This window comes from Bradyrhizobium sp. MI1.3, from assembly GCF_055811695.1.
This window is the reverse complement of the sequence record NZ_JBVVPQ010000002.1, coordinates 55,438-97,697: the sequence shown is the minus strand read 5'-3', so window position 1 is coordinate 97,697 and position 42,260 is coordinate 55,438. Positions and strand designations below refer to the sequence as shown.

Genomic DNA, 42,260 nt, shown 5'->3' with positions numbered 1-42,260 from the left:
TCCCACCACGGGGCCCCGCGCCTCCCCCCCTCCCCCCCCCACTGTTCAAATTGCGCGCCCCCCCCGGGGGGGGCGGGCGCCCGCCCCCCCCCCCCGACCCAGTATCCCAGAGGCGATTGTGATTGAGCCGAGAGGCTGCGGCGTACTGGATGCCCCGCTTTCGCGGGGCATGGCAGCGGAGGGTGAGGAGCGGACGGAACGCCCCTACCCCTTCTTCTTGACGTCCTTGACGTTGGTGAACGCGATGCCTTCGGCCCGTTCCCTGGTGTAGCCGAGATAGAACTCGTTCCGCGCCAGATAGACGGGATCGCCGTCGACATCGTCGGCGATGCTGGAGGTGTTGGCGGCGATGAAGGTGTCGAGCTTCTTGCGGTCGTCCGAAGAGACCCAGCGCGCGAGCTGGAACTCGCTGACCTCGAACTCGACCGGCAGGGAATATTCCGCATCCAGCCGCGCCTTGAGCACGTCGAGCTGGAGCGCGCCGACGACGCCGACCAACGCGGGCGCACCGTCGCGGGGACGGAACACCTGCACCACGCCCTCTTCCGACATCTGCTGAAGCGCTTCCTTCAGCTTCTTCGCTTTCATCGCATCGGTGAGACGTACGCGGCGGACGATTTCCGGCGCAAAGCTCGGCACGCCGACGAAGTTGAAATCCTCACCGTCGGTCAGCGTATCGCCGATGCGCAGCGTGCCGTGATTGGGAATGCCGACGACATCGCCGGCATAAGCCTCGTCCGCAACCGAACGGTCCTGCGCGAAGAAGAATTGCGGGCTCGACAGCGGCATGCTCTTGCCGGTGCGCACGAGCTTCGCCTTCATGCCGCGGCTGAGCTTGCCGGAGCAGAGGCGGGCGAAGGCGATACGGTCGCGATGGTTGGGATCCATGTTGGCCTGGATCTTGAACACGAAGGCGCTCATGCGCGGGTCGGTGGCTTCGACCTTGCGCTGGTCGCTCTCCTGCGCGCGCGGCTCGGGCGCGAACTTGCCGAGGCCTTGCAGCAGGTCGCCGACGCCGAAATTGCGTAGCGCGCTGCCGAAATAGACCGGCGTCAGATGGCCCTCGCGAAACGCTTCGAGCTCGAACGGCTTTGAAGCCGCGGTGACGAGCTCGAGCTCGTCCTTGACCGCTGACACGTCGAGATTGGCGTTGAGCTTGGCGAGCTCGGCGATCTCGATCTGCTGCGCCGCGCCGGTCTTGGCACCGCCGCCTTCGAGCAGGCGCACGCCGCCATTGACGACGTCATAGGTGCCGAGGAACTCGCGGCCGCGGCCGACAGGCCAGGTCATTGGCGTGGTATCGAGCGCCAGCGTCTTCTCGATCTCGTCCAGGAGCTCGAAGACGTCGCGGCTCTCGCGGTCCATCTTGTTGATGAAGGTGATGATCGGGATGTCGCGAAGACGACATACCTCGAACAGCTTTCGGGTGCGCGCCTCGATGCCCTTGGCAGCGTCGATCACCATGACGGCGGAATCGACCGCCGTGAGCGTGCGATAGGTATCTTCCGAAAAGTCCTCGTGACCCGGCGTGTCCAGCAGGTTGAAAACGAGGCCCTCGAACTCGAAGGTCATGACCGAGGTCACGACCGAGATTCCGCGCTCGCGCTCGATCTTCATCCAGTCCGAACGCGTGTTGCGGCGCTCGCCCTTGGCCTTGACCTGGCCGGCCAGATTGATGGCGCCACCGAACAGCAGCAGCTTTTCGGTCAGCGTGGTCTTGCCGGCGTCCGGATGCGAGATGATCGCAAAGGTACGCCGCCGCGACACTTCAGCGGCAAGCGAGGAACGGGCCGTCGATTCGGCTGTGGTGGCGATGTCGGACATTGCGGCAGCGTTTGGCAGGGAAAATGAGCCTGATCAAGCCTCATCTGGTGATTGCGGAGCCTTCCGGCCAGCCCCATATCGGGCTTGTTTGGGAGGGACGGCCTTCCCTTCCTATCGGCACGCCAGTCGCGGGGACGACCCTGCCTTGAATGGAGGGTCGTCATGGCCTGGAGCATCCTGTTCGTCGCCGGTCTGCTGGAGGTCTCCTGGGCGATCGGCCTCAAATATACCGAGGGGTTCAGCAAGCTCGTTCCGTCAGTCCTCACACTCGGCGCCATGGCCGGCAGCATCCTCCTGCTCGGGCTCGCCCTCAAATCGCTGCCGATTGGAACCGCTTATGCCGTCTGGACCGGCATCGGCGCGGTCGGTACCGCGACGCTCGGCATCATCCTGTTCGGCGAGCCGGCCACCGCGTTCCGCCTCGCCAGCATCGGGCTGATCGTCGCCGGGATTGTCGGGCTGAAGCTGGTTACTTGACGAAGAGCTTGACCGCCCACCAGGAGAGCGCGGCGACGATGGCCGAGGCCGGCATCGTGATCACCCAGGCATAGACGATCGAGCTGGCGACGTTCCAGCGCACCGCCGAAAGGCGGCGGGCGGCGCCGACGCCGACGATGGCCCCGGTGATGGTGTGGGTGGTCGAGACTGGAACGCCGAGGAAGGTCGCCATGAACAGGGTCGCGGCACCGCCGGTCTCGGCGCAAAAGCCCTGCATCGGGGTCAGCTTGGTGATGCGCAGGCCCATGGTGCGAACGATGCGCCAGCCGCCCATCAGCGTCCCCATCGCCATCGCGGCCTGGCACGAGAGCACCACCCAGAAGGGGACGAAGAATTCGCCGCCGAGCTGGCCCTGCGAATAGAGCAGCACGGCGATGATGCCCATGGTCTTCTGCGCATCGTTGCCGCCATGGCCAAGCGAATAGAGCGAGGCGGAGGCGAATTGCAGGATGCGGAAGGCGCGATCCACGGCAAAGGGCGTGGAGCGCACCGAGGCCCAGGAGACGATCGCGACCAGCACCATCGCGAGCAGGAAGCCGACGAGCGGAGACAGCACGATAGCGATCACCGTCTTGGACAATCCGCTCCAGACCGCCGCCGAAAGGCCGGCTTTGGCCACACCGGCACCAAACAAGCCGCCGATCAATGCATGAGACGAGGACGATGGGATGCCGAGGGCCCATGTCACGAGGTTCCAGACGATGGCGCCGACGAGCGCGGCGAAGATCACCTGGGCATCCACGATCGCGGGATCGATGATGCCGGTGCCGATGGTCTGGGCGACGTGCAGTCCGAACACCATGAAGGCGACGAAATTGAAGAACGCGGCCCAGAACACCGCGTATTGCGGCCGCAGCACGCGGGTCGAGACGATGGTCGCAATCGAATTGGCGGCGTCGTGCAGGCCGTTCAGGAAGTCGAACAGCAGCGCGACGGCAATCAATCCGACCAGGACGGGAAGACCCAACGCAACATCCACGGCGTCGCCCCTGCCCTAAACTTGCTCGATGACGATGCTGTTGATCTCGTTCGCGACGTCGTCGAAGCGGTCGGCGACTTTCTCGAGATGGTCGTAGATCTCTGCGCCGACGATGAAATCCATCGCGTTGCCGTCGCGATGCTTGAGGAACAGTTCCTTCAGCCCGATATCATGGAGATCGTCGACGCGGCCTTCCAGCTTGCCCAGCTCTTCGGTGATCGCAGTCAGCATAGCCACGTTCTGACCGATCTTCTGCATCAACGGCAGCGCACGGCCGACCAGATTGGCGCATTCGATCAGGAGCCCGCCGATCTCCCGCATCGGCGGCTCGAAGCTGCGGACCTCGAACAGCATCACGGCCTTGGCGGTCTGCTGCATCTGGTCGATGGCGTCGTCCATCGAGGTGATCAGGTTCTTGATGTCGCCGCGGTCGAACGGGGTGATGAAGGTGCGACGCACCGCCGTCAGCACCTCACGGGTGATATTGTCCGCATCGTTCTCGAACTGGTTGACGCGCTGGCAATAGACCGGCGTCTCCTCGCCCCCGTTGAGCATGCTCTGGAGCGCGATCGAGCCCTGGATCACGGTCTGGGCGTGGCGGTCGAACAGGTCGAAGAACCGTTCTTCCTTGGGCAGGAAAGAGCGAAACAATCGCATCATGGGAGAGAAACTACCGGTTGGATAATGGCTTGGCCAAAGGGGGCCGTCATGAAACTGTCATAGACCATTTTCGATCCACGCGCGTGCCACCTCACGCCCGTGGAGCCGGATCATCCACCGCTTTCGCGAGTCAACACATCTTCCATTAGATCAATGACTTACAGCGACCGCCGGAAGTAATGCGCGATTTCGCCGATGACGCCACGGCGGAAGGTGAGCACGCAGATCACGAAGATCGAGCCCTGGATCACGGTCACCCACTGCCCGAACCCCGCCAGATATTGCTGCATGGCGATGATCACGAAGGCACCGACCACGGGACCGAACACGGTTCCTAGACCACCGACCAGCGTCATCAGCACGACTTCGCCCGACATCGACCAGTGCACGTCGGTGAGCGAGGCATTCTGCGCCACGAAGACTTTCAGCGCACCGGCAAAGCCGGCCAGCGTGCCCGACAGCACGAAAGCCAGGAACTTGTACTGATCGGTCCGGTAACCCAGCGAGATCGCGCGCGGCTCGTTCTCGCGGATCGCCTTGAGGACTTCGCCGAACGGTGAGTTGATGATGCGGAAGATCAGCAAGAAGCCGGCGAGGAAGCCGACCAGAACCACGTAATAGAGCACGGTCGGCTTGGTCAGATCGAACAGGCCAAACATGCGTCCTTGCGGGATGCCCTGGATACCGTCTTCGCCATGGGTGAACGGCGCCTGGAGGTAGATGAAGTACAGAAGCTGCGACAGCGCCAGCGTGATCATCGAGAAATAGATGCCCTGGCGCCGGATCGAGATATAGCCCGTGATGAGCGAGAGCACGAAGGCACCGGCGACGCCGACGAGGATGCCGAGCTCCGGCGGCAGCGCCCAGACCTTCAGAGCATGCGCGCTGCAATAGCCGGCCGTGCCCAGGAACATCGCATGACCGAAGGACAGCAAACCGCCATAGCCGATCAGCAGGTTGAAGGCGCAGGCGAGCAGCGCGAAGCACAGTGCCTGCATCACGAAGAACGGGTAGACTCCCGTGAATGGCACCGAAGCCAGCAGCAGCGCCATCACCACGAACACGATCATCTCGTCGCGGATCGCGCGCGGGGTTACCGGCAGCGTGTCGTCCGTCAAGGCTGTCATATCAGGCCGCCCTTCCCGTCAATCCCGTTGGCTTCACCAAGAGCACCAGCACCATCAGCACGAACACGACGGTGTTGGAGGCCTCGGGGTAGAAATATTTGGTCATGCCCTCGATCACACCGAGCGCAAAGCCGGTGATGATGGAGCCCATGATCGATCCCATGCCGCCGATCACGACCACCGCGAACACCACGATGATCAGGTCGGCGCCCATCAGCGGCCGCACCTGGTTGATCGGCGCCGAGAGCACGCCAGCAAGCGCGGCCAGGCCGACACCCAAACCATAGGTCAGCGTGATCATGCGCGGCACGTTGACGCCGAAAGCGCGCACCAGCGTCGGGTTCTCAGTCGCGGCACGCAAATAGGCGCCGAGCCGCGTCTTCTCGATCAGGAACCAGGTCGCAACACACACGATCAGCGAGAAGATGACGACCCAGCCGCGATAGATGGGCAGGAACATGAAGCCGAGATTCATGCCGCCCTTGAGCTGGTCCGGAATGGCGTAAGGCATGCCGGAGGAGCCGAAATAGTTCTGGAACACGCCCTGCACGATCAGCGCAATGCCGAAGGTCAGGAGCAGGCCGTAGAGATGATCGAGCCCCGTCAGCCATTGCAGCATGGTCCGTTCCAGGATCATGCCGAAGATGCCGACGATGATCGGGGCAAGCAGTAACGCCCACCAGTAGTTGATGCCGCCGATGTTCAGCAGGAAGTAGGCGACGAACGCGCCCATCATGTAGAGCGCGCCATGGGCGAAATTGATGATGTTGAGCATGCCGAAGATCACGGCAAGCCCGAGACTGAGCAGCGCGTAGAACGAGCCGTTGATCAGTCCCACCAGTAGCTGAGCGTAAAGAGCCTGCATCGATCCCGCACCCGGTCCCTTCGGCGTTCCCTGAAAGTCGCCCGCAGGCCTGATGGCCTGCGGGCGGTTATCTTACTTCTTCAAGAGCGCGCACTTGCTCTCGGACAGCGGCGTGAAGGCCTGGTCGCCCGGTACCGTGCCGACCAGCTTGTAGAAGTCCCACGGTCCCTTGGACTCGGAGGGCTTCTTCACCTCGAACAGATAGGCATTGTGGATGGTGCGACCGTTGGGCTGGATCTCGCCCTTGCCGAACAGATCGTCTTCCGTCGGCATCGACTTCATCTTCTCGACGACCTTGGCGCCGTCGTGCGGGTTGCCGCCGAGCGCTTCCAGTGCCTTGAAATAGTGACGCACGCCCGCATAGACGCCGGCCTGCACCATGGTCGGCGGCGCGTTGTTCTTCATCTTCTCGGCGAAGCGCTTGGAGAACGCCCGGGTCTGGTCGTTCATGTCCCAGTAGAAGGTCTCGGTGAAGTTGAGGCCTTGAGCGGTCTCGAGCCCGATCGCCTTGACGTCAGTCAGGAACAGCAGCAGCGCCGCGAGCTTCTGGCCGCCCTTGACGATGCCGAACTCGGCCGCCTGCTTGATCGTGTTGGTGGTGTCGCCGCCCGCATTGGCAAGGCCGATGATCTTGGCCTTGGAGGCCTGCGCCTGGAGCAGGAAGGACGAGAAGTCCGGCGTGTTCAGCGGGTGCTTGACGCCGCCGACCACCTTGCCGCCATTGGCCGTAACGACAGCGGTGGTGTCGCGCTCCAGCGCCGCGCCAAAGGCGTAGTCCGCGGTCAGAAAGAACCAGGTGTCGCCGCCAGCCTTCACCAGCGCCTGGCCGGTGGTGTGGGCCAGCATGTAGGTGTCGTAGGTCCAGTGCACCGTGTTGGGCGAGCACTGCGCGTTGGTCAAATCCGAGGTCGCCGCGCCCGAGTTGATGTAGACGCCGTTCTTTTCCTTGACGACGTTGTTGACCGCAAGCGCCACGCCGGAATTCGGCACGTCGACGATGACGTCGACCTTGTCGACGTCAAACCATTGCCGCGCGATCGCGGTGCCGATGTCGGGCTTGTTCTGGTGATCACCCGAGATGATGTCGATCTTCCAGCCCTTCGCAGCCAGGCCGGAATCTTCAATGGCCATCTGCGCGGCGAGCGTCGAGCCCGGTCCGCCGAGGTCGGCATAGAGCCCGGACTGATCGGACAGCGCGCCGATCTTGACGGTCTTGTCCTGCGCGAAGGCTGCACCGGTGGCGGTCACGGCCAGCGCCGTGCCGAGCAGAAACGACGCAATCGACTTTGTCATCATGCTACTTCCCTATGAATCTTTTTGTTGGCAGTTCTAGACGCCGAGATAGGTGTGGAGCTTGTCCATGTTGGCGGCAAGCTCCGCATTGGAAAATCCGTCAATGATCTTGCCGTGCTCGACCACGTAATAGCGGTCGGCGACGGTGGACGCGAACCGGAAGTTCTGCTCGACCAGGAGGATCGTAAAACCCTCTTTCTTGAGCCGCGCAATGGTGTGGCCGATCTGCTGGATGATGACGGGCGCGAGACCCTCGGTCGGCTCGTCCAGCATCAGGAAGTTCGCACCGGTGCGCAGGATGCGCGCGATCGCGAGCATCTGCTGCTCGCCGCCGGAGAGTTTGGTTCCCTGGCTGTTGAGCCGTTCCTTCAGGTTCGGAAACAGATCGAAGATCTGCTCGAGCGGCAATCCGCCGGGACGCACCACCGGTGGCAACAGCAGGTTCTCCCGGACATCGAGGCTGGAGAAAATTCCGCGCTCTTCCGGGCAGAACGCGATTCCCATCCGCGCGATCTTGTCCGAGGTCGTGCGGATGATGTCCTGGTTGTTGAACTTCACCGAGCCGGTGCGCTTGCCGATGATGCCCATGATCGACTTCAGCGTGGTGGTCTTGCCGGCGCCGTTGCGCCCGAGCAGGGTGACGACCTCGCCTGCGTTCACGTCGAAGTTGATCCCGTGCAGGATGTGGGACTCGCCGTACCAGGCTTCCAGGTTGCGGACCTGGAGGAGGTTGCCGCCGCTCGCGGCCTTTGCGGGAGCTTCCGCCGTTGCAGTCTCAGCCATGACCGGCTCCCAGATAGGCTTCCTTGACGCGTTCGTCCTTGGTGAGCTCGCTGTAATGGCCTTGCGCGAGCACCTGCCCGCGCGTCAACACGGTGATGATGTCGGAGAGATTGGCCACGACGCTCAGATTATGCTCGACCATCAGGATGGTGTATTTCGCGGAAATGCGCTTGATCAGCGCCGCGATCTTATCGATGTCCTCGTGGCCCATGCCGGCCATCGGCTCGTCCAGCAGCATCATCTCAGGGTCGAGTGCGAGCGTGGTTGCGATCTCCAGTGCGCGCTTGCGCCCGTAGGGCATCTCGACCGCGGGCGTATTGGAAAACTCGCTGAGGCCGACATCGTTCAACAGCTCGCGCGCGCGATCGTTGAATTGGTTGAGCACGGACTTTGAGCGCCAGAAATCGAAGGAGCTGCCGTGCTGGCGCTGAAGCGCGACGCGGACGTTTTCCAGCGCGGTGAGATGGGGAAATACGGCCGAGATCTGGAACGAGCGAACCAGCCCCAGGCGGGCCACATCGGCGGGCGCCATCGCGGTGATGTCCTGCCCCTTGTACAGGATTTTTCCGGCAGACGGTTTGAGGAACTTGGTCAAAAGATTGAAACACGTCGTCTTGCCGGCACCGTTCGGGCCGATCAACGCGTGAATGCTCCCACGGCGAACCTTGAGCGCAACGTCGCGGACGGCGAAGAAGCCCGCGAACTCCTTGGTCAAGCCTTCCGTTTCGAGAATGAACTCATCGGCCAAACAGTTTTCCCCCTGCCCGCACAACGCGCGTGGCTATCCTTGTTGCTTCGGCTTTCCGGAGGCCTTGGAGCCACTCCCTGGAGCCCATCCGGAACGCCGCCTCCGGGCGCGGAATATGCCGGAGGTGACGGGGGTTAGGCAAGGCGGAAAGCTGAGCAGGTCAGGCCTCCGGCCGGGAGACTTATGCTCCCTTAGTCGGACGTGTTTTGATGTCGCGCCTGCCCGGCTTCCCGGTTCGCAAAGCGCCGGTCATCAAGCCGTCGTTAACGGTCTTTCGTTCCATGCGCCAGCCTTCATAGAAAATTTTCCCGCAGCGAGGATCATGCGCGGGTTTCATGCGTCCGGAATTTCTATTCGCCGGGAATATTGTGTTGGATTTTGCAAGCGCCGCTCCTTCCGTGGTCAAGTCGATCAGGCAGCGTGATCTCCTGAACACGTGGCTGCGGCTCTATGCGCGCGAGCAGACGGCCCCGGCGATTTGGGAGTACCAGCCTGCGCGGCTCGAGGAAGAGCTCTCCGATCTGATCTATTATACGGTGGACATGTCGACGCCGACACCGCGTCTGACCATCCAGAGCGAAGGTACGCGCATCTCGCGCGCCTATGGACACACCGGCAAGGGCGTTCTGCTCGACGACTATATCGGGCCGCGTCTCGTGCCCCTGGTAATGCCGGTCTATCATGAATGCGTGGCGCGCGGGGTGCCAGTCTACAGCGTTGCCGACGTCGATGACATCTACGGCCGTATCGTCGCCTATGAGCGCCTGCTGCTGCCGTTCCAGACCGACGGCAAGGTCTGTCACATCATCGCATCGCTCAAGACCTTCTGCGAGGACGGCGGCTTCGAGATCAAGAATCTGATGCGCGGAAATGACGCGCTGCCGCGCCCGAGATTGCGCGCGGTGATCGACCGCGACCTGTTCCACCGCACCCCAGGCCGCATCGCGCGGGCCGAGCTGGTCGAGTTCGCGGACCAGCAGGGCTCCGGCCTTCCCAGCGAGATCATCGAGCTGAACTAGCGCTCAGCGCGATTTGGCGGCGGCTTCCTTGGTCTTGACTTCCTTGGCATAGACGTCCGGCTTGAAGCCGACCAGCAGCTTGCCGCCAACTTCGAGCACCGGCCGCTTGATCATCGATGGTTGCGCTAGCATCAACGCCAGCGCCTTTTTCTCGGAGAGGCCTTCCTTGTCGGCATCGGGCAGCTTCTTGAATGTCGTCCCGGCGCGGTTGAGCAGCGTCTCCCAACCGACCCTGTCGCTCCACTGCTTGAGCTTGTCCTTCTCCACGCCCGCCGTCTTGTAGTCGTGAAACGCGTAGGCGACGCCATGGCTGTCGAGCCAGGCGCGCGCCTTCTTCATGGTGTCGCAGTTCTTGATGCCGTAGATGATGTTGGGCAAAACGTTCCTCGCGCATCCGTCGTATCGTGATCCCAAGGCGTTGTACGCAACTCCGGTTCGCGCGACAATATTGCGAATGACGCCAGCTCTTCGAACGGACACTCCATGCACGTCACTCACGATCCAGCCGCGACTGCGTCGCCGACCATCGACTTCGACACCTTCCTCGCGGTCGATATCCGCGTCGGCACCATCGTCGATGCGAAGCCGTTCCCGGAGGCGCGCAAGCCGGCCTGGCGGCTGTGGATCGACTTCGGTCCCGCGATCGGTGTGCGCAAGAGCTCGGCGCAGATCACCGAAAATCATCCGCTTGAAACGCTGGTGGGCCAACAGGTGGCCGCGGTCGTGAATTTCCCGCCGCGCCAGATCGGCCCGGTTGTCTCGGAGGTGCTCACCCTCGGTTTCCCCGATACCGACGGCAAGGTCGTGCTGGTGCAGCCGAGCAAGCCCGTGCCGAACGGCGGACGGCTGTTCTAGCACCGCACGATCGAGGGGCGGTCCCAGGCCGCCGGCGGCGTCCCCTTTAACGGTTCAGCCCTCCTGTTTCCCGACCCGGGGCGTCGGGATTGACCGGGATCCCTTTTTGATAATATAAATGACTGACTGATCGTTTTTTATCTAAGCCGCCCTTATCTACTACCTCCCCCGAGGAACGAATAAAACGATCGACCTGTCAGTTATTTATGGATAGCCGGATGCCCAAGATCAGCGACAAGCAACGCGAAAGCCGGCGGCAGCAGATCCTCGAAGCCGCTCTTGCCTGCTTCGCCGAGGACGGTTTTCACCAGACCGGGATGGCCGACATCGTCAAACGGTCGGGGCTGAGCCACGGTGCCGTCTATCTCTACTTCCAGAGCAAGGACGATCTGATCGAGGCACTCGCCGACGACCGGCATCGGCGCGAGGCCGTGCTCAACTCGGTCGCGCAAGGATCGGGCGATCCGATCGAAAGACTTCACGCACTGGTCGGCGTCTACGCGCAATGGCTCACCGACCCCGCCGGCGAAGCGCGCCGCCGTGTCGGTATCCATGGCTGGGCCGAGGCCCTGCGCAACCGACGCGTCCGCACCAGCGTCGTGGAAGGCATCGACATGCCGCGCGCCCTGATCGTCGCACTGGTCGAGCGCGGCCAGCATGACGGCCTCATCAAGCGCGATCTCGGTCCTGAAGCGATCGCGCGCGTGCTGATTGCGATCTTCCAGGGATTTCTGCTGCAAAAATGCTGGGGCCAGGATTTTGACATCGAGGCCTGCATGGCGGCCGTGACCGGCGTGATCGATGGTTTTCGCACCACGAAGGCCGACGTCAAGCGACGGACCAGGAACTGAGCGATGTCGTGGGTCCACGACCTGCTCGCAGGCATTGGGGTCGGTCTCATCGGCGGGCTGACATCGGGCTTCATGGGCACGAGCCCAGGAGGCGGTCTCGTGATTTTCAGCGTGCTGCTGCTCGGCGCCGAGCAACACGTCGCCCAGGGCACATCGCTGATCACGCAGGTTCCACCGACAGGACTCGCGGGTGTTCGCCGCTATTGGCAGAACGGCAATCGCAGCCCGTTGCTGTGGATCGTCTGGATCGGCATCGGCTTTCTGTTCGGCGGCGCCGGCGGCGGCTACGCTGCGGCCGCAGTCTCCGACGCGGTGTTGCAATGGACCTACGTCGTCTATCTCGTCGCACTGATCGCTCTCCTGATCCTGCGCCGCGACCGCGAGGACAAAAGCAATGAGACCGGCGACCGAGACGAGCTGCCGTGGCTGCCGCTGCTCCTCATCGGCATGCTTGCCGGATTTTCCTCCGGCTTCATGGGCATCGGCGGCGGGCTGGCGATTACCGTCGGGCTGGCGGCAGGCCTGCGGGTGCCGCAGCATCAGGCGCAGCTCGTCAGCCTCGTCTTCTCGGTCATCCCGACCAATATTCCGGCCGCGTGGATCTATTGGAACAAGGGGCTCATGGTCGGCTGGCCGGCCATCATCGGCATCCTGGCCGGCCTCTGGGTCGGCACCGATCTCGGTGCACGCGCTGCCAATGGCGTCAGCAAATCGGTACTGCGCCGGGTCATGATCGCCCTCATCCTGCTGATGGCGCTCTACATGACCCACAAGGCGCTAACCTGATCTTACGGCCGCTTCGGAATGTTCAGCCCGCGCTCGACCGCCGGACGCGCCAGCCCGCGTTCGAGCCAGGCGGCGACGGATTTGAACTGGCTGAACTCGACGAGATCGCCGGCGCCGTAGAAGCCGATGAGGTTGCGCACCCAGCCGAGCATGGAGATGTCGGCGATGGTGTAGTCGTCGTCCATGAACCATTGCCGGCCGGCAAGATGCATCTCCATCACCCCGAGCAGCCGCTTGGCCTCGCCCACGTAGCGCTCGAGCGGCCGCTTGTCCTCAAAGTCCTTGCCGGCGAATTTGTTGAAAAAGCCGACCTGGCCGAACATCGGCCCGATACCACCCATCTGGAAATGCAACCACTGGAGGGTCTGGTAGCGGCGCGCGGGATCCTGCGGCAGCAGCTTGCCGGTCTTCTCCGCGAGGTATTGCAGGATCGCCCCGGATTCGAACAGCGGCAGCGGCCTCCCGCCGGGACCGTCGGGATCGAGGATCGCCGGGATCTTGCCATTCGGATTGAGCGAGAGGAATTCCGGCGTCTTCTGGTCGTCCTTGCCGAAATCGACGAGATGGACTTCGTAGGGAAGCCCGATCTCTTCCAGCATGATCGAGACCTTGACGCCGTTCGGCGTCGGCAGCGAATAGAGCTGGAGCAGCTCCGGGTGCTTGGCCGGCCAGCGCTTGGTGATGGGAAAGGCGGACAGATCGGACATCAGGACCCCGGCTTCGTTCATGAGATGCCGCCTAGTCTAGGCAAGCGGACGAACGACGCAAGGTCGAGTGGTCAGATCATTTTCCCGCACAGGTCACAGCGGCCGCAGCAAATGGTTGGTGGCGTGCATCACATCGCGCTGCGCGCGTTGCTCGATGAAAAGTTGGCCGGTGACCAGCAGTGCTCCGGTGAAGACGAGCGCAAGCATCGCGGTCGCGAATTGACTGCCATCCCTCATCGGACGAGCTTCTCCGTGTTCGGTTCGCACGAGGAACGCAGGCCAGCCGTCGTCTGTTCCTGCAAGCTTCAAATAAATTGCAGCTTTTTCCCGGCCCCTCGCACGCCGACAGCCTCAATAATTGATCTCCATCCGCAAGCCCCTCGGGTCGGTCTCCTCTCCGCCGAACCTCTGCGTGCTGTCGCGTGCCGCGATGGCGCAGGCACAGGCGTCGATGAGATCGTTACGGCCGATGCCGGTGCCGTGTCGTTGAGTCAGCCATTTCGGCAAACGCGCGAAGCCGCGCTGCTCCAGGAGTGCGATGCGCTGCTCGCGGCCCTCTGCCGAGGCCTTCTTTGCGAGCCGGGCCCGCCCAGCCAGATTCCAGAAGATCAATTCCGGATGCGCTTCGCCGATGGTCGCCTGCCGCTCCGGCGTCATGATCTCGTCGACGTCCCTGATCTTGTCCCTGATGTTCCAGAGCTGCGCCGACACGCCCCTGCCCTTGCCCTCGCGCTCCCAGTAGTGCCGGTTAGCTGCAGCCATATCGGCAAATCGCCAGAGGTCACGGCGCGCGCCGAGAAACACGGCGGGACCGACCCGCTCGCGTGCGCGCAAATCGCAGATGCGGTATCCGCTCCATTTCAATCCGATCGGCATGTCGATCATCGCGCGTGCATGCGGCAGCGCGAGCAGCCGCGCGAGACCCGGCGAATAGTCGAAACCGTGATCGCCGCGCTGGTCGATCCAGGCGGCAACCCAGCCGAAGCGAAATCCGTCAAGGCCGAGATAGTTTGGCAACTTCCTGATCCCTGACGGGCGTCCGCCCGCTCCTTTATCCGGGTTCCTCGCCCCGATGTCGCTCGAACAGGCGCTGAGCCAACAACGCATGGCCGAGCGTGCTGCCGGCGCGAACCGCCGCCGCAATCAGCGCGGCTTCCGCGATTTCTTCGCGCGTTACACCGGCCTTCACCGCTTGCGCCGTGTGCACATCGAGGCAATAGGCGCATTGCGTGGTGAGCGCGACCGCGAGCGAGATCAGCTCCCGATATTTTGGCGGAATCAATCCATCCTCGCGCTCGACCGCGTGGTTGAACGCAAGGAACGCGCTGGCCTCGACCGGCGCGAGCGCCACGAAGGCCGCGATGGATTTCAGATCGTCAGGGCTTTGATAATCGCTCATGGCTCATCTCGTCAGATATTCGCGCATCAGAGCGCGGGCGCGATGCAGGCGTGCCTTCACGGTCTGCCGGGTCGCACCGAGTGCGACGGCGATTTCGTCGATGGTCATTTACTTGACGTCGCGCATCAGCGCGACGTCGCGGTAGTGCGGCGGCAGCGCCTCGAAGGCCGCCGCGACGTCGAGCCGCAAATCGGCCTCAGGACGCGACAGCAGCAGCGCCTCCGCCTCCGCGTCGTCGATCGCCGGCGCAAGGCCCGCCTTGCGGGCGAGCCGCAGGCATTCGCGGCGGACCACACTGAACAGCCAGGCCGAAAACGCCAGCCAGGAGCGGATCGTGCCGACATGGCGAAACAGGATCCACAGCGCCTCCTGCGTCGCATCCTCGGCATCCACCGAGCTGCGACAGGTGGCGCGGGCGTAGCGGCGGATGTTCGGTTGCGCCGTCTCGAGCAGCGACGCGATCGCCTGGGGATCGCCGAGGCGCGCGGCCTCGAACAGGTCCGGCGAGATCACAGTGGCGCTCATGACACGCCTCCCCTGCCGATACCGGCCATCGCGCACATCGGACAATAACCGACGAGGCCGGTCAGCGCGAAACCGGCACCGCCGAGCGCAACCAGCCACAGCGCGGCGCCGGTGAGATACACGAATGCCGCGACGGCCACCGCGACGCCCAAGGCGATCCGCACGGCCTGATGCAGGCCGCCGATATTCTTCCTGTAAAAACCCATCACATCCTCCGAGATGAGCCGAGGCAAAATGCCTCGACCGTCAAGAGAGGGCGCGACGACCAAAAAGGATTCGCGGCAACGTGCAGATTTTTTTCGCGATCAGCCTCCGACGGCCTGATAGGCCAGACGCTTGAATTCGAAGAAGAACGGATTCCAGAAGCCCATGTAGCGCTGCGTCATCAGCACGCCGGCGGTATTGGCCTGCGGGCAGATCCACCAATGGGTGCCGGCAAGGCCGCCCCACTGGAATTCGCCGGTCGAATTCGGGGGATCGAACGGCGTCGGCGCGAAGGTGACGGCGCCGCCGAGGCCAAAGCCCTTGCCGGGGATCGGGCCGAGATTGGCGAAGCGGATGTTCTCGCCGGCGGGCAACTGGTTCGTCATCATCAACCGCAGCGTCTCCGGCTTCAGCAGAGCATCCGAGCCGGGGAGCAGCGCCCGTATCAAAGCAAGCATGTCGGGCAAGGTCGAGACCAGTCCGCCGCCACCTGACAGCCGCGGGAATTGCCGCCGATAGGCCTGCGGATAAGGCAGGTCATCGGCCCGGGTGAGGCCGGGCTTCATGGGGTCGAGGACATCCGCGCCGTTGTAGAGGGCCACCAGCCTGCCCTGCTGCGCGTCCGGCACGTGGAAGCCGGTGTCGGTCATGCTGAGCGGCTCGAAGATGCGCGCCTTGAGGACGGCGTCGAGCGGCTTGCCGGAGACCACCTCCACGACACGCCCAAGCACGTCGGTCGCAACCGAATATTCCCAGGACGTGCCGGGATGAAAGGACAGCGGCAGATCGGCGAGCTGGTCGATCATGCCGGTCAGCGGCGTCAACGGATTGAGAACGCGCGCCTCGTTATAAGCTTTGAACAGCACCGTACCGGGATCGAAGACGCCGTAGCTGAGGCCGGAGGTGTGAGTCAGAAGCTGCCGGATCGTGATCGGGCTCTTCGCCGGTTCGACGTCGGCAAGGCTCAAAGCGCCCGGCTTCAGAACCTTGCGATTGCCGAGTTGCGGCAGGAATTTCTCGACAACGTCATCGAACCCGATGCGGCCTTCCTCGACCAGCAGCATGATCGCGCAGGTGACGAAGACCTTGGTATTGGAGAACGCGCGAAAAATGTGATCGGGCCGCAGCGCGGTGCTGGCCTCGCGATCGGCGAAACCGACACACTGCTGATCGACGACCTCGCGGCCTCGCAGCACCGCCCAGGATGCACCCGGAATGATCTCCTGATCGACGTAACGCTGCATAGCCGTCCGCGTGGCGGAAAAATCAGGTGTTCTGGCGTCCATGTGCTTCCCCCAATGATGGTTGGGATCGATATAGCGTGAATTCGCCGGATATGAAGCCTGACCGGACGGCGCGGCTCATTCCTGCTTCATGAACGCAGTGACGTGCAGGCGGCGCCGAATCCGCATCCCCTGGCGCTGGTACAGCGCGGTGGCTGGTCGTCAGCGCGCTCCAGATCGGGCGATCCAGCAGCGTCACGTCACCGTCGGACACCGTCTCACTCCTTCTCGAAGCTGACGATGACGGCGGCATTGGCGATGAGGATGGGGTCGTTGCCCTGTTCCGGGGCCGAGGGAATCTCTAGCCCGCCCTTCACCGCGTTGACGGTGACAGTGCCGTAAGGCAGCTCCTTCGCGACCGCGTCCTTGTCGACGGCTTCGGGATTCGGCACCGCAATCGTGACGTCCACGAACATGTCGTTCGCAGTCTTGTCGATCATCCGGAAGAAGCCGAGGCTCGAATGCCTGATGGCGTCAGACACGGCACGCTTCGCCGCCTTGGTGGCGTCCCTGCCGTGGACGTCGACGCCCATGCCCATCTCGGTGATACAGCGAACGCGAGCCATGTTCTTATTCCTGTGGTTGATTGGATGATATGGACGCGACTTGTTATCGTATTCAGGCCGGCCCGCATACTCCGTCATTGCGAGGAGCAAAGCGACCGAGCAATCCAGGCCGCCCCCGCGGAGACAACCTGGATTGCTTCGCTTCGCTCGCAATGACGCGGGGGCAGCAGCATCGCACAAACTCACGCCTTCGACTTCTCCCGCGCCCGCAGCTCCTCAACGAGCACCCGCACATTCTCCGAATAGTCGATCGGGATCACGACCAGATGCACGCCGCCCTCCTTGAAGGCGGCATCCAAGGTCGGGCCAAAGCTGTCGATGCTCTCGATGCGATGTCCTTTCGCTCCATAAGCCCTCGCGTACAGGACGAAATCGGGATTGCCAAAGGTCATGCCGAAATCGGCGAAGTGATCGACGGCCTGCTTCCAGCGGATCATGCCGTAGGCGTTGTCCTCGAGCACCAGCACGACGAGATTGAGCTTGAGGCGGACGGCGGTCTCCATCTCCTGGCTATTCATCATGAAGCCGCCGTCGCCGGCGACCGCGAGCACGCGGCGCTCCGGATAGAGCATCGCGGCCATCATCGCCGACGGCAGCCCGGCGCCCATCGTCGCCAGCGCATTGTCGAGCAGCAGCGTGTTGGCGACGCGGGTGCGGTAGTTGCGCGCGAACCAGATCTTGTACATGCCGTTGTCGAGCGCGACGATGCCGTTCTCCGGAATGACCTGCCGAATGTCGTGCACGATGCGTTGCGGCATCGGCGGCCAGCGCGCTTCTGTGGCGCGGTCGGCGATCTGCGTAAGGATCTTTTCGCGCAGTGGCAGCAGCGCGGCGGCTTGCGGCAGCTTACCTTCGAGCCGGTCGGCGAGCAGCTCCAGGCTGGGGCCGACGTCGCCGACGACTTCCGCATCGGGAAAATAGACCAGCTCGACGCTGGCCGGTGTGTAGCTGACGTGAATCACCTTGGGGCCCGATGGTCCCATGATAAAGGGCGGCTTCTCGATCGGGTCGTGACCGATCGCGACGATCAGATCGGCGGAGTCGATCGCGTCATGAACGTAGTCGCGCTCGGACAGCGCGGCGGTGCCCATGTAGAGATTGGTGCCGCCGGGCACCGTGCCCTTGCCCATCTGCGTGGTGAAAAAGGGAATGCCGGTCCGCCGCACGAAACTGGCGATGCCGTGTGTCGCGCGCGGCCGGCTGGTCGCAGCGCCCATCATCACCAGCGGATGCTTCGCGGCCAAAATCATCTCGGCGGCGCGGTCGAGCGCGGCGCGATGGGCGACCGGGATCTCGATCGGATGAACCGGGATCACCGGGACCTCAGGCACTTCATCGCCTGCGATATCTTCGGGCAGTTCGAGATGCACGGGCCCTGGCCGCTCCTCCATCGCCACGCGAAACGCGTCGCGGACCACGGTGGGGATGCTGGAGGCGCTGATGATCTGCCGCGACAGTTTCGTCAACGGCTTCATGGTGGCGACCACATCGACGATCTGGAAACGCGCCTGCCGGCTGCTCATGATCGGCTTCTGGCCGGTGATCAAGATCATCGGCATCGCGCCAAGATGCGCATATGCCGCGCCCGTCGACAGATTGAGCGCGCCCGGGCCGAGCGTGGAAAGACAAACTCCGGGCCTGCCGGTCAACCGCCCGTGCGTCGCGGCCATGAAGGCGGCGGCCTGCTCGTGGCGAGTCAGGATCAGTTCGATTTTGGAGGTGCGGAGCGATTCCACCAGATCGAGGTTCTCCTCGCCGGGCACGCCGAAGATGCGGTCGACACCTTCGTTCTCAAGCGCCGCGACGAACAGGTCGGATCCTTTTGCTTTGCGTTCCCGCCCACTCATGTCGCCTCCCGGTCACAATGTCGGCTCCCGTGTTCCACGGCCGCCGGCGCATGGTAACGGTCCGCAGCGGGGGCACAACTCACAAAGAGGCGCGCAACTGCATCATCCCTGTGGCGACAACGCTCGTCCCTCTCGTGTCCTTGCCGCGTGCGCTGTGCTATCGCTCGGGCGATGACTCCTAATACCTTCGAAACCCGCTGCCTGCGCCTGCCCGCCGTCACCAAGGTGGTGCAGTGGGAGGGCACCTCCGTGTTCAAGGTCGGCGGCAAGATGTTCGCACTCGGCGGCGGCTTTGCCGCGCGCTCCGGCGGCTACATGTTCAAGGTCTCGAACATGGCCTATGCCATGCTGATCGAGCACGGCCTTGCGCGGCCGGCGCCCTATCTGGCGCGCGCCAAGTGGGTGCAGCTCGTCGGCAACAACGCGCTATCAGACGCCGAGCTCACGAGCTATCTGGCGCAGGCGCACGCGCTGGTCGCGGCGAAACTCACGCGGAAGTCCCGCAAGGCGCTGGGCCTCGAGTGAAGTGCAGCCGGTGCCGAAGCGAAAGCCTGCGCTGATTGACATCGATGATATGCCTGACTAAAGTCAGATATATCATGCTCGACCCTGTTTCCCGCGTCCGCCGCTTCAACCGTGCCGTCACGTCCGCTGTCGGTGCGCTCGACACGTCATTCCTGGGGCGCGGGCGGCCGTTGGGGGCGGCGCGCGTGCTCAACGCGATCGGGCATGGACGTTCGGACGTGGCCGAGATCCGCGACTATCTCGGCCTCGATTCCGGCCTGATGAGCCGCCTGCTCCGCAGCCTCGAGGACGAGGGGCTGGTCGAGACCATTGCGCATGAGGAAGATGCGCGCCGCCGCGTGGTATCGTTGACTCGTGCGGGCCGGCGCGAGTTCGCGGCCTATGAAGCGCTGTCGAACACGCAGGCCGAGGGCTTCCTTGCCCAGCATTCACAACGCGAGGCGCTGCTGGCGGCGATGGATTTGATTGCTTCCGCATTGACGCGCGAGCGCGTCACGCTGGACGAGATGGATCCGCGGAACGAACAGGCCCGTTATTGCCTCGGCGAATATTATGGCGAGCTCGGCCGCCGCTTCAAGCAGGGCTTTGACGTCTCGCTGTCGCGCGATCCTGACGCCAAGGATATGCGCCGCCCGCGCGGCACGTTCATCGTCGCGATGTCGGACACGCTGCCGGTCGGCTGCGTCGGGCTGAAAGGCACGGATCACGGCTATGCCGAGATCAAGCGTCTGTGGGTCGCACCGGCGGCGCGCGGATTGCGGCTCGGCCGGCGCCTGATGGACGCGAGCGAGGATGTCGCGCGCGGGCTCGGCATCAAGCTGCTGCGGCTCGACACCAACAGCGCGCTGGCGGAGGCCGGCCAGCTCTACCGAAGAAGCGGCTGGAGCGAGATCCCCCGCTTCAATGACGATCCCTACCCGGACCTGTTCTTCGAAAAACGTCTGTGAGCGCGGGCGCCGATCGCCCTGTTGCCGCGTTATGGCCGGAGCCGCAGGAGCAACGCCATGACCAGGTCCGACCTCGCCGACATCTACCGCAATTACATCGCCTGCCTGAACCGGCAGGATTGGCCCGCCCTCGAACAGTTCGTTCACGGTGACGTCGTCCACAATGCGCGACCGTTCGGATTGTCCGGCTATCGTGCCATGCTGGAGCAGGATTTTCGCTCAATTCCCGATCTGCATTTCAACATCGAGCTGCTGGTCTGCGATCCGCCCCAAATCGCCTCCCGGCTGACGTTCGATTGCACGCCGGCTGGAACGTTTCTGGGGCTGGATGTGAACGGCAGGCGCGTGTCCTTCTGCGAAAACGTGTTCTATCAATTTCGCGACGGAAAAATACGGCACGTGTGGTCCATCGTCGACAAGCCCGCGATCGAGGCGCAGCTCTAGCGCTGCGCCTCGATGAAGCTGCTTACGCAGCCGCCGGCGCCAACTCCGCTCGCGGCTTCGGGAACGGCTTGAAATTCATCGCCATCAGGAAGGCGCCGAGGCCCATCGCCCAGGAGGCGATATAGAGCCAGGCGTAGCTCGAGAACGCATCGTAGATCAGGCCGCCGGCGAGCGGGCCCGTGGCCATGCCGAGACTGCCGGCCATCGCGGTGCCGCCGATCACCGTGCCCATCATCTTGAGCGGGAAGTTCTCGCGGATCAGCACCGCGTAGAGCGGCATGGTGCCGGCATAGATGAAGCCGAAGACGGCCCCGACGGCGTAGAATGTCGTGAGCTGGTGCGCGAAGACATAACCCAGCGCACCGAACGCCTGCAACAGCAGGCCCGAGACGAGCACGCGCTTGGCGCCGAAGCGGTCACCCATCAGGCCGAAGGCGATGCGCCCGCCGAGGCCAGCAAAACCCTCGATACTGTAGATCGTCACCGCCGCAACGAGCGGGATGCCGCAGCTCACGGCATAGGAGACGGTGTGAATGATCGGGCCGGAATGGGTGGCGCAGCAGAAGAAGTTAGTGGCGAGCAGGATCAGGAATTGCGGCGAGCGCAGCGCCTCCCCCATCGACATCTCGCCTTGCCCGGCGCCCTCGCCCGCAGGCGCGGCCACGGCGTGCGCGAGCGCCGGCGGGCGGCGCACCAGGAACGAGACCGGGATCATGATGGCGCCAACCACCAGCGCTACGATCTGCATCGCGGTGCGCCAGTCATGGTTGGAGACGAGCCAGGCCGCGAGCGGCGCCATCGTCATCGGCGCCATGCCCATGCCGGCCGACACCAGCGAGACCGCGAGGCTGCGATGGGTGTCGAACCAGCCGGTCACGGTCGCCATCATCGGCGCGAAGATCGCCGCACAGGACGCCCCGACCAGAAGGCCGAAGACGAACTGAAACGCCAGCAGCGAGGTGGCGTGGCTCGCCGCGAACAGGCTCACGGTCAGCACCGTCGATCCCGTCAGCACCACCGGCCGCGGCCCGAACCGGTCCGTCAACGTGCCCCAGGCCATGCTGGTGAAGGCCATCGCCAGAAAGCCGATCGTCATCGCGCTGGAGATGCCGGTCACCGACCAGCCGGTGTCCTTCGCGATCGGCTGCAGGAACACCGGCAGCGAAAACATGCCGCCGATGGCGACGCAGCCGAGCAAGCCGCCCGCGGCGACGATCACCCAGCGATAGGAGGAAGAGTTCATTTTTGGTCTCCCGTCAGGTCTGTCTGGGTGGAAGACGAATGGGAACATGGTGGACCGACAGGCCGACGCAAGTTTTTGCGGCAGGCTTTTGTGACCTGCCAAACAAAAACGGCGAAAACAACCCCATGCACAGTAGCCGGGCGCTTTGGGATCAAGGACTTACAGCGCAGCCCTTTGCCGTGCGAGGAACCGCCGTTTGACTCGTCGGGCAAAACACCTGCATCATGGCATCATCCCGCCGGTATCGATCTCGTCCCCTCGCGAACAGGCTTCAAGCAGCCACGCCGCGCCGCCACTCGCCGACCGTGAGCCAGACCGCAGAGACCAGGAAGTAGAGCGCACCGACGGCGGCATAGCCCGCGACATTCGCGATCGAGGGAACCGCAGGCGTCGTCGCCTGAAAGATGAAGAAGCCGCCTGCAAGCGCCGATTGGCCACCGCTGAGCACCATGGCCCACTGCGCGCCAAAACTCCGCCAGCGGCGGATGGCCGTCCCCAGCTGCAGCAGTCCGGACACAATCGCCCATGCCCCGAAGATTCCGAGAACCCGGTTCATGCTTGTTTGCAGAGCGACAACGACTGCGATGGTTGTCGCAACGCTCGCCAGAGCGTTGAAAACCTGGGTGCGATTCTGATTGAAGCCGCCGCTGCGAAGCGCGTCCGCGCAGTTGGCTGCAGCGTCCCATGCGGGATAGAGGACGAGCAAGGCGCCGGCGATCACTGGAGAAGAAGCCCCGGCGGCAAACGCAGCAGCGACCCAGGCGACGGAGAACGCCGCTCGCACGAAGTAGTATTGCTTCAGCCATCGCTCGCGGTCGGTATGAACCGGGTCCAATTGATATTCTGCCATTGCAGTCTCTTCTATACCTACTAGTTGGTAGTTTCTTACGCGCAGCGAAACCGACCTCGCTCCAGCCCGCTTGCGCGCTGTCGCATCGTCTCGCTGAAGTCTCTCAATGCTTGTTGGCCAGCCGGTCCAGCAGCGGGGTGGTGATCACACCGAACATTTTTGGATCCCCATAGGCACGCGCCGACAGCATCGCGCCATGAATGGTCGCCATGAACCCTTCGGCCTCGACGCGAGCTGTGCCGGAGAGTTTGAATTGCCCTTTCCGCTTGCCGCGCTCCATGACGGCGGTCAGCCAGGAAGCCAAGGAGCGGAAGTGCGCACGGACTTCAAGCGCAACCTCCTCCGGCAGGATCGGAAGCTCGCTGGCCAGCAGCGCGCAGACGCAGAACGGCGCCGTCGCATCATTGATGCACACCTTCCAGTACGCGACATAGTTTTCGAGCTGGCCGCGCGGATCAGGGACATTGCGCTCGAGCGCGGACAGTCCCGCCTCCGCTTCGGCGCGGTAGCGCGACACGAGGGTGCGGACCAGATCGACCTTGCTGGCGAAATGGTGGTGGATGCTTGGCTTGCGGATGCCGACAACATCGGCCACGTCGGCGTAGCTGAAACCATTATAGCCGCCCGCGATGATCAAGCTGCGCGCGCAGGCCAGGATGTCGTCGGCTGTTGAGGAAACGTTGGTCATGGCCCTAGCTACCTTCCAGTTGGTAGGGCGTCAAGAACGGGATGCTTCAACCATCCGTGAGTGCTAGGAGCCTGCATGACCATTCGCCCGATCGTCCGCTATCCCGACCGCCGGCTCGCGACCCCCGCGCGCCCCGTCACCGCGTTCGACGACGGCTTGCGCGAGCTCGTAGCCGATCTGCTCGATACGATGCGCGCCGCACCCGGCATCGGCATCACCGCGCCGCATGTCGGCGTGCCCTTGCGCGTCGTCGTGCTCGAGCTCGACGCCAAAGAGGGGCCGCAGACCTATGTCAATCCCGAGATCGAATGGGCCTCGCCGGAGATGATCCTGCACAAGGAAGGCAGCGTCTCGATGCCCGGCGTCAACGATGAGGTGCAGCGCCACGCCCGCGTGCGGATCAATTATCAGGATCTCGACGGCAATATGCAGAGTGAGGAATCGGAGGCTTTGCGCGCCGTTTGCCACCAGCACGAGATCGACCAGCTCGACGGCCTATTCTGGATCCAGCGGCTGTCGCGGCTGAAAAGGGAGCGGCTGGTGAAGAAGTTCGAGAAGATGTCGCGCGAGTGAGCGCCGGCTGCTCGATGTGGCGAAATCAAACCAGCCTGATATGATTGGAACGGTCGGCCCCGTCGGGAGGGAGACGAATGACATATTCAGGTCGTTGCGCCTGCGGCGCGGTTTGTTACACCATTGCGTCCGCGCCGATCCGCGGCTTCCAATGTCAGTGCAGCGACTGTCAGCGCGATACCGGCAGCGGCCACAGCTCCATCTTCGTGTTCGCGCGTAGCGCAGTCTCGGTGACAGGCGAGGTGCGCGAAATCGAGCGCACCGCCGACAGCGGCGCAATCAAGCGCAAAGGGTTCTGTCCGAACTGCGGCTCGCCGATCTACAACAAGCCGGACGAGAAGCCGGAGTTCATCGGCATCTATGTCGGCACGCTGGACGATGCCAGCACGTTCAAACCGTCCGTCGTGCTGTTCTGCTCGCGCGGATATGCCTGGGATCACCTCGATCCCGAGATTCCCAAACTCCCGGAATGGCACCCGGGATCGCGCTGATTCTTGCAGATTGAGGGACAGCCAATGGCGATGAGCTTCGAGCTATCGATGCTGACCGCCGCAATCGTCTGGGGCTTCGTACAGCTTGTCGCCGCCGCGCAAGCCGCGAACCTGCAGTACGGCCTCAGATGGGCTGCGAGCCCGCGCGACACCGAGATGCCGCCGCTCAAGCCCATCCCCGGCCGCCTCAACCGAAATTTCCGCAACTACATGGAGACGTTTCCGTTCTTTGCCGCAGCGATCCTCATCTCTCACGCCGCAGGCGTTCACAATGAGCTGACTTATTGGGGATCGATCGCCTATCTTGGCGGACGCATCGCCTACACCGCGCTTTACCTATCCGGCATACCTCTCGTCCGCTCGCTGTTCTGGAATATCGCCAGCTTTGGCATGCTCGCCGTTTTGGCAGCGGCTTTCGTGCCTCACTGAAGCGGCGCGATAGCGACTTTGCCTTTGCCGCGATGCCTTCACGCCCGCTTGCCGCTCCGATTGGTCATGGGCGCGTTACGACGCTCGCGTTTGCCGCGCGCGATTTCCGTCGCCAGCGCATCCAGCTTCGGCTCCCAGAAATTGCGGAACTGACCGATCCACGCGTCGACCGCGCGAAGCCCCGCAGCATCGACCGAATAGAGCCGCCGTTGCGCCTCCGCGCGAACCGTCGCGAAGCCGCTCTCGCGCAGCACCTTGAGGTGCTGCGACACGGCGGCCTGCGTGATCCCGAACTCCGCTCCGATCACTTCGACGACCTTGCCGGAGGCGATCTCGCCGGGCGCAAGCAGCTCGAGGATGCGACGGCGGACGGGGTCGGCGAGGACCTCGAAGATTTGCATCAGCTTCCTGTGCCCGGATGCGCCGCGTCGGGCGGCGTCTCGCCGCGATAGAAGGCGATGGTGCGGTCCGAGCGCTGCTTCGCGGAGGCAGGATCCACGCCGCTTGCGACATGCGCTGCGCGCCAAGACTCGCCGCTGCTCGTCATGAATTCCTTGCCCGCGGGAGAGCCCATCCATGCCTCGGCCGTCTCATGGTCGACCGATGCCCCGGTCGCAACATATCGCTCCAGCCCCGCAATGGCGAGATCCCAGCCGATCCCGACTGCCCCTGGACCGAACTGATTCCAATGATCCTCGATCATCGCGGTGTGCTCAAGCGTCAGCCGCGCCTGGCTTCGTTCTGCCGTCAGCTTGACGTCGATCCAGCTCATCGCGCCGCCGAATTCCCACGTCGCCGCAAAATGGGTCGGCGGCGTACACTCCGTGATGGTCCCGCCGGCATTCCCCTTGAGCTGGTACTTTCCGCCGAGCCGGAGATCTCCCTCGACCGGCAAGAACCAGCGCGGAATGCGTTGTTCGCTGGTCACTGCGTCCCAGAGATCGTCGACGCTGGTTTCGTAAAGCCGCGTCAGTATCACCGCACTGGCCGCTTTCCCGTCCTTCTCGAAATTCCTCACCGAACGCGTAACCAGCCCCAATACCCTGACGACGTCGATCTCCATGGCGCTCCTCCTCGTCGTTTCGTGCCAGGATGAATATCGGTTGAAGCTAATATAAGTCAACTCTTATATTCAGGGAAAATGCCGCTCAGATATTTCCCCGGCGGTTTGCCGAGCGCCTTCTTGAACATGGTGATGAAGGCCGCGACGGAGTCGTAGCCGAGATCGGCGGACACCTGCTGGACGCTCGCGCCGGACGTCAGCTCCCGCAAGGCGACGATCAGATGCAATTGCTGGCGCCAGCGCCCGAAGCTCAAGCCCGTCTCCCGGACGACGAGACGCGCGAGGCTGCTCTCGCTCAGCGCGACGCGATCGGCCCATTCGGCCAGCGTCCTGCGATCGGAAGGGTTTTTCGCCAGCGCTGCGGCAATCTTCTTCAACCGCGGCTCGGGCGAGAGCGGCAGATGAAGCTGCTGAACGGGCATGCGGGGAAGCTCGCGCAGAAGGACGCGCGCCAGAAGGTCCACCCTCGCCTCGTCATCCGCAATCTGATCGGACAATTCGACGATCACTTCACGCAGCAGCGGGGAGATCGAGAGCGTGCAGCAACGATCCGGCAGGTCCACGCGGTCAGGCTCGATATAGACGAAGAACAGCCGGGCATTTTCTGTCGCGAGGTTGCTGTGCAGCATGCCCCCGGGCACCCACACTGCGCAATGCGGCGGCACCATCCACAGACCGGTGGGAATGCGGCATGTCACGGCGCCTCCCAGCGCAAAGACAAGTTGCCCCTTCCGGTGCCTGTGATCGGGCACCTCGCCCTTGGTCCCGATCACGTCGACGCGCACCGCGATAACGGGCGCGGAGACATCATCCACGTCGAGATCAGGCCATGGAAAACGGAGCGGCTGCCGCATGCTTGCCGGTTTTTAGCAATCGATTGGCAGAATATCTAAATCGAGCGAACAAGAAAGTCGATAGGATCTCGGCGTGGCAGCGGTTTCGCTGTGGCCATCCTTCGAGACGCCCGCGTCGGCGGGCTCCTCAGGATGAGGTCTTGTTTCGCGGCACAATCGCAAATCCTCATGGTGAGGAGCCCGCTCTCAGGCGGGCGTCTCGAACCATGAAGGCCAAGCTTTGTGTGCGAATGCCCTGGAGATGTGACCATGCATGGTTCCACAAGTGTGACAGCAGCCGGGCTGCAACGAGTGGTCCGCACGCAAGCAGGCTTCGTGCGTGGCGGCCCGCGCGATGCAAGCGGCGTGATCGCGTTCAAAGGCATTCCCTACGCAGCACCGCCGGTCGGACCTCTGCGTTGGTGCGCACCGCAACCGCCGGCGCCCTGGGATGGCGTGCGCGATGCGCGCGTGTTCGGCGCGGGCTGTCTATCGGCGCTCGAAAACGACCAGCGGCCGGGACCGCGCGACGAGGATTGCCTCTATCTCAACGTCTGGACCGCGGCGAAGCGCGCGGATGAGAAGCGGCCCGTGATGGTGTGGATTCACGGCGGCGGCTTTCAGTTCGGCTCCTCGGCCAATCCTGCAACCGATGGCAACGCGCTAGCAGTGAAAGGTGTCGTCGTCGTCAGCTTCAACTACCGCCTCGGCATCTTCGGCTTCCTCGCCCATCCCGATCTCGACATGGAGGCGCCATCAGGCAATTACGGCCTGCAGGATCAACTGGCGGCGCTGCGCTGGGTCAAGGCCAACATCGCCGGCTTTGGCGGCGACCCCGACAACGTCACCCTGTTCGGCGAATCCGCCGGCGCCATGGCCGTCGGCATCTTGATGGCCTCTCCGCTCGCGCACGGACTGTTTCACAAGGCCATTGGACAGAGCGGCGCGTTCTGGGACGGCAAGCACGGCCCACTCCAGGGCTTTGAAGAAGCCCGCGCGCGTGGTCTGGCTTTTGCCCGGCAACGGGGCAACGGGTCGATCGCAGCTTTGCGCAGCATGCCGGCCGATCGATTGAATGCAGCCGCGCCATGGAGTTTCAGGACCAGCCCGGTCGTGACGGCCTTCTCGCCGAGTATCGATGGTCATGTTGTGCCTGATGTGCCCGCACGGCGATTCCTTCGCGGCGAACAGATGCACATCCCGCTGCTGGCAGGCTGGAATGCCGCCGAAGAATTTCCTTTCCGTTCGCAGTCACTCCCCGACCAATCGGCGCAAGCCTTTGTCGCCGCGGCTGAGGCGATGTTCGGCAAGGAGCGCATGGCCGATTTCCTGAGGGTCTATCCCGCGGCGACCGACGCGGAGGCCAGGACTTCCGCGGCGGCGCTTAACGGCGACTATGTGGTCGGGGAGCAATGCTGGCAGTGGCTGCGTCTGCATCGGCGCGGGCGACAAGCGCCGGTCTACGGCTATCACTTCAGCTATACCTCGCATTACACGCCGATCGCCTCGCACGTCACTGAAATTCCGTTCGTGTTCGGCACACTGACACCGCAACAGGTGATCGGCAGCTCGGCACCGCCGGCCGAAGAGGACCGCGCGCTGGCGCGGACCATGATGGCCTATTGGGTCAATTTCGCCGCGCATGGCGATCCCAACGGATCGGACCTGCCACCCTGGCCCGCCTATGACGAGAACGACGTCGTGCAGATCCTGGGCAAACCGATCGAATCCCGCCCCAATCCGCAAGCCGCCCGCTTCCGCTTCCTCGATAGCTTCAGGCAGGACGGCATTTTGCCGATGCGCTGGCGGGAGCTGCCGTGAGGCGGCCTCACCCGCCCGCCATCAGCTGCTTCGCCAGCGCCATGTAGGCCGGCAGCGTCACGGGGTCGTTGGCGGCGTTGCCCGCTACGGGGTGCGAGGCGTAGCGCGCGATCACCATCTCGGCCTTGGGATCGATATAGATGCCCTGGCCGTGAACGCCGCGCGCCATATAGGCGCCGTGGGCGTTGTGCGTGACCCACCATTGATTGCGATAGGACGTACCTGTTAGCGTGGTGTAGCCGGCCGGCTTGAATTTTTCGGGATCGCCGCCGCGCGCGATGTCCTCGACGACAGACGAAGGCACGATCTGCCGGCCGTTGAAGCGGCCGTGATTGCGCATGGTCTCGCCGAAGCGGGCGAGGTCGCGCAAGGTGGTCGACAGGCCGCCGCCGCCGCTTTCGGTGCCGATGCGATCGACGTGGTAATGCGCGTCTTCCTCCGCGCCCATCGGCTGCCAGATCCGCTCGGAGAGCAGATCGGACAACGTCATGCCGCTGACGCGGCGGATGATCCAGGCCAGCGCGTCGGTGTTGACGGTCTTGTAGGCAAAGGCCTTGCCGTGCTCGCCCTGCTTCTTCTGCGCGACCAGGAAATCGAAGATGGTGGTCGCACCGTCATAGCCGGGTGGAATCGGCGCCATGCCGTTGGCGCGCCGCAGTCCCCACACATGCGAGTTCTTGTCGGTATAGACCTCCGTGTATTCGAGCCCGGTGGTCATATCCATGACCTCGTGCACGCGCGCATCGCCGAAGGCGCTGGCCTTCAGCTCAGGCACATACTCCGCGACAGGCGCCTGCGGATCGATCTTGCCCTCGGCGACCAGAATGCCGGCGAGCACGCCCGTGAACGACTTCGTCACCGACATCGCGATATGCGGCTTGTGCGGCTTCAACGCGCCGAAATAGCGCTCATAGATCAGCTTGCCCCGGTGCAGCACGGCGATGCCGTCGGTGTAAGTCTCGTCGAGCATCTTCGCGAACGTGATGGGACGCCCGTCCATCGTGACGCAGGCGACCGCGCCGATGTCGTGGTCCTCGCGCGCCAGCGCCGACGCAGGCCCCGCCCCGCGCCAGACGTTCACGGTCGGCACCAGCTGGCGGATGTTGCTCCAGGCCCAGCGCAGCTCGGGGAAGCTGCGGAACGAGCCGTCCTGGAAACTGATGGTGCGGTCGGGGGAAGGCGGGAAGCCTTTCATCCAGCCGAGTGTTTCGGGATCGGTTTCGGCGGCGCTTGCGGGCGGCTGAGTCGGGGCGGTGGCGGCGGACATCAATATTGGGCTCCGGAAGCGAACGACGGGATTTCGTATCATGGCGATTGGTGGCGAACATCCCGTGTTTGCGCCGAGGTGACCGTCGTCGTGCGCTTGGCGGGTTCGTCGTCAGGTCAGGCGCACCGACATGCCACCGTCAACCGTCATGGGACTGCCCGTCATGAACGATGCCCGGTCGCTCAGGAGAAAAACCGCCGCCTGCGCGATCTCCTTGGGACTCGCCATCCGCTTCATCGGGTGGAGCCCGGCGATAAAATTCAGGGCGTCGGGATTTCCTTCGCCTGCCGCCGGGGTGATGGTCCCTCCAGGCAGAAGCGCGTTGACGCGAATGCCTTCGGCCGCATGCTCGGCGCCCAGCGATTGAGCCAGGCCGATCAGTCCTGCCTTGGAGGCTGCGTACGCCGCCATTCCCGGCATGCCGCCGTTGCTGAACCCAACGAAGGACGACGTGAAAACGATCGAACCGCCGCCCTGCTTGCGCAGCGCCGGGATCTGCGCCTTTGCGCTGACGAACGCCGAGGTGAGATTCACCGCGAGCACATCGGTCCAGTTTTCGACGCTCATCTCGGGGACCGGCGTCATCTCGCCGACGATGCCGGCATTGTCGAAAGCGCCGTCAAGTTTTCCGAACGTCGTGACGGCGTGCTCGACAAGGCGGGCAGCATAGCCGGTGTCCCGAACGTCGCCCGCGAGAAAAGTCGCGCGCCCTCCGGCGCTCTCGATGCTTGCAACAACCGCCTGCAGCTCGGGGACGCGACGAGCCCCGAGCACCACATCGGCGCCTTCGAACGCGAACAGCGACGCCGCGGCAGCACCGATACCGCTGCTGGCGCCGGTTATGATGATCGTCTTGTTTGCCAGTTCCACCGCGAGACTCTCCTGATGTCAAACAGGATCCGAACAAGACATCAGGCACCGGCGAGCTGCCACCCGTTTCCCGAGTTGAACGCGGGAGCGGATCGCGGCGGACTTGATCGGGGAATGGCGGCCTGTCGGTTTCCGTGATTGGAAGCGACAGGCCGCCGTCAGCGGTCGCTACTTCAGCGGCAAGAAAACGTCCGCAACAGTCTCGTGCTCCGGCACCTCCGGGAAGAAGCTCAGCCGCTGGCAATAGATCGGGAAGTCGCGGGCTTCCTCGCCGCTGGCTGGAAGCCAGTCGCGATAAAGAAAGAGCGCGGCAGGCTCCAGATTGTCGGTGTAGCCGACGACGCGCAGCACCGCGCAGCGCCCGCCAGGGATCTCGCCGGTCTTGATCTCTTCGCCGTTCGCCGCGATCGGCTGGTCGGTGCCGACACAAAGGTCGATGCTGTATTCGTCCCGCTGCGCCGGACGCCTCTCGGAATGCCAAACAGTGAAGGTCGGACTTGTCCTGGGATGCAGGTTCGCCGCCTTGCGCCACGCGATGAAGCGCTGGATGGTGGCGGGAAGCGTCGCCGGGTCGCCGCGATGCTCCATGATTGCCACCGGCGTCGGGGGCACATCACGGATCGTCACGTCGTTGGTGGTAAAAATCTTCTGCATGAGCTTGCTCCTGGCATTGTCGAGAGGCCCCAAGGCCGCAAGCCACGGCTCCCAGTCGGGAGACTTCCGGAAGGACGACGGCGATTGCCCGAACCGTTGCCGAAAGGCGCGAGCGAAGGCATCCGGTGCATCGTAACCGGCATCCATCGCAATCTCCGTCACATCAAGGGCGTCCATATAGGCTAGTTGATGCGAAGCGCGCTTCATGCGGGCCAGCTGGACATAGCGATGCACTGATAATCCGAAGGTTGCCGAGAACTGCCGGTGGAAATGATACTTTGAGAAAGCCGCAACAGCACTCACCGTGTCCAGATCCAGATCACCGTCGAGATGCCGATCGATATGATCCAGCACCCGTCGCATCCGGTCCTGATAGTTTTGCAGCGCCGCCTTCATCGTCCCTCCTCCGTGGCGGCTCCATCTAGTCCTGACGGCCATGACACGCTCGACCGATCTTGCGGTTTGGCCGAGTCTGGCCAATCCTAGTTCGAATGACCACGCCGATTGCAAGCACCTTCCTCTCCGCGCTAAACTGTCGGAACCCCCTTGACCCACAAGTGGCGTTCCCCTTCGAGCCGACTTCCCGAACATGCACGAGCTGACGCCCGACTTCGAACGCTTTATCCGCGATCTCGAGGACTTCAATCGTGGCTGATGCGGTCAGCGGCCATCCGGGCTGCGGCTTCGGGGAATTCTCATTCGCAAACGGAATCCAAGCATGAATGCAACTCTATCCATCGTCGTCCTGGCTGCCGAGCTCCTCATCAGCGCGTTGGGCGCGTTCGTGTCAATTGCCGCGCTTGGCTTTGCGGGAGAGGTCACGCGATCCAGGGATTTGACCGCCTTTGGCTGGGTCCTGGGGGCGCTTTACTTCGGTGTCGCCTTTACGCCCCTCGTCGCAACCGCATGGGTGGCGCACAGAAGGTTTGTTTCAGACAAAGCATTCCCGGTGCTGGAGGTCATTTCGTCGCCGTACCTGGTGCCGGTGGTGCTGTGGGTTGGCGCAGCGATTTTCTGCATTGGGCTGTTGGCATTTCAAAACGGCGCGGGGCTGGCGCCGCGGTAGCGAGACGCGAAGCGATACCCTTCGGGCCAGGCGAGTCGCAGGCGTCCACGAGGATAGCGGCGGTCAAGGTATCAAAGAGCGCTGGGACGATCGATGTCGAATACGTCGATCTGTCGGTCCTCGAACAGATCCTCCAGCGCTTCGGGCCCGTTCGCCAGCGCGTAGTCCCGCTCGGCGTCCGAAATAGGTAGCACCTGCAGCCAGGTGACGGACTTGGCCGAGAAGGACTGTGTTTCAAGGTTCCACAAGAACGGAGAGATGAGCATGGCGTGCTTCATCTCGCGCCCTTCGCCATACAGTTCCAGGGCTCGCGGAATGACGACGCCGGGCAAGAGTGTGATTTCGCCCTTCTTGATGCTGAAAGCGCAGGTCGCGATCATGTTGGCGCCCTCGGCGCATTCCGTCGCCAGAGCCAGCAAAATCTCGACGCCCAGGGCCTTGCCGCCGGACGTCAGGCCTGTCTTCGCGTCGGAGAGCGCGAGGCTGGCATAGGTGGAAACGCCTCCTGCCGGGACGTTCTTGATGATCATGATATCGACGTCGCAGACGTGGGCATCATCCCAATATTTCGTAACCGTCGGTGAGCCCTGCGTAGCATCTCTCAAATAGCGGGCGAGAGATCTGTTGTCTTCCGAAACCACCATGGCTCCTCACGTCAAATCCAAGATCGTCGGCAGTCATATCTTCACCGTGATGACTGCGAGCATACGATCATCGCTCTGTCCTGTCGTGCGACCTCGGTATAGACGGGGCCGGTGGTCATATCCATGACCTCGTGCACGCGCGCGTTGCCAAAGGCGCTGGCCTTTAGCTCCGGCACAGCCGCGCATCCAGCCGCTTGCAGACGCACCAGTGTTGACATCGCCGAAAGTGTGTAATAGTGATGGTTACACACAAACGAGATCGTCATGCCGACCAGCACCCGCTTCGCCGTTGCCGTTCATATCCTCACCGGACTTGCCGTGAGCGACGGAAAGCCGCTGCGGTCCGAGGATCTCGCCTGGTCGGCCAACACCGGTGCCGTCGTCATCCGCGGGCTTTTGTCCCGCCTGAGCGATGCCGGGCTGACGCGTTCGCAGCTCGGAGCGGGTGGCGGCTCCTTGCTGGCGAAACCGGCAAAGAAGATACGGCTGCTCGATGTCTATGCGGCGGTCGAGGACACCGAGCTGTTTTCGCTGCACCGGACCCCGCCCTGCGAGAGTTGCGCGGTCGGCGGCAACATCATCGCGGCGATACAACCCGCCCTGGACCGCGCGCGCAAGGCGCTCGAGGCTGAACTCGCAAAAACGACAGTGGCGGATGTTGCAGCCGAGGTGGCGCGGCTGGGCAAGTTCTCCATTCCGCTCGCCTGGTGATTTGTTTTGCTCTTAAATGTAATCGTGTCATCGACACATAATATCTTCAATGCCGAACGGCATCGATCAGTAACGACCGACCAGCCTTCGGGGCGCTGGCGGTCCTTCTTTCAAGCCCCTCACCTCACAGGAGTCCATCATGAATATTGGTATCATCGGTTCTGGCGCCCTCGGCTCGAACCTCGCACGCGCTCTCGCCAGGAAAGGCATCTCGGCCACTATCTCCAACAGCCGCGGACCGGAATCGCTGGCGTCGCTGATTCAGGAGTTCGGCCCTTCAATCAAGGCCGGCACCGTGCAAGAGGCAGCCGGCGCCGATATCGTCATCGCCGCCATCCGCTGGACTGATGTGGAGAAGGTGTTCAGCCGCTTGCCGGCCTGGAACGGTCGCATCGTCATCGACGCCACCAATCCGGTGGAATTCCTCGATCCCAACTCGGCGGATGCGAAGGACCCGAGCAATCCACTGGCGGCCTACGGCATCAAGGCCGTCGATCTCGGCGACAAGCATTCGAGCGAGATCTTCAGCCAATTCGTTCCGGGCGCCCGCGTGGTCAAGGCGTTCAACCATAACGACGTTGCGGCGCTGTCGAATCCGGACGTTGCGGGTGGCCGGCACGTACTGTTCTATTCGGGCGATGACGCTGCCGCAAAGGCCGAGGTTCGCAAACTCATCGAAGGCACCGGCTTCTTCCCGGTGGATCTGGGCTCGCTCGAGGTCGGCGGACGATTGGCAACCCTGCCCTTCGGCGCGCTGGCCGCACACAACTTCATCAAGGTTTAGCAGCCGTCAAAAATGAAAAAAGGGAGCCCGCATGTCGCGGGCTCCCCTCCTCTACATTCCGACGTCAGCCGGCTGTTAGCGGCCAGCAGGCTCCAGCGCCTTCTGCACCATCACGGTGTCGGCATATTGCGTCATGCTGGTGATCTTGCCGTCTTTCAGCAGATAGAGATGCGCGAACGTCGCGCGCATGGATTTGCCGGTCGCGTTGTAGGTCCCGGAGTAGACGCCGAAGGCGGCGACGCGGTCGCCGTCTTCGAGATAGGTGTGAACATCGGCGCGGTAGCCGGTCCATTCGGTGGCGAGACGCCGGAATACGCCTGATATGATCGCGTCGGGTCCGACATAGGTGCCCGCGTACGGAAACCCTTCCGCTTCGGTCCACGCGGCATCGGGAGCGAGAGCGGCCAGGAGATTCCGGCCGTTCTGTTCCGACGATGATCCCTCATAGGTGGCGCGGATCAGATCGAGGTTGCGAGCCATCTCAGCCCCACTTCATCTCGCCGGTGGCGACCTTGGCGCCGATGTCGAGCGCAACGCCCATGCCGAGGCCGGGGAAGCGCGCTTCCATCGCTGCCTTGAGCGCCGCGGAATCCTTGGCCTTGGCCAGCTCTTCGTCGAACGCCTTGAGGTAGGCGATGGTGTGCTCGACGCCGGACAGGTCGGTTTTTGCATCCACCGACACATGGCCGGGCACGACGATCGCCGGCTTGCGCGCCGCGATCTTTTCGAGATTGGCGATCCAGGCCCCGCGCTGCTCCTTGGTCGGCGTGTCGGCGGTCCAGACATGGACGCCCGAGAAGATCAGCACGCCGCCGAACACCGCGTTGAGCGAGGGCACGAACAGATAGCGCCGGTTGACCAGGCCGTCCGCGCTGACGATCTCGATGGTCTCGCCGTCCACGCTGAGCGTCTTGCCGTCGAACGCTTCGGGGATCACCACATCGGCAAGCACCTGCGGGCCGTTCGCCTTGAGCTGCGGTCCCCAGACCGCAAGCTTCTTTTCCACACTGGCGTTAATGGCCGCCACGGTCGCGGGCGCCGCGAGCACGCGGGCCTCGGGGAAGATCGCCTTGATCGCGCCGAGGCTGAAATAATAATCCGGGTCCGACTGGCTGATAAAGATGGTGGTGAGCTTCTTGCCGGTTGCCTTGATGGCGTCGGCAACAGCCTTGCCGTCGGGAAGCGTGAAGCCGCCATCGATCAGCACGGCTTCGCTCGGCCCGGACACCAGAACGGGTGCCCGGAAGAAGCCGTTCTGTCCGGCTGGAAAATGCTTCCAGGCGAGCCCGCCGGCGGCATGGCCGAGGCCTGCGGGTGCGAAGACTGCGGCGGCGCCTGCGGCGAGAGTGGTCTTCATGATGGTTCTCCTTGTCGGCATGTTGGTCTCCTGGTGCTGGTCTGGGATCGCGAAATTCAAACTGGATGGTCCGGTCTCTGTTGAGCGCGGCGCTCAGGCCGCCTTGAGTCCGTCGACGAGGACGTCGAGGCTGCCGAACAGCGCGCTCGCCTGCATCAGGCGGCGATCATGGCCCGTCCCGACGATGAGGGCCGGGACGCCGTTGGCACCGAACCGGCGCATCTCGGCACGCGCAGCCTCCAGGCGCGCGCGGTAAGCGGTGATCAGTGCAGCGTCGGGGCTCGCCAGACGCGCGGCAACCTCAGGCAAATTCATCGTGCGCAGCACGTCCGACAGAACGGAGATGTCCGTGCTGTCGCGTCCTTCGACATAGCGGACGAGCTGGAAGGCCTTCAGCGCCGCGAACTCCCGATCCGGGGCCATGAGCGCGACTGCCGTGAGCGCCAGTGTCGTCGGGCCGGAATCGAACAGGCGCGTGCGGTCGCCCAGCACATCGCGGCGATAGGCTTCGCTGAAGGGCTGGCCGCTCAAGCGCGAAATCCGCTGGTCGTTGCTCCAGGCATAAGCGGCAAAGCCGTCGTCCATCGGACGCGCGCCCTCGCCGGCAAACAGGCCTGTCGGCGCAAGTTCGACAGCGAAATCCGGCCGGGCGACGAGCTGTTCGAGCAGCGCGGCGGCGCCGTAGCACCAGCCGCAGAGCGGATCGAACAGGTAGGTGATGGGAATGGGCGCGGACATGGCGATCTCCTTGAACCGCAATGTGGCACGCGGGAATTGGTAGATAAATATCAACAAAATAGACAAAATGTATGTTATTGACTGACAATAGATGACCGGACGAGCCATGAACCTGAACCGCCTCGCCTATTTCGCAGCCGTCGTGGACACCGGATCCTTCACGCGGGCAGCCGAACGGCTCGGCATCACCAAGGCCGTGGTCAGCCAGCAGGTGGCGCAGCTGGAGCGCGATCTCGGCACCAGCCTGCTCGTGCGCACCACGCGCCGGGTCCACCCGACCGAGGCGGGCCGCATGTTTCATGCGCGCTGCGCCATGATCTTGCGCGAGGCGGAGGATGCCTTCGACGAACTCGCCCAGGCCGCTGCCGCGCCGACCGGCACATTGCGGATCACGGCGCCCAACGACTACGGCACAGCCGTCGTCGTTGCCGTCGTCACCGCCTACGCGGCGCGCTATCCCAACTGCCGCGTGGAGTTGACGCTCGAAGATCAGACGGTCGATCTCGCCTCAGGCCAGATCGACATGGCGATCCGTGTCGGCTGGCTGGTCGATTCCAGCCTGCAGGCGCGCAAGATCGGATCGTTCCGGCAATGTCTGGTCGGCGCTGCCGCGTTCACGGATCGGATCGCCGCCGCGCGCGATCCCGACGACATCGTCACGCTGCCGTTCATCGCCAACATGGCGCTGCGTGAGCCGCTGCTGTGGCAGTTTTCGCGCGGCGATCTCGATCGACGCGCTGTGCGGCTGCAAGCGAGCATCGCGATCGACACGACGCCGGGGGTACTCGCGGCCGTGCTCGCCGGCGGCGGCCTTTCGGTGCTGCCAGACTTCCTGGTGGCCGACGATCTCGCGGCGGGCCGCCTCATTCACATCCTGCCGCAATGGCAACTGCCATCCGGCGGCATTCACACGGTCTACCCCGCGGCCCGCTTCCGGCCGCCCAAGGTGACGGCGTTCGTGGAGATGCTGATCGCGGCTCAGCGACAGGCGGGTTCGGTTGGGGCGGAGTAGCGGTGGGCAGCCAATTAGAGGCCACGCCCTCCCTATGCCTGCGCGATGATCAGGACGGCGGCAGCTCGTCGAAGGGATCATGCACGGGTACGCCGAGCGGCAGGAAATGCCTCGCGTTGCGTGACAAGACCGTCAACGAGTGCTGACGCGCAGTTGCGGCAATCATGATATCGGCAAATCCCGGAGAATGCCCCTGCCCTCGCGCGCGGTCCGACAATTGTCCGGCGATCCGCGCAGTGGGGGTATCGAACGCCAGGATTCGATCCTCATACAGGTGCAGCACGGCTTCCAGCCATTGAGCCAAATCTCTACTCCTGCGCGTGGCTTTCTCGCGTCGCAATTTGGCTATTCCGTCCTCAACCTCCGCAATCGTCACGACGGACAAGAACAAGGAGGCGGATTGCGCATCCATCCACGCGACGAGTGCCGCAGGCGTCGGCCGGTTCGGCGAGGCGGCAGATATGACATTGGTATCGACGAGATACACGTCTCAGAAGTCGGTCTTGCGCAGCTTGGCGCGATTACGCGTCGGCACATCGCCGGCCCGCACGGGGGCCGCCATCAGCAGGCGCCCGAAGCTCGGCACCTGCGACAGACGCCGCCACTCCTCATAGCTCAAGACCACCGCCTGCTTTTTACCGTGACGCGTGATGATCGCGGGCTTGCCATCGACCGCTTCATCGACGACCGCGGAGAGGTTGGCCTTTGCATCACGAAGCTGAATCTCTCGCATGAGTCCTCCAATATGACTACAGTGGTCATATAGGAGGACGGCTTGTATTTCAAGGCATTCCCGGCCGACCACCGGACGGCATCCGAATGGACCGACCTGCCCCACGTCAGTCGCGCGATACGGACAGCCCCGCGAGAAGCGGCGCGTACGCGGCGAGCCTGCGGGATACGAACTCGGTGAAGAGCCGCACGCGCTTGGTCTTGCGTGTCTCGCCCTGTGTGAGGAGCCAAACCGTTCCGTACATGTGTAGCTCGGTGCCCGGCACCCTCACCAGCAGGGGGTCGGCATCGCCGACGAAGCACGGCAGCGTCGTGATCCCGAGCCCTTGCCGGACCGCAGCGATCTGCGTCCCGGCGTCTGAGGTCCTGAATGGAACGCCCGTGGTGCGGACCTCGCCCGCGCTGGCCCAGTCCGGGATGCCGTGCATGCTGATGACGATCCAGCGGAAGGGATCAGGCGCGCCCGCGCGCCAGGCGGCCAGCCGATCCCTGGATATGTAGACGGCGCCGAACAGCTCCGGTCCCTTCATGCCGTGAAGATTTTGCGGGAGGGTTTTGCGGTCATAGACGACGCGGATCGCGACGTCGGCCTCCCGGTTGGTCAGATTAGCCAGCTCGCCGGCCGACAAGATATCCATCTCGATATCAGGATGCAGGCGCGCAAAATCGGCGAAATCGGGCATCAGCAGGTGCGTCGCAAGCGGCGGCGCCAGCGTCACCCGCAGACGCCCACGCACGCTCTGGTCGCGCCCGAACACACGCGTCTCCAGCAGGTGTGAGGAGGCTTCCATCTGGTCCGCGAATTCGAGGACCTCCTCGCCCGCAGCCGTCAGGCGGTAGCCCGAAGGCAGCTTTTCGAACATCTGGACCCCGAGGCGTTCCTCGAGCTGGGCGATGCGTCGCAGCACGGTCGCGTGGTTCACACCGAGGTGCTCGGCGGCCGCCCGCACCGAGCCTCCGCGCGCGACGGCTAGAAAATAGCGAACGTCATCCCAGTCGATCATGGTGCAATCCCGCACCGCGCGGTGCGCCTTCCAAAGCCCGGATCTGACGCCTCCTACAGCAGTCCGAGAGGTCATCATAGCCAGTTCCGACAAATACGACCCAGTTCCGAACGGCGGACCGTCGCGGCTGGCGTCGGACGCGCGGCCGGATCGATTTCGCACCACCGATGTGCGCGCTTCCGCACTCAACGCCTGACGCCGCCGGACCTATCTCGTGGTCCTCGGGGGCAGATGCTGCCCCGACACCACGACAGGAGAATTCATGGGAAAGCTCGACGGCAAGGTTGCAGTCATCACGGGTGGCGCGACCGGCATCGGCCGCGCCGCGGCAAGGCGCTTCATCGAGGACGGCGCCTTCGTCTTCATCTTCGGCCGCCGGCAGCAAGCGCTCGACGCGGCCGTCGCCGCCCTCGGGCCCAATGCCCGCGCGGTGAAGGGCTCGGTCTCGGATGAGCCCGACCTCGACCGACTCTACGCGGCGGTGAAGGCTGAGCGCGGAACCCTCGACATCGTCTTCGCCAATGCCGGCGCGGGAAGCCAGCTTGCGCTCGGCAAGATCACCGCCACGCATATCGACGAAACCTTCGACACCAATGTGAAGGGGACGATCTTCACGGTGCAGAAGGCGCTGCCGCTGATGCGCCGGGGCGGTTCGATCATCCTGACCGGATCGAGCGCCGGCACCACGGGCGCGCCGGCCATGAGCGCCTACAGCGCGAGCAAGGCGGCCGTGCGTAACCTCGCGCGGACCTGGGCGGAGGACCTGAAGGGCAGCGGCATCCGCGTCAACGTGCTGTCGCCCGGGGCGACTGCGACCGAACTCGCGAAGGAAGCGTTGGGCGAAGAGGGACAGAAGGTCTTCGCCGCGATGACTCCGCTGCAGCGCATGGCCGATCCCTCGGAGATCGGAGCCGTCGCGGCCTTTCTCGCCTCGTCGGACAGCAGCTTCATGACCGCCAGCGAAGTCGCCGTCGACGGCGGCCTGGCGCAACTCTGATCCCGGCGCAGTCCCGCGCCTGGCCCACACACACAACGAAGGAAGAAAGATCATGAAAAAACTAGAAGGCAAGATCGCAGTCATCACCGGCGGCAGCAGCGGGATCGGGCTGGCCACAGCCAAGCGCTTCGTGGACGAAGGTGCGCATGTCGTGATCACCGGACGACGCGAGAAAGAACTGAAGGAAGCCACGGCCTTCATCGAGAGAAACGTGACGACGGTCATCGGCGACGTGTCGCGCCTGGAAGATCTGGACCGGCTCTATGCCGTCGTGAAAGAGAAACATGGTCACATCGACATTCTCTTCGCGAACGCGGGCGCGGGAACGATCGCACCGCTCGCGATGGCTACCGAGGCCCATTTCGACCAGACCTTCGACGTCAACGTGAAGGGGCTGTTCTTCACCGTGCAGAAGGCCCTCCCCCTCTTCAGGGACGGCGGTTCGATCATCCTGAACTCTTCGGTGTCGAACGTGAAGGGGTTGCCAGGGTTCAGCGTCTACGCCGCGAGCAAGGCGGCGGTGCGCAGCTTCTCGCGCGCCTGGACGCTGGAGCTGAAGGACCGCAAGATCCGTGTCAACACGATGAGCCCCGGACCAACCGAAACCCCTGCCCTGGAAACAACGACGGGCTTGACCGCCGAGCAAGCCAAGCAAGCGGCCGCCGGATTTGCTTCACAGGTCCCGATGGGGCGCAGGGGCAAGCCGGAGGAAATCGCGGCTGCCGTCACTTTCCTCGCCTCCGATGAAAGTTCTTACATCACCGGCGTGGATCTCGCCGTCGATGGCGGCATGGCGCAGGTCTGACCGCGCCATCGACACAAGATCGGAGAAACACCATGAGCTACGCGATTATCGGCTTCGGCCATATCGGCCAGGCCCTGGCCAGGGCGTTTGCCCGCAATGGCGTCGAAGTATCCGTTGCAACCACGCGCGACCCGGAAAGCTTTGCATCCGCCGCGGCCGCGATCGGACCTTCGATCATTCCCAAAAAGCTGGTGGACGCGGTCAAGGCGGACATCGTCTTTTTGGCGGTCCGTTTCGAGTCGCACCAGGATGTCGCGAAGGCGCTGCCCACTTGGCAGGGCAAGACCATCATCGATGTGACCAACGCCTACGGCGTGCCGCCTGAGAAACTGGGAGGACAACCTTCGTCCAAGGCCCTCGCGCAAGCCTTCACCGGCGGTCGACTGGTCAAGGGCTTCAACCATTTGGGTGCTGCCGTGCTTGGCCAGGATCCGGCCGTCCATGGTGGCAGGAGAGTCGTATTCCTGGCGAGCGACGACGACGCTGCCGCAGCGGAAATTGTCGCGCTTGCGGAAAAGCTCGGCTTCGCGCCGATCAAACTCGGCGGGCTTTCCGAAGGCGGACTGCTCGTGCAGGCGCGCGGAAACAGCTGGGGCCACCTGATCTTCAAGGATCTGGTCAAGTTCGGCTGATGAACACGGGGACACGAAGCATGCGATCGGATCGCGCGCGATCCGATCCGAGCGAAACGGAGAAATTCCCATGAGTATCGAGAAGAACATCCAGACCGTGAAGGACTTCTTCGCCGCGATCGGCCGTGGCGACAGAGAGGCTCTGCTGGCGCTGGTCACTGAGGACATCGAGTGGATCATTCCGGGCGAGGACTGGCCGCTGGCCGGAACGCATCGCGGGCACGACGGGGTGACGGATCTGCTGGAGACGGCATCCAGGTC

53 protein-coding genes and 1 pseudogene (1 of these 54 running past the window's edge) are annotated in these 42,260 nt (G+C 63.6%); 20 read left to right on the top strand and 34 right to left on the bottom strand.

Translation table 11 applies throughout. The features are described from left to right. Positions 1 to 204 precede the first annotated feature (204 nt). The gene (locus tag AC0L3A_RS01620) at positions 205 to 1,824 is read right to left on the bottom strand and encodes a peptide chain release factor 3 (protein WP_007592078.1); all 1,620 of its coding nucleotides are present in this window, start codon (positions 1,822 to 1,824) and stop codon (positions 205 to 207) included. 162 nt (positions 1,825 to 1,986) lie between these two features. On the opposite strand from AC0L3A_RS01620, the gene sugE reads away from it, so the two are divergent. After that, entirely contained in the window at positions 1,987 to 2,301 is a 315-nt protein-coding gene (sugE, locus tag AC0L3A_RS01615; RefSeq protein ID WP_007592079.1) for a quaternary ammonium compound efflux SMR transporter SugE, read from the top strand. On the opposite strand, the gene AC0L3A_RS01610 is transcribed toward sugE, so the two are convergent. The 7 genes from AC0L3A_RS01610 to AC0L3A_RS01580 form a co-directional block, all read right to left on the bottom strand. Continuing rightward, positions 2,294 to 3,301 carry an inorganic phosphate transporter gene (locus AC0L3A_RS01610; RefSeq protein WP_007592081.1) on the bottom strand — a complete coding sequence of 336 codons (1,008 nt, stop codon included), beginning with the start codon at positions 3,299 to 3,301 and terminating at the stop codon, positions 2,294 to 2,296. The two genes, sugE and AC0L3A_RS01610, sit on opposite strands and share 8 nt — an antisense overlap. Positions 3,302 to 3,316: 15 nt before the next feature. Next, positions 3,317 to 3,961 carry a DUF47 domain-containing protein gene (locus AC0L3A_RS01605; RefSeq protein ID WP_007592082.1) on the bottom strand — a complete coding sequence of 215 codons (645 nt, stop codon included), beginning with the start codon at positions 3,959 to 3,961 and terminating at the stop codon, positions 3,317 to 3,319. A gap of 158 nt (positions 3,962 to 4,119) precedes the next feature. Continuing rightward, positions 4,120 to 5,088: a branched-chain amino acid ABC transporter permease gene (locus AC0L3A_RS01600; RefSeq protein ID WP_219683217.1), complete on the bottom strand. Its 969-nt coding sequence runs from the start codon at positions 5,086 to 5,088 to the stop codon at positions 4,120 to 4,122. A 1-nt stretch (position 5,089) separates the two neighbouring features. Next, positions 5,090 to 5,953 (bottom strand): branched-chain amino acid ABC transporter permease, encoded by an 864-nt coding sequence (locus AC0L3A_RS01595; RefSeq protein WP_007592087.1) that lies wholly within the window; start codon positions 5,951 to 5,953, stop codon positions 5,090 to 5,092. Positions 5,954 to 6,025: 72 nt separating this feature from the next. After that, entirely contained in the window at positions 6,026 to 7,249 is a 1,224-nt protein-coding gene (locus tag AC0L3A_RS01590) for an ABC transporter substrate-binding protein (protein WP_007592089.1), read from the bottom strand. Positions 7,250 to 7,282: 33 nt separating this feature from the next. Continuing rightward, on the bottom strand, positions 7,283 to 8,029 hold the full coding sequence (locus AC0L3A_RS01585; protein ID WP_027517481.1) for an ABC transporter ATP-binding protein: 747 nt from the start codon (positions 8,027 to 8,029) through the stop codon (positions 7,283 to 7,285). Continuing rightward, on the bottom strand, positions 8,022 to 8,777 hold the full coding sequence (locus AC0L3A_RS01580; RefSeq protein ID WP_018459153.1) for an ABC transporter ATP-binding protein: 756 nt from the start codon (positions 8,775 to 8,777) through the stop codon (positions 8,022 to 8,024). Before AC0L3A_RS01580 ends, AC0L3A_RS01585 begins: the two co-directional genes overlap by 8 nt. Before the next feature lie 335 nt (positions 8,778 to 9,112). Here AC0L3A_RS01580 and AC0L3A_RS01575 point away from each other — a divergent pair, with 335 nt between their 5' ends. Next, positions 9,113 to 9,796 carry a hypothetical protein gene (locus tag AC0L3A_RS01575; RefSeq protein ID WP_473253470.1) on the top strand — a complete coding sequence of 228 codons (684 nt, stop codon included), beginning with the start codon at positions 9,113 to 9,115 and terminating at the stop codon, positions 9,794 to 9,796. 3 nt (positions 9,797 to 9,799) lie between these two features. On the opposite strand, the gene AC0L3A_RS01570 is transcribed toward AC0L3A_RS01575, so the two are convergent. Continuing rightward, entirely contained in the window at positions 9,800 to 10,174 is a 375-nt protein-coding gene (locus tag AC0L3A_RS01570; RefSeq protein ID WP_473253467.1) for an ArsC family reductase, read from the bottom strand. 105 nt (positions 10,175 to 10,279) lie between these two features. On the opposite strand from AC0L3A_RS01570, the gene AC0L3A_RS01565 reads away from it, so the two are divergent. The 3 genes from AC0L3A_RS01565 to AC0L3A_RS01555 all read left to right on the top strand — a co-directional run bounded on the left by AC0L3A_RS01565 (position 10,280) and on the right by AC0L3A_RS01555 (position 12,288). Further along, complete coding sequence (locus tag AC0L3A_RS01565; protein ID WP_007592097.1) at positions 10,280 to 10,651, top strand: tRNA-binding protein; 372 nt, start codon at positions 10,280 to 10,282, stop codon at positions 10,649 to 10,651. Between the two features lie 218 nt (positions 10,652 to 10,869). Further along, positions 10,870 to 11,502, top strand: a complete 633-nt coding sequence (locus AC0L3A_RS01560; RefSeq protein ID WP_473253465.1) for a TetR/AcrR family transcriptional regulator — start codon at positions 10,870 to 10,872, stop codon at positions 11,500 to 11,502. Between the two features lie 3 nt (positions 11,503 to 11,505). After that, positions 11,506 to 12,288 (top strand): sulfite exporter TauE/SafE family protein, encoded by a 783-nt coding sequence (locus tag AC0L3A_RS01555; RefSeq protein WP_473253464.1) that lies wholly within the window; start codon positions 11,506 to 11,508, stop codon positions 12,286 to 12,288. A 2-nt stretch (positions 12,289 to 12,290) separates the two neighbouring features. Here AC0L3A_RS01555 and AC0L3A_RS01550 read toward each other — a convergent pair whose 3' ends face one another. From AC0L3A_RS01550 to AC0L3A_RS01510, 9 genes and pseudogenes are all read right to left on the bottom strand, one after another. Beyond that, on the bottom strand, positions 12,291 to 12,995 hold the full coding sequence (locus AC0L3A_RS01550) for a glutathione S-transferase family protein (protein ID WP_035994942.1): 705 nt from the start codon (positions 12,993 to 12,995) through the stop codon (positions 12,291 to 12,293). A 93-nt stretch (positions 12,996 to 13,088) separates the two neighbouring features. Beyond that, positions 13,089 to 13,232, bottom strand: coding sequence for a hypothetical protein (locus tag AC0L3A_RS01545; RefSeq protein ID WP_007592105.1), 144 nt, complete (start codon positions 13,230 to 13,232; stop codon positions 13,089 to 13,091). A 114-nt stretch (positions 13,233 to 13,346) separates the two neighbouring features. Next, positions 13,347 to 14,012: a DUF429 domain-containing protein gene (locus tag AC0L3A_RS01540; RefSeq protein ID WP_473253462.1), complete on the bottom strand. Its 666-nt coding sequence runs from the start codon at positions 14,010 to 14,012 to the stop codon at positions 13,347 to 13,349. 34 nt (positions 14,013 to 14,046) lie between these two features. Further along, the gene (locus AC0L3A_RS01535) at positions 14,047 to 14,394 is read right to left on the bottom strand and encodes a carboxymuconolactone decarboxylase family protein (protein WP_007592111.1); all 348 of its coding nucleotides are present in this window, start codon (positions 14,392 to 14,394) and stop codon (positions 14,047 to 14,049) included. Between the two features lie 3 nt (positions 14,395 to 14,397). Next, positions 14,398 to 14,919: pseudogene (locus AC0L3A_RS01530) on the bottom strand (RNA polymerase sigma factor). After that, entirely contained in the window at positions 14,916 to 15,125 is a 210-nt protein-coding gene (locus AC0L3A_RS01525; RefSeq protein WP_007592115.1) for a YgaP family membrane protein, read from the bottom strand. The pseudogene AC0L3A_RS01530 and the gene AC0L3A_RS01525 overlap by 4 nt, the downstream one beginning before the upstream one ends. A gap of 99 nt (positions 15,126 to 15,224) precedes the next feature. Then, entirely contained in the window at positions 15,225 to 16,409 is a 1,185-nt protein-coding gene (locus tag AC0L3A_RS01520; protein WP_473253460.1) for a serine hydrolase domain-containing protein, read from the bottom strand. 215 nt (positions 16,410 to 16,624) lie between these two features. Continuing rightward, positions 16,625 to 16,972 carry a Lin0512 family protein gene (locus AC0L3A_RS01515; RefSeq protein WP_007592122.1) on the bottom strand — a complete coding sequence of 116 codons (348 nt, stop codon included), beginning with the start codon at positions 16,970 to 16,972 and terminating at the stop codon, positions 16,625 to 16,627. Positions 16,973 to 17,154: 182 nt separating this feature from the next. After that, on the bottom strand, positions 17,155 to 18,819 hold the full coding sequence (locus AC0L3A_RS01510; protein WP_473253459.1) for an acetolactate synthase large subunit: 1,665 nt from the start codon (positions 18,817 to 18,819) through the stop codon (positions 17,155 to 17,157). 171 nt (positions 18,820 to 18,990) lie between these two features. Here AC0L3A_RS01510 and AC0L3A_RS01505 point away from each other — a divergent pair, with 171 nt between their 5' ends. From AC0L3A_RS01505 to AC0L3A_RS01495, 3 genes are all read left to right on the top strand, one after another. Beyond that, entirely contained in the window at positions 18,991 to 19,344 is a 354-nt protein-coding gene (locus AC0L3A_RS01505; RefSeq protein WP_007592125.1) for an MmcQ/YjbR family DNA-binding protein, read from the top strand. Positions 19,345 to 19,418: 74 nt separating this feature from the next. After that, positions 19,419 to 20,291 (top strand): bifunctional helix-turn-helix transcriptional regulator/GNAT family N-acetyltransferase, encoded by an 873-nt coding sequence (locus AC0L3A_RS01500; RefSeq protein WP_473253458.1) that lies wholly within the window; start codon positions 19,419 to 19,421, stop codon positions 20,289 to 20,291. Positions 20,292 to 20,348: 57 nt separating this feature from the next. Beyond that, entirely contained in the window at positions 20,349 to 20,735 is a 387-nt protein-coding gene (locus AC0L3A_RS01495; RefSeq protein WP_007592129.1) for an ester cyclase, read from the top strand. Positions 20,736 to 20,757: 22 nt separating this feature from the next. Here AC0L3A_RS01495 and AC0L3A_RS01490 read toward each other — a convergent pair whose 3' ends face one another. From AC0L3A_RS01490 to AC0L3A_RS01480, 3 genes are all read right to left on the bottom strand, one after another. Beyond that, positions 20,758 to 21,978: an MFS transporter gene (locus tag AC0L3A_RS01490; protein WP_354127948.1), complete on the bottom strand. Its 1,221-nt coding sequence runs from the start codon at positions 21,976 to 21,978 to the stop codon at positions 20,758 to 20,760. 271 nt (positions 21,979 to 22,249) lie between these two features. After that, complete coding sequence (locus AC0L3A_RS01485; protein WP_473253457.1) at positions 22,250 to 22,828, bottom strand: DUF308 domain-containing protein; 579 nt, start codon at positions 22,826 to 22,828, stop codon at positions 22,250 to 22,252. Positions 22,829 to 22,931: 103 nt separating this feature from the next. Then, positions 22,932 to 23,516, bottom strand: a complete 585-nt coding sequence (locus AC0L3A_RS01480) for a TetR/AcrR family transcriptional regulator (protein WP_473253456.1) — start codon at positions 23,514 to 23,516, stop codon at positions 22,932 to 22,934. A 75-nt stretch (positions 23,517 to 23,591) separates the two neighbouring features. Here AC0L3A_RS01480 and AC0L3A_RS01475 point away from each other — a divergent pair, with 75 nt between their 5' ends. From AC0L3A_RS01475 to AC0L3A_RS01465, 3 genes are all read left to right on the top strand, one after another. Then, a complete protein-coding gene (locus AC0L3A_RS01475) occupies positions 23,592 to 24,089 on the top strand; it encodes a peptide deformylase (RefSeq protein WP_473253455.1) in 498 nt (165 codons plus the stop codon). Positions 24,090 to 24,166: 77 nt separating this feature from the next. Further along, on the top strand, positions 24,167 to 24,580 hold the full coding sequence (locus tag AC0L3A_RS01470; RefSeq protein WP_219683229.1) for a GFA family protein: 414 nt from the start codon (positions 24,167 to 24,169) through the stop codon (positions 24,578 to 24,580). A 24-nt stretch (positions 24,581 to 24,604) separates the two neighbouring features. Then, the gene (locus AC0L3A_RS01465; RefSeq protein WP_473253453.1) at positions 24,605 to 25,009 is read left to right on the top strand and encodes an MAPEG family protein; all 405 of its coding nucleotides are present in this window, start codon (positions 24,605 to 24,607) and stop codon (positions 25,007 to 25,009) included. 38 nt (positions 25,010 to 25,047) lie between these two features. Here AC0L3A_RS01465 and AC0L3A_RS01460 read toward each other — a convergent pair whose 3' ends face one another. Genes AC0L3A_RS01460 through AC0L3A_RS01450 form a run of 3 tightly spaced genes read right to left on the bottom strand, consistent with a single transcriptional unit; the run spans position 25,048 to position 26,926 of the window. Next, the gene (locus tag AC0L3A_RS01460) at positions 25,048 to 25,410 is read right to left on the bottom strand and encodes an ArsR/SmtB family transcription factor (protein ID WP_473253451.1); all 363 of its coding nucleotides are present in this window, start codon (positions 25,408 to 25,410) and stop codon (positions 25,048 to 25,050) included. Continuing rightward, positions 25,410 to 26,072, bottom strand: a complete 663-nt coding sequence (locus AC0L3A_RS01455) for an SRPBCC family protein (RefSeq protein ID WP_473253449.1) — start codon at positions 26,070 to 26,072, stop codon at positions 25,410 to 25,412. The genes AC0L3A_RS01460 and AC0L3A_RS01455 overlap by 1 nt, the downstream gene beginning before the upstream one ends. Before the next feature lie 56 nt (positions 26,073 to 26,128). Beyond that, on the bottom strand, positions 26,129 to 26,926 hold the full coding sequence (locus tag AC0L3A_RS01450; RefSeq protein WP_473253448.1) for an AraC family transcriptional regulator: 798 nt from the start codon (positions 26,924 to 26,926) through the stop codon (positions 26,129 to 26,131). A gap of 249 nt (positions 26,927 to 27,175) precedes the next feature. On the opposite strand from AC0L3A_RS01450, the gene AC0L3A_RS01445 reads away from it, so the two are divergent. Then, entirely contained in the window at positions 27,176 to 28,726 is a 1,551-nt protein-coding gene (locus tag AC0L3A_RS01445; RefSeq protein ID WP_473253447.1) for a carboxylesterase/lipase family protein, read from the top strand. Between the two features lie 7 nt (positions 28,727 to 28,733). Here the strand turns inward: AC0L3A_RS01445 and AC0L3A_RS01440 are convergent, their stop codons facing one another. From AC0L3A_RS01440 to AC0L3A_RS01430, 3 genes are all read right to left on the bottom strand, one after another. Beyond that, on the bottom strand, positions 28,734 to 29,993 hold the full coding sequence (locus AC0L3A_RS01440; RefSeq protein WP_473253445.1) for a serine hydrolase domain-containing protein: 1,260 nt from the start codon (positions 29,991 to 29,993) through the stop codon (positions 28,734 to 28,736). Positions 29,994 to 30,104: 111 nt separating this feature from the next. Then, positions 30,105 to 30,863 (bottom strand): SDR family oxidoreductase, encoded by a 759-nt coding sequence (locus AC0L3A_RS01435; RefSeq protein ID WP_473253444.1) that lies wholly within the window; start codon positions 30,861 to 30,863, stop codon positions 30,105 to 30,107. Positions 30,864 to 31,031: 168 nt separating this feature from the next. Beyond that, entirely contained in the window at positions 31,032 to 31,913 is an 882-nt protein-coding gene (locus AC0L3A_RS01430; protein WP_007592151.1) for an AraC family transcriptional regulator, read from the bottom strand. 322 nt (positions 31,914 to 32,235) lie between these two features. On the opposite strand from AC0L3A_RS01430, the gene AC0L3A_RS01425 reads away from it, so the two are divergent. Then, positions 32,236 to 32,583 (top strand): hypothetical protein, encoded by a 348-nt coding sequence (locus AC0L3A_RS01425; protein WP_473253443.1) that lies wholly within the window; start codon positions 32,236 to 32,238, stop codon positions 32,581 to 32,583. Positions 32,584 to 32,654: 71 nt separating this feature from the next. On the opposite strand, the gene AC0L3A_RS01420 is transcribed toward AC0L3A_RS01425, so the two are convergent. Beyond that, positions 32,655 to 33,113: a suppressor of fused domain protein gene (locus AC0L3A_RS01420; RefSeq protein ID WP_473253442.1), complete on the bottom strand. Its 459-nt coding sequence runs from the start codon at positions 33,111 to 33,113 to the stop codon at positions 32,655 to 32,657. Positions 33,114 to 33,491: 378 nt separating this feature from the next. On the opposite strand from AC0L3A_RS01420, the gene AC0L3A_RS01415 reads away from it, so the two are divergent. Both AC0L3A_RS01415 and AC0L3A_RS01410 read left to right on the top strand, forming a co-directional pair. Next, on the top strand, positions 33,492 to 33,938 hold the full coding sequence (locus tag AC0L3A_RS01415; protein WP_007592157.1) for an Rrf2 family transcriptional regulator: 447 nt from the start codon (positions 33,492 to 33,494) through the stop codon (positions 33,936 to 33,938). A gap of 139 nt (positions 33,939 to 34,077) precedes the next feature. Next, positions 34,078 to 34,722, top strand: a complete 645-nt coding sequence (locus AC0L3A_RS01410) for an NADPH-dependent F420 reductase (RefSeq protein WP_473253440.1) — start codon at positions 34,078 to 34,080, stop codon at positions 34,720 to 34,722. A gap of 75 nt (positions 34,723 to 34,797) precedes the next feature. Here the strand turns inward: AC0L3A_RS01410 and AC0L3A_RS01405 are convergent, their stop codons facing one another. The 3 genes from AC0L3A_RS01405 to AC0L3A_RS01395 form a co-directional block, all read right to left on the bottom strand. Continuing rightward, on the bottom strand, positions 34,798 to 35,202 hold the full coding sequence (locus AC0L3A_RS01405; RefSeq protein WP_473253439.1) for a nuclear transport factor 2 family protein: 405 nt from the start codon (positions 35,200 to 35,202) through the stop codon (positions 34,798 to 34,800). 1 nt (position 35,203) lies between these two features. Beyond that, the gene (locus AC0L3A_RS01400; protein WP_219683238.1) at positions 35,204 to 36,100 is read right to left on the bottom strand and encodes an MBL fold metallo-hydrolase; all 897 of its coding nucleotides are present in this window, start codon (positions 36,098 to 36,100) and stop codon (positions 35,204 to 35,206) included. A 72-nt stretch (positions 36,101 to 36,172) separates the two neighbouring features. Next, complete coding sequence (locus AC0L3A_RS01395) at positions 36,173 to 36,817, bottom strand: DsbA family protein (protein ID WP_354127937.1); 645 nt, start codon at positions 36,815 to 36,817, stop codon at positions 36,173 to 36,175. A gap of 106 nt (positions 36,818 to 36,923) precedes the next feature. Here AC0L3A_RS01395 and AC0L3A_RS01390 point away from each other — a divergent pair, with 106 nt between their 5' ends. Further along, entirely contained in the window at positions 36,924 to 37,829 is a 906-nt protein-coding gene (locus AC0L3A_RS01390) for a LysR family transcriptional regulator (RefSeq protein WP_473253438.1), read from the top strand. Between the two features lie 49 nt (positions 37,830 to 37,878). Here AC0L3A_RS01390 and AC0L3A_RS01385 read toward each other — a convergent pair whose 3' ends face one another. The 3 genes from AC0L3A_RS01385 to AC0L3A_RS01375 all read right to left on the bottom strand — a co-directional run bounded on the left by AC0L3A_RS01385 (position 37,879) and on the right by AC0L3A_RS01375 (position 39,565). Beyond that, entirely contained in the window at positions 37,879 to 38,316 is a 438-nt protein-coding gene (locus AC0L3A_RS01385) for a type II toxin-antitoxin system VapC family toxin (protein WP_219683241.1), read from the bottom strand. Between the two features lie 3 nt (positions 38,317 to 38,319). Then, entirely contained in the window at positions 38,320 to 38,562 is a 243-nt protein-coding gene (locus AC0L3A_RS01380; RefSeq protein WP_007592169.1) for a type II toxin-antitoxin system Phd/YefM family antitoxin, read from the bottom strand. Positions 38,563 to 38,668: 106 nt separating this feature from the next. Next, the gene (locus AC0L3A_RS01375; RefSeq protein WP_219683242.1) at positions 38,669 to 39,565 is read right to left on the bottom strand and encodes a LysR family transcriptional regulator; all 897 of its coding nucleotides are present in this window, start codon (positions 39,563 to 39,565) and stop codon (positions 38,669 to 38,671) included. 262 nt (positions 39,566 to 39,827) lie between these two features. Between AC0L3A_RS01375 and AC0L3A_RS01370 the strand changes: the two genes are divergently transcribed. The 4 genes from AC0L3A_RS01370 to AC0L3A_RS01355 form a co-directional block, all read left to right on the top strand. Next, positions 39,828 to 40,562 carry an SDR family NAD(P)-dependent oxidoreductase gene (locus AC0L3A_RS01370; protein WP_007592172.1) on the top strand — a complete coding sequence of 245 codons (735 nt, stop codon included), beginning with the start codon at positions 39,828 to 39,830 and terminating at the stop codon, positions 40,560 to 40,562. A gap of 52 nt (positions 40,563 to 40,614) precedes the next feature. Continuing rightward, positions 40,615 to 41,367, top strand: coding sequence for a glucose 1-dehydrogenase (locus AC0L3A_RS01365; protein WP_473253437.1), 753 nt, complete (start codon positions 40,615 to 40,617; stop codon positions 41,365 to 41,367). 32 nt (positions 41,368 to 41,399) lie between these two features. After that, positions 41,400 to 41,999 (top strand): NADPH-dependent F420 reductase, encoded by a 600-nt coding sequence (locus AC0L3A_RS01360; protein WP_473253436.1) that lies wholly within the window; start codon positions 41,400 to 41,402, stop codon positions 41,997 to 41,999. Positions 42,000 to 42,069: 70 nt separating this feature from the next. Further along, positions 42,070 to 42,260 carry the 5' portion of a nuclear transport factor 2 family protein gene (locus tag AC0L3A_RS01355; protein ID WP_219683245.1) on the top strand. The gene runs 220 nt beyond the window's last position, so the window shows 191 of its 411 coding nt (coding positions 1-191); it begins with the start codon at positions 42,070 to 42,072; its stop codon lies off the right edge, out of view.

Bases quoted from the DNA above. Each gene is read 5' to 3' on its own strand.
- AC0L3A_RS01620 (WP_007592078.1), bottom strand. From the start codon at position 1,824: ATGTCCGACATCGCCACCACAGCCGAATCGACGGCCCGTTCCTCGCTT.
- sugE (WP_007592079.1), top strand. From the start codon at position 1,987: ATGGCCTGGAGCATCCTGTTCGTCGCCGGTCTGCTGGAGGTCTCCTGG.
- AC0L3A_RS01605 (WP_007592082.1), bottom strand. From the start codon at position 3,961: ATGATGCGATTGTTTCGCTCTTTCCTGCCCAAGGAAGAACGGTTCTTC.
- AC0L3A_RS01600 (WP_219683217.1), bottom strand. From the start codon at position 5,088: ATGACAGCCTTGACGGACGACACGCTGCCGGTAACCCCGCGCGCGATC.
- AC0L3A_RS01595 (WP_007592087.1), bottom strand. From the start codon at position 5,953: ATGCAGGCTCTTTACGCTCAGCTACTGGTGGGACTGATCAACGGCTCG.
- AC0L3A_RS01590 (WP_007592089.1), bottom strand. From the start codon at position 7,249: ATGATGACAAAGTCGATTGCGTCGTTTCTGCTCGGCACGGCGCTGGCC.
- AC0L3A_RS01585 (WP_027517481.1), bottom strand. From the start codon at position 8,029: ATGGCTGAGACTGCAACGGCGGAAGCTCCCGCAAAGGCCGCGAGCGGC.
- AC0L3A_RS01575 (WP_473253470.1), top strand. From the start codon at position 9,113: ATGCGTCCGGAATTTCTATTCGCCGGGAATATTGTGTTGGATTTTGCA.
- AC0L3A_RS01565 (WP_007592097.1), top strand. From the start codon at position 10,280: ATGCACGTCACTCACGATCCAGCCGCGACTGCGTCGCCGACCATCGAC.
- AC0L3A_RS01560 (WP_473253465.1), top strand. From the start codon at position 10,870: ATGCCCAAGATCAGCGACAAGCAACGCGAAAGCCGGCGGCAGCAGATC.
- AC0L3A_RS01555 (WP_473253464.1), top strand. From the start codon at position 11,506: ATGTCGTGGGTCCACGACCTGCTCGCAGGCATTGGGGTCGGTCTCATC.
- AC0L3A_RS01550 (WP_035994942.1), bottom strand. From the start codon at position 12,995: ATGTCCGATCTGTCCGCCTTTCCCATCACCAAGCGCTGGCCGGCCAAG.
- AC0L3A_RS01545 (WP_007592105.1), bottom strand. From the start codon at position 13,232: ATGAGGGATGGCAGTCAATTCGCGACCGCGATGCTTGCGCTCGTCTTC.
- AC0L3A_RS01535 (WP_007592111.1), bottom strand. From the start codon at position 14,394: ATGAGCGATTATCAAAGCCCTGACGATCTGAAATCCATCGCGGCCTTC.
- AC0L3A_RS01525 (WP_007592115.1), bottom strand. From the start codon at position 15,125: ATGGGTTTTTACAGGAAGAATATCGGCGGCCTGCATCAGGCCGTGCGG.
- AC0L3A_RS01520 (WP_473253460.1), bottom strand. From the start codon at position 16,409: ATGGACGCCAGAACACCTGATTTTTCCGCCACGCGGACGGCTATGCAG.
- AC0L3A_RS01515 (WP_007592122.1), bottom strand. From the start codon at position 16,972: ATGGCTCGCGTTCGCTGTATCACCGAGATGGGCATGGGCGTCGACGTC.
- AC0L3A_RS01510 (WP_473253459.1), bottom strand. From the start codon at position 18,819: ATGAGTGGGCGGGAACGCAAAGCAAAAGGATCCGACCTGTTCGTCGCG.
- AC0L3A_RS01505 (WP_007592125.1), top strand. From the start codon at position 18,991: ATGACTCCTAATACCTTCGAAACCCGCTGCCTGCGCCTGCCCGCCGTC.
- AC0L3A_RS01500 (WP_473253458.1), top strand. From the start codon at position 19,419: ATGCTCGACCCTGTTTCCCGCGTCCGCCGCTTCAACCGTGCCGTCACG.
- AC0L3A_RS01495 (WP_007592129.1), top strand. From the start codon at position 20,349: ATGACCAGGTCCGACCTCGCCGACATCTACCGCAATTACATCGCCTGC.
- AC0L3A_RS01490 (WP_354127948.1), bottom strand. From the start codon at position 21,978: ATGAACTCTTCCTCCTATCGCTGGGTGATCGTCGCCGCGGGCGGCTTG.
- AC0L3A_RS01485 (WP_473253457.1), bottom strand. From the start codon at position 22,828: ATGGCAGAATATCAATTGGACCCGGTTCATACCGACCGCGAGCGATGG.
- AC0L3A_RS01480 (WP_473253456.1), bottom strand. From the start codon at position 23,516: ATGACCAACGTTTCCTCAACAGCCGACGACATCCTGGCCTGCGCGCGC.
- AC0L3A_RS01475 (WP_473253455.1), top strand. From the start codon at position 23,592: ATGACCATTCGCCCGATCGTCCGCTATCCCGACCGCCGGCTCGCGACC.
- AC0L3A_RS01470 (WP_219683229.1), top strand. From the start codon at position 24,167: ATGACATATTCAGGTCGTTGCGCCTGCGGCGCGGTTTGTTACACCATT.
- AC0L3A_RS01465 (WP_473253453.1), top strand. From the start codon at position 24,605: ATGGCGATGAGCTTCGAGCTATCGATGCTGACCGCCGCAATCGTCTGG.
- AC0L3A_RS01460 (WP_473253451.1), bottom strand. From the start codon at position 25,410: ATGCAAATCTTCGAGGTCCTCGCCGACCCCGTCCGCCGTCGCATCCTC.
- AC0L3A_RS01455 (WP_473253449.1), bottom strand. From the start codon at position 26,072: ATGGAGATCGACGTCGTCAGGGTATTGGGGCTGGTTACGCGTTCGGTG.
- AC0L3A_RS01450 (WP_473253448.1), bottom strand. From the start codon at position 26,926: ATGCGGCAGCCGCTCCGTTTTCCATGGCCTGATCTCGACGTGGATGAT.
- AC0L3A_RS01445 (WP_473253447.1), top strand. From the start codon at position 27,176: ATGCATGGTTCCACAAGTGTGACAGCAGCCGGGCTGCAACGAGTGGTC.
- AC0L3A_RS01440 (WP_473253445.1), bottom strand. From the start codon at position 29,993: ATGTCCGCCGCCACCGCCCCGACTCAGCCGCCCGCAAGCGCCGCCGAA.
- AC0L3A_RS01430 (WP_007592151.1), bottom strand. From the start codon at position 31,913: ATGAAGGCGGCGCTGCAAAACTATCAGGACCGGATGCGACGGGTGCTG.
- AC0L3A_RS01425 (WP_473253443.1), top strand. From the start codon at position 32,236: ATGAATGCAACTCTATCCATCGTCGTCCTGGCTGCCGAGCTCCTCATC.
- AC0L3A_RS01420 (WP_473253442.1), bottom strand. From the start codon at position 33,113: ATGATCATCAAGAACGTCCCGGCAGGAGGCGTTTCCACCTATGCCAGC.
- AC0L3A_RS01415 (WP_007592157.1), top strand. From the start codon at position 33,492: ATGCCGACCAGCACCCGCTTCGCCGTTGCCGTTCATATCCTCACCGGA.
- AC0L3A_RS01410 (WP_473253440.1), top strand. From the start codon at position 34,078: ATGAATATTGGTATCATCGGTTCTGGCGCCCTCGGCTCGAACCTCGCA.
- AC0L3A_RS01405 (WP_473253439.1), bottom strand. From the start codon at position 35,202: ATGGCTCGCAACCTCGATCTGATCCGCGCCACCTATGAGGGATCATCG.
- AC0L3A_RS01400 (WP_219683238.1), bottom strand. From the start codon at position 36,100: ATGCCGACAAGGAGAACCATCATGAAGACCACTCTCGCCGCAGGCGCC.
- AC0L3A_RS01395 (WP_354127937.1), bottom strand. From the start codon at position 36,817: ATGTCCGCGCCCATTCCCATCACCTACCTGTTCGATCCGCTCTGCGGC.
- AC0L3A_RS01390 (WP_473253438.1), top strand. From the start codon at position 36,924: ATGAACCTGAACCGCCTCGCCTATTTCGCAGCCGTCGTGGACACCGGA.
- AC0L3A_RS01380 (WP_007592169.1), bottom strand. From the start codon at position 38,562: ATGCGAGAGATTCAGCTTCGTGATGCAAAGGCCAACCTCTCCGCGGTC.
- AC0L3A_RS01375 (WP_219683242.1), bottom strand. From the start codon at position 39,565: ATGATCGACTGGGATGACGTTCGCTATTTTCTAGCCGTCGCGCGCGGA.
- AC0L3A_RS01370 (WP_007592172.1), top strand. From the start codon at position 39,828: ATGGGAAAGCTCGACGGCAAGGTTGCAGTCATCACGGGTGGCGCGACC.
- AC0L3A_RS01365 (WP_473253437.1), top strand. From the start codon at position 40,615: ATGAAAAAACTAGAAGGCAAGATCGCAGTCATCACCGGCGGCAGCAGC.
- AC0L3A_RS01360 (WP_473253436.1), top strand. From the start codon at position 41,400: ATGAGCTACGCGATTATCGGCTTCGGCCATATCGGCCAGGCCCTGGCC.